This window comes from Aeromonas sp. 11P, from assembly GCF_051920165.1.
GTDB lineage: Bacteria > Pseudomonadota > Gammaproteobacteria > Enterobacterales > Aeromonadaceae > Aeromonas > Aeromonas veronii.
Genome location: NZ_JBQBDJ010000004.1, coordinates 3,369,081 through 3,425,466 on the forward strand (window position 1 = coordinate 3,369,081; position 56,386 = coordinate 3,425,466).

At 55.8% G+C, this 56,386-nt stretch carries 54 protein-coding genes and 2 pseudogenes (1 of these 56 running past the window's edge); 22 read left to right on the top strand and 34 right to left on the bottom strand.

The annotated features are described in order from the left end of the window. Window positions 1–629: the 3' end of an amino acid permease gene (locus ACTG1P_RS15570; protein WP_440001658.1), read on the top strand. The gene continues 646 nt to the left of window position 1, outside the view; 629 of the gene's 1,275 nt are visible here — the last part of the coding sequence; its start codon lies beyond the left edge, outside the window; its stop codon occupies window positions 627–629. Between the two features lie 66 nt (window positions 630–695). On the opposite strand, the gene ACTG1P_RS15575 is transcribed toward ACTG1P_RS15570, so the two are convergent. Continuing rightward, window positions 696–1,334, bottom strand: coding sequence for an exopolysaccharide biosynthesis protein (locus ACTG1P_RS15575; RefSeq protein WP_040067711.1), 639 nt, complete (start codon window positions 1,332–1,334; stop codon window positions 696–698). Window positions 1,335–1,586: 252 nt separating this feature from the next. Between ACTG1P_RS15575 and ACTG1P_RS15580 the strand changes: the two genes are divergently transcribed. Then, complete coding sequence (locus ACTG1P_RS15580) at window positions 1,587–2,210, top strand: outer membrane beta-barrel protein (protein ID WP_440002312.1); 624 nt, start codon at window positions 1,587–1,589, stop codon at window positions 2,208–2,210. A gap of 90 nt (window positions 2,211–2,300) precedes the next feature. On the opposite strand, the gene ACTG1P_RS15585 is transcribed toward ACTG1P_RS15580, so the two are convergent. Further along, window positions 2,301–3,224: a GGDEF domain-containing protein gene (locus tag ACTG1P_RS15585; protein ID WP_440001659.1), complete on the bottom strand. Its 924-nt coding sequence runs from the start codon at window positions 3,222–3,224 to the stop codon at window positions 2,301–2,303. 505 nt (window positions 3,225–3,729) lie between these two features. Between ACTG1P_RS15585 and amt the strand changes: the two genes are divergently transcribed. Beyond that, the gene (gene amt, locus ACTG1P_RS15590; RefSeq protein WP_005355035.1) at window positions 3,730–5,157 is read left to right on the top strand and encodes an ammonium transporter; all 1,428 of its coding nucleotides are present in this window, start codon (window positions 3,730–3,732) and stop codon (window positions 5,155–5,157) included. Between the two features lie 83 nt (window positions 5,158–5,240). Here amt and ACTG1P_RS15595 read toward each other — a convergent pair whose 3' ends face one another. The 9 genes from ACTG1P_RS15595 to ACTG1P_RS15635 form a co-directional block, all read right to left on the bottom strand. Beyond that, the gene (locus ACTG1P_RS15595; protein WP_069554244.1) at window positions 5,241–5,708 is read right to left on the bottom strand and encodes a glycine zipper 2TM domain-containing protein; all 468 of its coding nucleotides are present in this window, start codon (window positions 5,706–5,708) and stop codon (window positions 5,241–5,243) included. Window positions 5,709–5,805: 97 nt separating this feature from the next. Further along, window positions 5,806–6,303, bottom strand: coding sequence for a GNAT family N-acetyltransferase (locus ACTG1P_RS15600; RefSeq protein WP_064339292.1), 498 nt, complete (start codon window positions 6,301–6,303; stop codon window positions 5,806–5,808). 112 nt (window positions 6,304–6,415) lie between these two features. Beyond that, window positions 6,416–6,820 carry a nitrous oxide-stimulated promoter family protein gene (locus ACTG1P_RS15605; protein ID WP_440001660.1) on the bottom strand — a complete coding sequence of 135 codons (405 nt, stop codon included), beginning with the start codon at window positions 6,818–6,820 and terminating at the stop codon, window positions 6,416–6,418. A gap of 87 nt (window positions 6,821–6,907) precedes the next feature. Continuing rightward, entirely contained in the window at window positions 6,908–8,710 is a 1,803-nt protein-coding gene (locus tag ACTG1P_RS15610) for an aminopeptidase P family protein (protein ID WP_440001661.1), read from the bottom strand. 33 nt (window positions 8,711–8,743) lie between these two features. After that, entirely contained in the window at window positions 8,744–9,409 is a 666-nt protein-coding gene (locus ACTG1P_RS15615) for a GntR family transcriptional regulator (protein ID WP_005340138.1), read from the bottom strand. A 193-nt stretch (window positions 9,410–9,602) separates the two neighbouring features. After that, complete coding sequence (gene pckA / locus ACTG1P_RS15620) at window positions 9,603–11,228, bottom strand: phosphoenolpyruvate carboxykinase (ATP) (protein ID WP_005340139.1); 1,626 nt, start codon at window positions 11,226–11,228, stop codon at window positions 9,603–9,605. Window positions 11,229–11,377: 149 nt separating this feature from the next. After that, complete coding sequence (hslO, locus tag ACTG1P_RS15625; protein WP_162517420.1) at window positions 11,378–12,262, bottom strand: Hsp33 family molecular chaperone HslO; 885 nt, start codon at window positions 12,260–12,262, stop codon at window positions 11,378–11,380. A 77-nt stretch (window positions 12,263–12,339) separates the two neighbouring features. Further along, window positions 12,340–12,738, bottom strand: coding sequence for a ribosome-associated heat shock protein Hsp15 (gene hslR / locus ACTG1P_RS15630; protein ID WP_005340141.1), 399 nt, complete (start codon window positions 12,736–12,738; stop codon window positions 12,340–12,342). 256 nt (window positions 12,739–12,994) lie between these two features. Further along, window positions 12,995–13,375: a hypothetical protein gene (locus tag ACTG1P_RS15635; protein WP_005340143.1), complete on the bottom strand. Its 381-nt coding sequence runs from the start codon at window positions 13,373–13,375 to the stop codon at window positions 12,995–12,997. Between the two features lie 185 nt (window positions 13,376–13,560). Here ACTG1P_RS15635 and ACTG1P_RS15640 point away from each other — a divergent pair, with 185 nt between their 5' ends. Together ACTG1P_RS15640 and ydiK are read left to right on the top strand one after the other, a co-directional pair. After that, window positions 13,561–14,958: a bifunctional NUDIX hydrolase/phosphatase PAP2 family protein gene (locus ACTG1P_RS15640; RefSeq protein ID WP_440001662.1), complete on the top strand. Its 1,398-nt coding sequence runs from the start codon at window positions 13,561–13,563 to the stop codon at window positions 14,956–14,958. Further along, on the top strand, window positions 14,955–16,040 hold the full coding sequence (ydiK, locus tag ACTG1P_RS15645) for an AI-2E family transporter YdiK (RefSeq protein ID WP_201980005.1): 1,086 nt from the start codon (window positions 14,955–14,957) through the stop codon (window positions 16,038–16,040). Before ACTG1P_RS15640 ends, ydiK begins: the two co-directional genes overlap by 4 nt. A 641-nt stretch (window positions 16,041–16,681) precedes the next feature. Here the strand turns inward: ydiK and ACTG1P_RS15650 are convergent. Both ACTG1P_RS15650 and ACTG1P_RS15655 read right to left on the bottom strand, forming a co-directional pair. Continuing rightward, complete coding sequence (locus ACTG1P_RS15650) at window positions 16,682–17,353, bottom strand: hypothetical protein (RefSeq protein ID WP_440001663.1); 672 nt, start codon at window positions 17,351–17,353, stop codon at window positions 16,682–16,684. Between the two features lie 379 nt (window positions 17,354–17,732). Next, window positions 17,733–18,887: an agmatine deiminase family protein gene (locus ACTG1P_RS15655; protein WP_440001664.1), complete on the bottom strand. Its 1,155-nt coding sequence runs from the start codon at window positions 18,885–18,887 to the stop codon at window positions 17,733–17,735. Window positions 18,888–19,042: 155 nt separating this feature from the next. Here ACTG1P_RS15655 and ACTG1P_RS15660 point away from each other — a divergent pair, with 155 nt between their 5' ends. Together ACTG1P_RS15660 and dhaR are read left to right on the top strand one after the other, a co-directional pair. After that, entirely contained in the window at window positions 19,043–19,942 is a 900-nt protein-coding gene (locus tag ACTG1P_RS15660; RefSeq protein ID WP_440001665.1) for a LysR family transcriptional regulator, read from the top strand. 73 nt (window positions 19,943–20,015) lie between these two features. After that, entirely contained in the window at window positions 20,016–21,917 is a 1,902-nt protein-coding gene (dhaR, locus tag ACTG1P_RS15665; RefSeq protein WP_440001666.1) for a dihydroxyacetone kinase operon transcriptional regulator DhaR, read from the top strand. An 89-nt stretch (window positions 21,918–22,006) separates the two neighbouring features. Here dhaR and ACTG1P_RS15670 read toward each other — a convergent pair whose 3' ends face one another. The 8 genes from ACTG1P_RS15670 to ACTG1P_RS15705 form a co-directional block, all read right to left on the bottom strand. Then, window positions 22,007–23,089: a glycerol dehydrogenase gene (locus ACTG1P_RS15670; protein WP_440001667.1), complete on the bottom strand. Its 1,083-nt coding sequence runs from the start codon at window positions 23,087–23,089 to the stop codon at window positions 22,007–22,009. Window positions 23,090–23,214: 125 nt separating this feature from the next. Then, window positions 23,215–23,931: a dihydroxyacetone kinase phosphoryl donor subunit DhaM gene (dhaM, locus tag ACTG1P_RS15675; RefSeq protein ID WP_042052611.1), complete on the bottom strand. Its 717-nt coding sequence runs from the start codon at window positions 23,929–23,931 to the stop codon at window positions 23,215–23,217. A gap of 1 nt (window position 23,932) precedes the next feature. Then, a complete protein-coding gene (gene dhaL / locus ACTG1P_RS15680; RefSeq protein WP_047437877.1) occupies window positions 23,933–24,562 on the bottom strand; it encodes a dihydroxyacetone kinase subunit DhaL in 630 nt (209 codons plus the stop codon). Window positions 24,563–24,571: 9 nt separating this feature from the next. After that, window positions 24,572–25,642, bottom strand: a complete 1,071-nt coding sequence (gene dhaK / locus ACTG1P_RS15685) for a dihydroxyacetone kinase subunit DhaK (RefSeq protein ID WP_005340163.1) — start codon at window positions 25,640–25,642, stop codon at window positions 24,572–24,574. Between the two features lie 238 nt (window positions 25,643–25,880). Beyond that, on the bottom strand, window positions 25,881–27,239 hold the full coding sequence (locus tag ACTG1P_RS15690; protein WP_005340164.1) for an NCS2 family permease: 1,359 nt from the start codon (window positions 27,237–27,239) through the stop codon (window positions 25,881–25,883). A 305-nt stretch (window positions 27,240–27,544) separates the two neighbouring features. Continuing rightward, window positions 27,545–27,757 carry a transcription antiterminator/RNA stability regulator CspE gene (gene cspE, locus ACTG1P_RS15695; RefSeq protein WP_005316548.1) on the bottom strand — a complete coding sequence of 71 codons (213 nt, stop codon included), beginning with the start codon at window positions 27,755–27,757 and terminating at the stop codon, window positions 27,545–27,547. Between the two features lie 594 nt (window positions 27,758–28,351). Beyond that, complete coding sequence (gene yjbD, locus ACTG1P_RS15700) at window positions 28,352–28,636, bottom strand: DUF3811 domain-containing protein (RefSeq protein WP_005340165.1); 285 nt, start codon at window positions 28,634–28,636, stop codon at window positions 28,352–28,354. Window positions 28,637–28,782: 146 nt separating this feature from the next. Beyond that, window positions 28,783–29,685: a cation diffusion facilitator family transporter gene (locus ACTG1P_RS15705; protein WP_043822581.1), complete on the bottom strand. Its 903-nt coding sequence runs from the start codon at window positions 29,683–29,685 to the stop codon at window positions 28,783–28,785. A 464-nt stretch (window positions 29,686–30,149) separates the two neighbouring features. On the opposite strand from ACTG1P_RS15705, the gene ACTG1P_RS15710 reads away from it, so the two are divergent. After that, entirely contained in the window at window positions 30,150–30,272 is a 123-nt protein-coding gene (locus tag ACTG1P_RS15710) for a hypothetical protein (protein WP_005306071.1), read from the top strand. Window positions 30,273–30,344: 72 nt separating this feature from the next. On the opposite strand, the gene ACTG1P_RS15715 is transcribed toward ACTG1P_RS15710, so the two are convergent. After that, window positions 30,345–31,088: a substrate-binding periplasmic protein gene (locus ACTG1P_RS15715; RefSeq protein ID WP_440002313.1), complete on the bottom strand. Its 744-nt coding sequence runs from the start codon at window positions 31,086–31,088 to the stop codon at window positions 30,345–30,347. A 474-nt stretch (window positions 31,089–31,562) separates the two neighbouring features. On the opposite strand from ACTG1P_RS15715, the pseudogene ACTG1P_RS15720 reads away from it, so the two are divergent. Further along, a pseudogene (locus tag ACTG1P_RS15720) lies at window positions 31,563–31,685 on the top strand (Y-family DNA polymerase); the annotation flags it as partial. 84 nt (window positions 31,686–31,769) lie between these two features. Further along, window positions 31,770–32,516, top strand: a complete 747-nt coding sequence (locus ACTG1P_RS15725; RefSeq protein ID WP_440002314.1) for a DinB/UmuC family translesion DNA polymerase — start codon at window positions 31,770–31,772, stop codon at window positions 32,514–32,516. A 108-nt stretch (window positions 32,517–32,624) separates the two neighbouring features. On the opposite strand, the gene ACTG1P_RS15730 is transcribed toward ACTG1P_RS15725, so the two are convergent. Then, the gene (locus tag ACTG1P_RS15730; protein ID WP_047440196.1) at window positions 32,625–32,933 is read right to left on the bottom strand and encodes a helix-turn-helix domain-containing protein; all 309 of its coding nucleotides are present in this window, start codon (window positions 32,931–32,933) and stop codon (window positions 32,625–32,627) included. Window positions 32,934–33,031: 98 nt separating this feature from the next. Between ACTG1P_RS15730 and ACTG1P_RS15735 the strand changes: the two genes are divergently transcribed. Together ACTG1P_RS15735 and ACTG1P_RS15740 are read left to right on the top strand one after the other, a co-directional pair. Continuing rightward, window positions 33,032–33,502, top strand: coding sequence for a hypothetical protein (locus ACTG1P_RS15735; protein WP_017780886.1), 471 nt, complete (start codon window positions 33,032–33,034; stop codon window positions 33,500–33,502). 209 nt (window positions 33,503–33,711) lie between these two features. Beyond that, entirely contained in the window at window positions 33,712–33,903 is a 192-nt protein-coding gene (locus tag ACTG1P_RS15740; RefSeq protein WP_017780887.1) for a hypothetical protein, read from the top strand. 331 nt (window positions 33,904–34,234) lie between these two features. On the opposite strand, the gene tetR is transcribed toward ACTG1P_RS15740, so the two are convergent. Then, window positions 34,235–34,870: a tetracycline resistance transcriptional repressor TetR gene (tetR, locus tag ACTG1P_RS15745; RefSeq protein WP_017780888.1), complete on the bottom strand. Its 636-nt coding sequence runs from the start codon at window positions 34,868–34,870 to the stop codon at window positions 34,235–34,237. Between the two features lie 80 nt (window positions 34,871–34,950). Here tetR and tet(E) point away from each other — a divergent pair, with 80 nt between their 5' ends. After that, window positions 34,951–36,168: a tetracycline efflux MFS transporter Tet(E) gene (gene tet(E) / locus ACTG1P_RS15750; protein ID WP_017780889.1), complete on the top strand. Its 1,218-nt coding sequence runs from the start codon at window positions 34,951–34,953 to the stop codon at window positions 36,166–36,168. A gap of 87 nt (window positions 36,169–36,255) precedes the next feature. On the opposite strand, the gene ACTG1P_RS15755 is transcribed toward tet(E), so the two are convergent. The 9 genes and pseudogenes from ACTG1P_RS15755 to ACTG1P_RS15795 form a co-directional block, all read right to left on the bottom strand. Further along, window positions 36,256–36,924 (bottom strand): hypothetical protein, encoded by a 669-nt coding sequence (locus ACTG1P_RS15755; RefSeq protein WP_017780890.1) that lies wholly within the window; start codon window positions 36,922–36,924, stop codon window positions 36,256–36,258. A 158-nt stretch (window positions 36,925–37,082) separates the two neighbouring features. Continuing rightward, a pseudogene (locus ACTG1P_RS15760) lies at window positions 37,083–37,244 on the bottom strand (IS5/IS1182 family transposase); the annotation flags it as partial. Between the two features lie 217 nt (window positions 37,245–37,461). After that, a complete protein-coding gene (locus ACTG1P_RS15765; protein ID WP_440001668.1) occupies window positions 37,462–39,624 on the bottom strand; it encodes an AAA family ATPase in 2,163 nt (720 codons plus the stop codon). Next, window positions 39,621–40,058 carry a VPA1267 family protein gene (locus ACTG1P_RS15770; protein ID WP_025202555.1) on the bottom strand — a complete coding sequence of 146 codons (438 nt, stop codon included), beginning with the start codon at window positions 40,056–40,058 and terminating at the stop codon, window positions 39,621–39,623. Before ACTG1P_RS15770 ends, ACTG1P_RS15765 begins: the two co-directional genes overlap by 4 nt. Beyond that, a complete protein-coding gene (locus tag ACTG1P_RS15775; RefSeq protein WP_049866848.1) occupies window positions 40,058–40,537 on the bottom strand; it encodes a hypothetical protein in 480 nt (159 codons plus the stop codon). Before ACTG1P_RS15775 ends, ACTG1P_RS15770 begins: the two co-directional genes overlap by 1 nt. Beyond that, complete coding sequence (locus ACTG1P_RS15780; RefSeq protein WP_041207315.1) at window positions 40,525–42,402, bottom strand: integrase; 1,878 nt, start codon at window positions 42,400–42,402, stop codon at window positions 40,525–40,527. The genes ACTG1P_RS15775 and ACTG1P_RS15780 overlap by 13 nt, the downstream gene beginning before the upstream one ends. A gap of 9 nt (window positions 42,403–42,411) precedes the next feature. Then, window positions 42,412–43,980 carry a site-specific integrase gene (locus tag ACTG1P_RS15785; RefSeq protein WP_171269322.1) on the bottom strand — a complete coding sequence of 523 codons (1,569 nt, stop codon included), beginning with the start codon at window positions 43,978–43,980 and terminating at the stop codon, window positions 42,412–42,414. Beyond that, the gene (locus ACTG1P_RS15790; RefSeq protein ID WP_041207317.1) at window positions 43,977–45,299 is read right to left on the bottom strand and encodes a site-specific integrase; all 1,323 of its coding nucleotides are present in this window, start codon (window positions 45,297–45,299) and stop codon (window positions 43,977–43,979) included. Before ACTG1P_RS15790 ends, ACTG1P_RS15785 begins: the two co-directional genes overlap by 4 nt. Window positions 45,300–45,463: 164 nt before the next feature. Then, window positions 45,464–46,051: a single-stranded DNA-binding protein gene (locus tag ACTG1P_RS15795; protein WP_278171476.1), complete on the bottom strand. Its 588-nt coding sequence runs from the start codon at window positions 46,049–46,051 to the stop codon at window positions 45,464–45,466. A gap of 426 nt (window positions 46,052–46,477) precedes the next feature. On the opposite strand from ACTG1P_RS15795, the gene ACTG1P_RS15800 reads away from it, so the two are divergent. The 9 genes from ACTG1P_RS15800 (at window position 46,478) to ACTG1P_RS15840 (ending at window position 55,963) form a co-directional block, all read left to right on the top strand. Continuing rightward, window positions 46,478–47,125, top strand: a complete 648-nt coding sequence (locus tag ACTG1P_RS15800) for a LuxR C-terminal-related transcriptional regulator (RefSeq protein ID WP_440001669.1) — start codon at window positions 46,478–46,480, stop codon at window positions 47,123–47,125. Next, window positions 47,125–47,568, top strand: a complete 444-nt coding sequence (locus ACTG1P_RS15805) for a curli production assembly/transport protein CsgE (protein WP_278171480.1) — start codon at window positions 47,125–47,127, stop codon at window positions 47,566–47,568. The genes ACTG1P_RS15800 and ACTG1P_RS15805 overlap by 1 nt, the downstream gene beginning before the upstream one ends. 11 nt (window positions 47,569–47,579) lie before the next feature. Beyond that, a complete protein-coding gene (locus ACTG1P_RS15810) occupies window positions 47,580–47,981 on the top strand; it encodes a curli assembly protein CsgF (protein WP_042063493.1) in 402 nt (133 codons plus the stop codon). 7 nt (window positions 47,982–47,988) lie between these two features. Further along, window positions 47,989–48,828 (top strand): CsgG/HfaB family protein, encoded by an 840-nt coding sequence (locus ACTG1P_RS15815; RefSeq protein WP_005355003.1) that lies wholly within the window; start codon window positions 47,989–47,991, stop codon window positions 48,826–48,828. Between the two features lie 187 nt (window positions 48,829–49,015). Further along, window positions 49,016–49,537, top strand: a complete 522-nt coding sequence (locus ACTG1P_RS15820) for a curlin (RefSeq protein WP_440001670.1) — start codon at window positions 49,016–49,018, stop codon at window positions 49,535–49,537. Window positions 49,538–49,571: 34 nt separating this feature from the next. Then, window positions 49,572–50,849 (top strand): curlin, encoded by a 1,278-nt coding sequence (locus ACTG1P_RS15825; RefSeq protein ID WP_440001671.1) that lies wholly within the window; start codon window positions 49,572–49,574, stop codon window positions 50,847–50,849. A gap of 98 nt (window positions 50,850–50,947) precedes the next feature. After that, complete coding sequence (csgH, locus tag ACTG1P_RS15830; RefSeq protein WP_440001672.1) at window positions 50,948–51,250, top strand: curli-like amyloid fiber formation chaperone CsgH; 303 nt, start codon at window positions 50,948–50,950, stop codon at window positions 51,248–51,250. Between the two features lie 89 nt (window positions 51,251–51,339). Further along, complete coding sequence (gene uvrA / locus ACTG1P_RS15835; protein ID WP_440001673.1) at window positions 51,340–54,168, top strand: excinuclease ABC subunit UvrA; 2,829 nt, start codon at window positions 51,340–51,342, stop codon at window positions 54,166–54,168. 121 nt (window positions 54,169–54,289) lie between these two features. Continuing rightward, the gene (locus tag ACTG1P_RS15840) at window positions 54,290–55,963 is read left to right on the top strand and encodes a sensor domain-containing diguanylate cyclase (RefSeq protein WP_440001674.1); all 1,674 of its coding nucleotides are present in this window, start codon (window positions 54,290–54,292) and stop codon (window positions 55,961–55,963) included. Here the strand turns inward: ACTG1P_RS15840 and ACTG1P_RS15845 are convergent. Next, entirely contained in the window at window positions 55,960–56,091 is a 132-nt protein-coding gene (locus tag ACTG1P_RS15845) for a hypothetical protein (protein ID WP_019445201.1), read from the bottom strand. The two genes, ACTG1P_RS15840 and ACTG1P_RS15845, sit on opposite strands and share 4 nt — an antisense overlap. Window positions 56,092–56,386 lie beyond the last annotated feature (295 nt).

Genomic DNA, 56,386 nt, shown 5'->3' on the forward strand with positions numbered 1-56,386 from the left:
TGTTCTCCTTCAGCCATGCGCCCATTATCTCCTCCTTCAGCGCGGCGCAGAAGAAGCGTTGTCAGGAGAGCGCCGACCTGCGCGCCAAGCGGATCATCAAGTGCAGCAGCCTGCTGATTTGCGGCAGCGTGCTCTTTTTCGTGGTGAGCTGCGTGATGAGCCTGAGTCAGGCGGAGATGGCGCTGGCCCGCACCGACAATATCTCCGTGCTGTCGGCGCTGGCGAACAAGTTCTCCAATCCGCTGATCGCCTATGTGGGGCCGCTCATCGCCATTCTGGCCATGTCCAAATCTTTCCTCGGCACCTCCATGGGGGTGAGCGAGGGGACGGTGAGCATGGTGAGCGGTGCCTGTCAGGGGCTGGGGCTCTCCCTCAAGGAATCAACCATCGCTCGGGTGTCATCGGTGATCCTGTTTATGGTGACCGCCGTCATCACCTATCTGAACCCCAATGTGCTCGACATCATCGAGCGCGTCAGTGGCCCGCTGATCGCGGTGATCCTGTTTCTGCTGCCGGCCTGCTCCATCTATCGCTTGCCCGCACTCAAGCGTTATCGCGGGCCGAGTACCCTTTTTGTGTTGGTGATGGGGCTGCTTGCCATCTCGGCCCTTATCTACGATCTGCTTTGACCGGGCGGTATCCCGCACAAATCAAAAAGGGCGACCATCTGGTCGCCCTTTTTCTGTGCATCGGGTTTAACCGAGCAGGCCGCTGGCGCTCTGGCCCGCCATCAGCAAGCCGATGGCCAGCACGCTGAACCAGACCAGGGTTGCACTTACCAGCAGATAGCCGCTGGCGACGAACAGACCGTCCCGCTGCAACATGCCGGTGGCAAGCAGCAGGATGGCCCAGGCAGGCATGGCGTTGGTGAACGGGATGGCGCCCAGGGGCAGCATCAGCAGCAGGGCGGCCAGCATGATCAGCAGGCCGTTGCAGCGGTTGACCGTGTTGCTGCCGGTCAGCACCAGCAGGCGCGGGCGGATAACGCGATCGACCCGGGCCAGCAGATCCGCCCCCTTGTGCAGGGTCGGCTTGAGCTGGTCGGCAGCGAAGCGGCGCTCCATCAGCATGGCGGGCAGCCAGGGCACCCGATTGAGAGTGATGCCGATCCCGATAAAGAGGATCAACAGGCCAAACGGGGTGCTGACGCCGGGGATCGAGACCGGCAGCAGGAAGGGGACGGTGAGCAGGACGCAAAACAGCAGCATGCCCTGTTCGCCCACTAGCTCCAGCATCTGGCGCAGGCTGATGTGGCTCTCGTCGATGGCATGCGCGGTGGCCCGCAGGGTATCCGCTAGGGTGGTTTTGGGGTCGTTGAGTTGCGCGGCAACCATTCCCTGATGTCCTTCTAAGTGGTGATCTCGGGCCCCGATGACCCGATTTGGCGCCAGCATACGTGGCAGAGGTTAACCGTCGATGAATGGTGGCGGAGGCGCATAACGGTGCCAGTGGGGCGGAGTGGCAGGGGTTCAGGCGAGGGGGGAAATCCCGCGATGAAAGTGGTCCGGTACAGCCGCCGTTTAGGATGGGCGCAGGACGCCTCTGGTATGCTTTCTGCACAATCACACAGGGAGCAGGGGATGATGATGAAGAGAGCAGGGATAGCGATGATGGGGCTGTTGCTGCCACTGGGGCAGGCCTGGAGTAGCGAGGCCACGACCACATCCGGTTGGCAGGTGACGCCGTTTTTTGGCTACAGCTCAGCCATCGACTTCGAGAAGAGTGACGAGGCGGTGCAGCCGGTGCCGGTCTCGGCCTCGCTCGATTCACTGCAGGGGCAGGGCTCCGGCAGCTGGGGCTTCTTTATCAGCAAGGAGGTGGATGATCCCGGCATGATTGAGCTGCTTTACAGCCATCAGTCCACCACCCTCTCTCCCGACCAGCCGGATCGCCTGACGGTCGATACCCTGCACTTTGCTGGTGCGCTGACCCTCTCTGACAACCTGATGGCACCTTATATCGGCGCCGGTATCGGGGTGATCCGCTTTGCCGCCTATGACAGCGAGGTGACCCCTTCCATGTCGCTGGCGCTCGGGGTGCAACCGCGCCTCGCCGAGCATCTGGCGCTGCGGGCCGAGGTGCGCGGCTATGGCTCGCTGGTCAACGACAGCAGCCAGTTTCTCTGCAACCCGGAGCAGTGCGTGTTCAAGGTGCGGGGCGATCTGGTGACCCAGTGGCAGGCCAATATCGGTCTTACCTTCCGCTTTTAGGCGAGGGGATTTCCCCCATGAAACAGGGGCCATTGGGCCCCTTTTTCAGCAGCAATGTTCCGCCGTGATCGGCAATCAATCGGCAGCTTTTCACGCTTCCTTGTTAGTCGGCGTCGCCCATACCGCGCAGTTTCTGCCCGCCTCCTTGGCGCCATAAAGCGCCTGATCCACCCGCTTGAACAGCGAGACGGCCGGCTCTCTGGGCTCGCGGATCCCCACCCCCAGACTGACCGTCATGGTATGGGTCGGGTCGGGGGCTATGGTGCGGGTCGCAGTGAGCAGGGTGTTGGTCAGTTGCTGCAAGTCGGCTTCGTGGGCGACGGGCAGCAGCAGGGCAAACTCTTCACCACCGACACGGGCCGCCAGCGCACCCGGCGGGCAGTGCTGTTGCAACAGCTCGCCAAACTGCTGCAACACCCTATCCCCGATATCGTGGCCGTAGTTGTCATTGATCACCTTGAAGTGATCCAGATCCAGCAGGATGAGGGCGTGGCAAATCCCCTGTTCCAGAAACAGCTGCTGATGAAAGTAGCGCCGGTTTGGCAGCCGGGTCAGATCGTCGAACAGTGCCTGTTGTCTGAGCTGGGTATTGATCTGGAAGAGGTGGTGCATGGTGCTCAGGATGCCGATGCTGCTGAGCAGGATGCCGCTGGATCGCAGCAGATCCTCGGCATAGATGGCGAGCCAGAGTGGCTGCGCCACCAGTTCATCCATGATGTCGGCGGTGGCCCCCATGATCCACAACATCAGACCGCAGGAGAGTATGCGGTAGGTGTGGGTGGGCAGGTGGGCGCACTGCACCACCCAGAACAGGAACAGCATGGTGAGCCAGTTGATCACCTCGAAGCCAAAGCTGACGGCGTAAAAGCGCTCGTAAGGGAAGTGGGGCAGCAGCAACAGATGAAGGGCCATGATGGCCAGCATCACTATCCCCAGCAGCGCGATGTGGGCGCGATGCTCCCGGTCGAGATGACGGTAGTGGGAGAGGCTGATGTCGAGACGATCGAACTGCATGGTGTTCCTCGGATTGGGACTGCCATCAGGTTGCAAACAAGAGGCTGCGTAATGGCATGCCGTGGTCGGATAACAGGAAACGGCTGGTCTGTCAGTGTAAACGAGCGGGCCCGCAGCGCGCGATATCGATGACGTCAGCTTGTGGGCTGGCTCAGGGTTTGCGCACTTCTGGTGCGTGAAGTATCGGCTGCCCTGCGACAGGGCGACCCTGGGCAGGTTAGCGCAGTTCATGCGCCAAATTGGTGCGTTGATGATGCGTAATCTTACTAATGCAATGATTTAAAAGGATTTAAATTTGTGGCCCGCTTTATGCTTTTTACATGTCAGACGGTCTCTTGCGGTCATCGACGGCAGATGCAGTGATGAGGAAGTGGCAAGAGGCATCCCCGTGCCGGGCGCGGGTGTGATTCTGGCGGGTTGCAGCAACACCTTGCGGTTCGCCACAGATTCAATCAGGGAAACGGAGCCGGTCTTGTACCGGTACGACAGGGAAGGAGAGTGCTCTATGGTCAAAAAATGGATGATGGCGGGTCTGACGATGTTGCCTGCCTTGCTGGTTACCCCAAGTTGGGCCGAAGAGGTCGCTCAGGTACAGGCGGCGGTGGCGCCGGTTGCCGCCATGACAATCAACAAGGGTGACAATACCTGGATGCTGCTCTCGGCAGCGCTGGTGATCCTGATGTCGATCCCCGGTCTTGCCCTCTTCTACGGTGGTCTGGTGCGGGCCAAAAACATGCTGAGCGTGCTGATGCAGGTCTTTACCCTGTTCTGTCTCATCTGCGTGCTCTGGGTGATCTACGGCTATTCGCTGGCCTTTACCGAGGGGGGCAATTTCTACGGCTCCTTCAGCAAGGTGCTGCTCAAGGGGGTGACCCCTGACTCCATCGCCGCCACCTTCAGCAAGGGGGTCGGGATCAGCGAGCTGATCTATGTGGTGTTCCAGGGGGCCTTTGCCGCCATCACCTGCGGCCTTATCGTGGGGGCGTTTGCCGAGCGCATCAAGTTCGCTGCCGTGCTGCTCTTCTCGGTGATCTGGTTCACCTTCGCCTATATCCCGCTGGCTCATATGGTGTGGTACTGGGCGGGTCCGGATGCCTATACCAGCGCCGAAGCCGCAGCAACCGCGACCGCCACTGCCGGTTATCTGTTCCAGCATGGTGCGCTGGATTTTGCAGGCGGCACAGTGGTGCACATCAACGCCGCCGTGGCGGGTCTGGTGGGTGCCTATCTGGTGGGCAAGCGTCTGGGCTACGGTCGTGATCCCATGACCCCCCACAGCCTGACCATGACCATGATCGGTGCCTCCCTGCTCTGGTTCGGCTGGTTCGGTTTCAACGCGGGCTCCGCGCTGGAAGCCAACGGTATCGCCGCACTTGCCTTTATCAACACCTGGGTGGCGCCGGCTGCGGCAGCTCTCTCATGGACCTTGGCCGAGTGGGTGATGAAGGGACGTCCCTCCCTGCTGGGGGCGGCATCCGGTGCGGTGTCCGGTCTGGTTGTGATCACACCGGCGGCCGGTTTCGTCGGCGTGGGCGGTGGTCTGGTGATGGGCCTGATCAGTGGCGTGGCGGGTCTGTGGGGCGTCCACGGTCTCAAGCGTTTGCTGGGTGCCGATGACAGTCTGGACGTGTTTGGCGTGCACGGGGTGTGCGGCATTCTCGGCGCCCTGCTGACCGGTGTCTTTGCCAGCCCGGATCTGGGCGGCACCGGGGTGTGGGACTATGTCACCAATCAGGTTGCCGAGGGCTACTCCATCCTGACTCAGGTGAAGATCCAGGCCATCGGGGTCGGTGTCACCCTGCTCTGGTCCGGTGCCGTGGCGGCGATTGCCTTCAAGGCGGTCGACATGCTGGTGGGGCTGCGGGTGAACGGCGATGCCGAGCGGGAAGGGCTGGATGTCACTTCCCACGGCGAGAAGGCTTACAGCATGTAATCCCGAACGTCAGACAACAAAAAAACCGCCGGTTCCGGCGGTTTTTTTATGGCTCGAGCGTGGCGAAACCTGAGTTCACACGCTTAATTCACGACGGCCACGTTGATGCTGCCATTGCCCTGGGTCATGCGCACACGGGCGCCCGGGGTGAAGGTGGGGCTGGCTTTCTGCACCACCACGATGGCTTCGCCGTTCTCTTTCTTGATCTCCAGCTCGACGCCGTCGACCTGATTCATCTTGTTGCCGATGGCGTTACCTGCCGCTGCACCGGCGATGGCGCCGCCTGCGGCTGCGATGTCGCGTCCGGTGCCGCCACCGACTGTGCTGCCCAGCAGGCCACCGACTACGGCGCCGCCAATGGTGCCCATCAGGGAGTTCTCATCGGCCTGGATCTTCACCGGGCGGGTGGAGATGATGGTGCCGTAGCTGACGGTCTGCACCTGTTTGGCGCGGTCTTTGGTGTAGACATCGCCAGAGTAAACGTCACTGTTGGCGCATCCGGTGATGGTGGTCGCTGCCAGCAGGGCAATAAGGGTCATACGCTTCAACATGGTGGGCCTCCTGGGCTGCACGTAATTTGAACAATCCGGTTGATGAGTGAACTTTACTCCAACCCCGTCACACATGAAATCGGCAAAATGTAACCAATTATGCGTTCTGTAACCGGTTTTGTCCTTGAATCGCAGCTGTACCGGAGAGGGTTTTAACCAGCAGCAGACGGTCTTCTCCGGGGCCGAAATAGTCGGCTACTTCCGCCTGCAATGTGTAACCGAGCCGGTAGTAGAGGCGCTGGGCCGGATTGGCCGGATCGACCGTGAGCCGCAGTTCGCTGATCTGCAGCGCCTGCTGGTTGGCCTCCATCTGGCGCATCATTCGCTCGGCCAGACCGAAACCGCGCGCCTCGGGCAGCACCGCCAGCGAGAGCACCCAGCCTTGCGACCGCTCCTGACCGAATCCCCCCAGCACATACCCCACCAGCTGCCCCTCGTATTCGGCCACCAGCAACAACTCGGGCCACAAATCCATCGCCTGACGGAAGAAGAAGGCGGGATAGACATCTTCGCCAAACACCTTGGCATCGATCTGCCAGATGGCGTGCATGTCATGGTGGGTAGCGGTGCGTAGCAGGGGCGGGTTGTGGTGCATCAGGACTCCATTGGCAGCAAACGGATCGGCAACGCCGCTGACCTTGGGGTCAACGGCAAAAAAGGAGTCATAGGGTAGTGGTCATCCCCTGCCGGATGCAAGGGATTGGCGGTTATGGCGGCAGGGGGCGGCTCTGGGGCAGTTTGGGGGCCTTGCGCAAGCCGTCGAGCAGATGGCGAAGGGTGAGCCAGGGGTGTCGCAGCAACATGCGCGGGCCGCTCCATTTCATCACCTGCTGGATCTGTTTGCGCATCGCCGGTGCGTAGCAGTGGATATTGCAGTTGGCGCAGGTAGGTTTGTGGCCGTGGCCATAACGGCAGCGACGCAGGCGCTGATGGGCGAAATCCCGCAACTGGCGACAGTGGCGGCAATGGGGATCCTGATGATGGTGCTGGCAGTAGAGGCGGATCATGGCGCTGACCGTCTGCTGCTCGCGCATGAGTCTGGGGTGGTCACTCGCCTTTTTGCTGGCTGCGGCGTGTGAGCCCTGGGCTGGGCTGGCATGATGACTTTTCATGGCCGCCATTCTCCTGACCTGCTTGCATGGGGTGTTGATACAGGTCAAAAGGGGGGATAAAAAACAGGGCCCGCAGGCCCTGTGTCATCAGATGAGGCTGGTTGCCTGCTCCAGCCAGGCGAGATCCTCGCCTTCGAGCAGCGGGCTCAGGCGGCGGAACACCTCAACGTGGTATTCGTTGATCCAGCGGAATTCGGCCGGGCTCAGCAGGCTGCGGTCGATCAGGCGGGTATCGAAAGGCACGTAGGTCAGACGCTCGAAGCCCAGCATGGGCAGCTCGCCAACCTGTTCCAGCTCGGTCACCACTACCAGGTTTTCGCAACGGATGCCGAAGCCATCTTCACGGTAGTAGCCCGGCTCGTTGGAGAGCACCATGCCCGGTTGCAGGGCAACCATGCTCCCTTTCGGCGCGATGCGCTGGGGGCCTTCGTGGACACTCAGGAAGTGGCCGACGCCGTGACCGGTGCCATGGTCATAGTTGTAACCGGCCTGCCACAGCGGCATGCGGGCCAGCACGTCGAGCTGGATACCGGCGGTGCCACGGGGGAAGCGGGCCTGATCCAGCGCGATATGGCCCTGCAGTACCCGGGTAAACATCGCTTTCTGCTCGTCGCTCACCTCACCCACCTTGATGGTGCGGGTGATGTCGGTGGTGCCATCCATATACTGGGCGCCGGAGTCCAGCAGATAGAGGCTGTCCTGACCAAACGCACGGGGGGTGCCGTTGGTGTGGTGGTAGTGGCACATGGCGGCGTTGGGGCCGAGCGCGGAGATGGTGTCGAAGCTTGGCTCGACGTAGTGCTCTTGCTCGCGGCGGAACGCTTCCACCTGATCGGCCAGGGTGCCTTCATCCACCCCCTCGAACTCGCCGGAGGCGATCAGCCGATCCAGCCAGGCGAGGAAGCGGGTCATGGCGATGCCATCGCGCAGATGGGCGGCGCGCATGCCGGTCAGCTCGACCTCGTTCTTGCACGCTTTCGGCAGCATGGTGGGGTCTTGGCCAGCCACCAGAATGGCGCCCGCCTCTTCCATGACGAGCTGGGTCCAGGCGTTGGCGCTGTCCGGATCGGCCAGCACCTTCTGCTGATCTTCACCGATGCGCTGCAGCACGTCACCCAGCTTGTCGATGGGGTAGACGGAGACATCCTGCCCAACGTGCTGGGTAAAGGCGAAGCAGTCAATTTTGTCGGTATCGACGAAGAAATCCATGCTGGTGTTGGCGTAGAGCACCGCAAAGCCCAGCACCACCGGCAGCCGGTCGATGTCGCGGCCACGCAGGTTGAGCAGCCAGTTGATGGGCTCGGCCTGGGTCAGCAGCACGGCATCCAGCCCGCGCTTGCGCAGGTCGGCCGCCAGCTGTTCACGTTTGGACTGGCTGGACTGGCCTGCCAGCTCCTCGCTGTAGAGGATGACCGGGCTCTTGGTCGGCTCCGGGCGATCGCTCCAGTTCAGGTCGATGGGGTTCTGCTCGACGCGGATCAGCTCGATACCGCGATCGGCCAGCACCGCTTTGGCATTCTTGTACCAGGTCAGGCTGTGCAGGCGGGCATCGAAGCCAACCCGGGAGCCTGACGGCAGCTGTTCGGCCAGCCACTGGACATGGGGATTTTCAATGAGGTGGAGGAATTCGAACAGTTCGGCGGGAGTTTGCATCCGCGCCTGCACCGTATAGCGACCATCGACAAAGAGGGCTGCTCGCTGGGCCATGATGATGGCGACCCCGGCAGAGCCGTTGAAACCTGTGATCCAGTCAAGCCGCTCGGCATAGGCGGGGATGTACTCGCCGAGGTGCTCATCATCGTGGGGGACGATAAAGGCGTCCAACTCCTGCATGGCCAGCTCGGCCCTGACTTGGGCGACGCGGGTTTCAATTATCTCGAAATTATTCATGTCGTTAGTGCCAGATGGTTGCTATATGAGTGTTCAGTTTTTATGGCCGCTGGCCAGGATCCGCTTGATCGACTGACCCGCTGCTTCGATATGCTGCCTGAGCAGCACCACCGCCTCGTGCTTGCGCCGGGCGCGGCACAGCTCCAGCAATTGGGCGTGTTCACGCTCCGCCTTGTCCACCCCGTCGCTGGCAAACAGCAGCTCGAAGCGGACATAGCGGTCACAGCTCAGATTGATCTGGGCGATCAGTTCAAGTGCCTGGGGGCGACCGGCTGCCTGATAGAGGGTGGCGTGAAAGCTGTGGTTCAACTCGGCCCAATGTTCGATCTGGGTGCCTGACTCCAGGGCGTGATCAAACTGGGCGAGGATCGCCTCCGCTTGCGCGAAGGTGGCTTCCGTCATCTTGTCGACGGCGTGAAACAGGGTATCGGCTTCCAGCAGCGCTCGCAAATAAAAGAGCTCTTCAATGGCCGAGGCGTCCAGCATGGTGACCACGGCGCCGCGATGGGCTTCGAACTTGACCAGCCCTTGCGCCTCCAGCTGCATCAGGGCTTCGCGCACCGGAATGCGGCTCACGGCCAGCTCTTTGGCAATGGCATCCTGACGCAAGGGGGCGCCAGCGGGGAACTCCCCACGGAGGATCCGGCCACGGAGGTTTTCCATCACCATCTGGGTTCGGGTCTTGTAGGGTGGGGTCATGGTCGGGTCACGATTGGGCGTTACAGAATTGTATATTGTATAAAGTTTGGCTGAATCTAACCTGTCACAATGGGCAAAGGCAAGGTTTTGGCCCCTTTAACGGGGGCGATGGCGGCGTTCGGGGCTCCACAAAAACAAAAATGCCGGTCAGCGTGGCTGACCGGCATGATGTCACTGATACGAAGCGAGCCTGTTACAGCTGCGGGCCTGCCGCAACCAGACGTTTGCCTTCATCGTTATCGGTGAAGCGCTCGAAGTTCTTGATGAAACGGCCTGCCAGATCGACGGCCTTGGCATCCCACTCGGCCTTGTCGGCGTAAGTGTCGCGCGGGTCGAGGATCGCCGGGTTCACATCGTGCAGCGCGGTCGGGATCTCCAGATTGAAGATCGGCAGCACCTTGGTCTCGGCCTTCTCGATGGAGCCATCCAGGATGGCGTCGATGATGGCGCGGGTATCCTTGATGGAGATGCGCTTGCCGGTGCCGTTCCAGCCGGTGTTGACCAGATAGGCCTCTGCACCTGCCGCTTCCATCCGTTTCACCAGCTCCTGACCGTACTTGGTCGGGTGCAGGGAGAGGAAGGCTGCGCCGAAGCAGGAGGAGAAGGTCGGAGTCGGCTCTGTGATGCCGCGCTCGGTACCGGCCAGTTTGGCGGTGAAGCCAGAGAGGAAGTGGTACTTGGTCTGCTCCTTGGTCAGTTTGGAGACCGGGGGCAGCACGCCGAAGGCGTCGGCAGTCAGGAAGATCACCTTGGTGGCGTGACCTGCCTTGGAGACCGGCTTGACGATGTTGTCGATGTGATAGATGGGGTAGGAGACGCGGGTGTTCTCGGTTTTGGAGCCATCATCGAAGTCGATGGTGCCATCGGCGGCAACGGTCACGTTCTCCAGCAGCGCATCGCGGCGGATGGCGTGGTAGATGTCCGGCTCAGCCTCTTCGGAGAGCTTGATGGTCTTGGCGTAGCAGCCCCCTTCGAAGTTGAACACGCCGTGGTCATCCCAGCCGTGCTCGTCATCGCCGATCAGCTGGCGCTTGGGATCGGTGGAGAGGGTGGTCTTGCCGGTGCCGGAGAGGCCGAAGAAGATGGCGACGTCGCCGTCCTGACCCACGTTGGCGGAGCAGTGCATGGAGGCAATGCCGCGCAGGGGCAGGAAGTAGTTCATCATGGAGAACATGCCCTTCTTCATCTCGCCACCGTACCAGGTGCCACCGATGAGCTGCATCTTCTCGGTCATGTTGAAGGCAACAAAGTTCTCGGAGTTGAGACCCTGCTCCTTCCAGTTCGGGTTGGTGCACTTGGCACCGTTCATCACCACGAAGTCAGGCTTGAAGGTTTTCAGCTCTTCATCGCTCGGACGGATGAACATGTTTTTCACGAAGTGTGCCTGCCAGGCCACCTCGGTGATGATGCGCACGGCCAGGCGGGTATCCGGGTTGGCACCGCAGAAACCGTCGACCACAAACAGGCGCTTGCCGGAGAGCTGTTTGGTGACTAGCCCTTTCAGATGTGACCACACTTCCGGGGTAATGGCTTTGTTATCGTTTTTACCCTGGTCAGACCACCACACAGTATCCTGGGTAGTGGCATCTTTGACGATATATTTATCTTTCGGGGAGCGACCGGTGAAGATACCGGTGTTTACGTTGACGGCGCCCAGCTCGGTCACCACACCGCGCTCGAACCCTTCCAGGTCAGGGCGTGTCTCTTCCGCGAAAAGCTGCTCGTAAGAGGGGTTGCGAACGATTTCTTGGCTGTTTTTGATGCCGTACTGGTCCAGTCCTAATTGTTGGGCCAGGGTGGGTTCTGCCACGATTGTCATTGTATTCTCCTGGGTTCAGAGGTTGGTAGGGTTCTATCTGACGATCATCCTATCACTTAGGTGGTAGAGTTTAGCGATCGCCATCAAACTTTATAAAATAGGGTATTTTTTTGTTATTAAAGTTAAAGGCGGGTTTTGCCCGCCTTTAATTAGTGTAACTGGTTTGCATCATTGCCGGGAGCCCTGCTGAACAGGGTTTCGACATCGATCCCATTAAATTGGTACTGGGCGCCGCAATAATCACAGTGCATGTCGATCTTGCCGAGCTCCTGCACCATCTCCATGACCTCTTCCTTTTCTATCTGCAACAGGGCTCCTTCGCAGCGCTCGCGGGAGCAGGTGCAGCGGAACTCGACCGCCTGCGGATCGAACACCCGCACCTTGTCCTGATGGTAGAGACGGTAGAGGATCTCTTCTGCCTGCAGGCCGAACAGCTCTTCATCCTTGATGGTGCTGGTGAGCTGGGTCAGGTGATCGAAGTCGTTGCTGTGATCCTCGCTCTGGGCGGGCAGCTCCTGCAGCATGATGCCGGCAGCGCGCGGCGCACCTTCGTGGTAGCCGGTGCGGATCCACAGCTTGGTGGCCAGCTGTTCGGAGCGGGCGAAGTAGTGCTCCAGGCAGCCCGCCAGAGTATCGGCGTCCAGCGCGATGATGCCCTGATAGCGCTCGCCCTGCTCCGGGGTGATGGTGATGATCAGCTGGCCGTTGCCGATCAGGCTCTGCAGCTTGCCATCGTTCGGCAGCTCGCCTTCATAGCGGGCCACGCCGCGCAGCTGCTGGTTGTTGTCACCGTTGATCACGGCCAGACGCACCGGGCCATCGCCCTGCAGTTGCACTGTGATGGAGCCTTCAAACTTGAGGGTGGCGGTCAGCAGGCTGGTGGCGACCAGCAGCTCGCCCAGCAGTTTTTGCACCTGCACCGGGTAGTTCTGGGCTTCCACTACGTGGCGGTAGGTGTGATCCAGCTGGACCAGCTCGCCACGCACTTCGTACTCTTCAAACAGATAGCGATACAGCAGATCTTGGTTGCTCATCATGTATTCCTGGCTTTTCGGTGAGGTAAATCGGGCGGGCTGGGGTTGAGGCCAGCCCGGTATCAAATCGGGGTCGGTCAGTACTGTTTGACCTTGAGCAACTGGCGTCGCTCCTGCTTGTCGGGGCGGCGCTCGGGGCTGGGGGCAAACTGGCTGTTGAAGCGGCGCGCCTCGCTGTTTTCGGCCCGTTTTTTCAGGCTCTCGGCGGTCTCTTCATAGAGCTGCTGGGCCAGCGGGGCCGATTTGCGCTGCTCGCTCAAGGCCAGCACCCGCACTTCCCGTTCGTCCTGTCCCTGCCAGAAGCGGATCAGTGCCCCCACTTCCACCTGTTTGCCCGGTTTGCTGCGCTGACCATTGTAGTGCACCTTGCCCCCGTCTATCTGATCCCGCGCAATGGAGCGGGTCTTGTAGAAACGGGCCGCCCACAGCCACTTGTCGAGACGAACCTCGAGGGCACTTTCTGCATGATTGGGCATGAACAGGCTCCATAACGGGGAAAAGAGGTGGTCGATTATACCAGAGCACGGGGTCGGGATAGAAACCGGGCAGCCGCCGCGCGGGGCGCAAACCATGTCAAGGTGATGCAACATATGGGCAGTTTGCTGATTCACAAGGGAAAGCCGCTGCTTTATCGGGTATTCATGGTGGCAGGGAGGGGCCTTCATACCGCGCATATAAAGCTGCCGCCCCGGTTGGGGGCGGCAGCGTTCACATCCGTTTACCACGACTCAGTCAGAAGTGATCGTGCTGATCCGGCTTCTTCTGGTCGTGGGGGCCTTCGCTGTGGGCGATGGCGGTGCGGATCAGATCAACCCCGGCGCGGATAATCAGCACCCCCATGTTGACCAGCTTGACGCAGACCCACATGAAGGTGATGAGCAGGATCAGCTTGAGCACTGTCTGGAACGCTTCCAGGAAGTTCTGCTCCAGCTGGGCGGTCAGGCCGTTGGCGCTGGTCATCAGCCAGGTGTAGACCTCGCGCACGAACGGGATGCGGCTTGGCATCTCCAGCACATCCAGTGCGGCAGGGAGCGCCTGGAAGATGACGATGCTGCCGAACAGGATCAAAATGACACCGATGGCGATGCCGAGGAAAAAGCCGAACTGTCTCATGGAGGGCTCCAGCATTTGCTGCATGAAATTGAAGATAGCCGCCAATAGTAGGGAGTGCCCTGCTTCATCGCAATCTTCCGTACACCGCCAGCGCGGCGGGAACGGCGGCGATCCGGCCGCTACCGTTGCCCAACTATCTGATTTCTGGGAGGCTTGTCGCCATTGTGCATAGGGAAAGCAAATTGATGTCGAGAACCCTCTTTTTACTCTTGCTGGCGCTGTTTGCCTCTCTGCCAGCCCTGAGTGCCGAACCGGCGGCACCGGCGGCACCGACGGCAGCCGCCTGCGCCATCCGCCATCAGGATCAACTGCTGCTGGTGCAGGATCGCATCTCCTCCCGCTACAGCCTGAGCGGCGGCTACATAGATGGCGACGAGCGCCCCGAGCAGGCGGCGCTGCGCGAACTCTATGAGGAGACCGGCTTGCGGGGGGAGGTGGTGCAGGAGCTGGGCCGCTGGCAGCGGGCGGTTATCTTCGCCTGCCGCACGCTGGAGCCTATCGTCGCCCAGCAAGATTCCGATTTTGTCTCGCTGCTGAAGGCCCCCAATCTTGGGGGAGAGATCCTTAACGCCCGGCTGATCGCCATCGACCAGCTCCCCCGCGAGCAGCGCCGTTTCCCGGATCAGCTCGACTGGCTGCAATCCCGACTGGATAAGGTGCCCGAGAGCGAGGTGCTCTGGCAGGCCGATTTCGTGATGCAGGGCAATGCGCTGCATCAGGTCGAGATCCCGCTGATGATGCGGCTGCAACAGTGGTTGGGGCCCGATATCTGGTGGCTGTCGGTCAGCAATCTGTTTGGTTCAGGCGGCTTTCAGCTTGCCCTGATACCTTTGCTGCTCCCGCTGCTGGGGTGGCCGCGGCTGCGCCAGCTGCTCTTTGCCATGCTCTGGCTCGGCTTGCTGGTGCAGGCAAGCAAGGAGGGGATCGGCTGGCCGCGTCCCTTCCATCTGCAACCTCTGCTCGCGACTCACAGCGCTCAGGGCTTTGGCATGCCGAGCGGCCACACTGCCTCGGCCCTGCTGTTCTGGGGAGCGCTGCTTGGCTGGCTCTGGCCTGCCCGGCGGGGGCTGGCCTATTCGCTGGCCTTGCTGCTGGCGCTCACCACAGGTCTGGCGCGGGTCTGGCTCGGGGTGCACTTTATCTCCGACGTGGCGGTTGGCCTGCTGATTGGCGCCTTGCTGCTGGCGGTTCGCCCATACTGGCGGCTGGATCAGCGCGCTTCTGCTTGGGGCTTGCTGATCGCTGCGGCACTGGTTTGCGCTGGCCTGAGCCAGTCGGCCCATCTGGCCGGGATCGGCATGGCAGCCCTCGGGATCTGGGTTGGCGGTTTGCGCTCCCTGACTCGCGGCGGTTATCCCCCCATCCTGACCGGTGCGGTCACGCTGGCGGGGGGCGCGGTGATCGGGGCGGGACTCTGGGCTCTGCCGCTGCTGACCAGCAGTTCGCTGACCATATTGCTTGGTCAGTTTGTGCTCTTTTTCGGGCTGGGGCTCTGGTTGAGCGCTGGTCTCTGGTGGATACTCTCTTTCTTGAAATGCGACACACGACCCAAGGGCAACGGCTCTGACAAGGGAACTCTATGAATGTGAAAAAAGTGGATTTGGCCAAGATAACCCTCGGGGTGCTGTTTATCAGCCTCCTGATTATCTCCTGTTTCTTGGTGTTGCAGCCCTTCCTGCCTGCGCTGGTGTGGGCCACCATGATCACCATCGCCACCTGGCCGCTGATGCTGATGATGCAGCGGCTGTTGTGGGGCAAGCGTTCGCTGGCGGCCCTCTTTATGACGCTGGTGCTGCTGCTGATGTTTGTCATCCCGCTCTTTATGACGCTGGCCAATGTGGCGGAGAAGGCGCCCATGCTGATTGAGCTGGGCACCAGTATCAGCCACTCACCGCCGCCGGAGTTGCTCTGGCTGCAACAGATCCCGCTGGTGGGCGGCAAGCTCTATGAGTTCTGGCAGCAAATTCTGGCGAGCGGTGGTCAGGTGCTGTTTGCCAAGCTGGCGCCCTATTTCGGCCAGACTGCCCGCTGGCTGGCCTCTCAGGCCGGTAATCTGGGGCTGCTGTTCGTTCACTTCCTGCTGACGGTCGGTATCTGCGGCCTGCTCTATCACTCCGGTGAAGTGGTGGCGACCGGCATTCGCCGCTTCGCCCACCGGCTGGCAGGGCAACGGGGTGACAATGCCACCGTGCTCGCTTCACAGGCGATCCGCGCCGTGGCGATGGGGGTAGTGGTGACCGCGCTGGTGCAATCCTCGGTGGCCGGTGTCGGCCTGCTGATTGCCGGTATCCCCTACGCCATGATCCTGGTGGTGGTGATGTTCCTGCTGATCGTCGCCCAGATCGGCCCCTTCCCGGTGCTGCTGGCCTGTATCAGCTACCTCTACTGGAGCGGCGACACCACATGGGGCACCTTCCTGCTGGTCTGGTCACTGTTTGCGGGCACCATGGACAACTTCCTGCGTCCCTTCCTGATCAAACGCGGCGCCAATCTGCCGCTGATCCTGATTCTGGTGGGGGTTATTGGTGGCTTGCTGACCATGGGGATCATCGGTCTGTTTATCGGCCCCGTGGTGCTGGCGGTGGGTTACACCCTGCTGGATGCCTGGATCAAGGAAGATGACCAACCTGCGACCGCTGCGGTTGAACCACCCAAGGCCGAGTGACGATTCAGTAACAAGACTATTCAGCCATCTATCGCTGATACAAAGAGCCGCCCATAAGGGCGGCTCTTTTGTTTGTGGTGATCGTGGTTTATGGCGATCGAGTCAGATTGGTTGATCCTCGCCAGCCTCCATATCCCACATATGACCGTCTCATGTAGGTTCGATTAGCGAAGCGTAATCGGACGATCGAGATGCCGCTGTTCCGGTTCTATCCATAAGTCGGCGGTGGCCCGTCATAGGGGAAATGCGGGTGACTTATGGCGGTAAAGCAGACCGGGTAAGCGGTATAAGCTGAATTTATGGATTTGTGTTAAATGCCCCAATTTTTGCTTATACCGATGTCTATCCAGCCCCCACGCCACGATTTGGCTCGAAACAGGCCAGCCACAGGCAATGGCCGATTTGTACCAACCCGTATGCAACTAGTGTTACCGCCCATGTTGGTTCGAATAGCGAAACTGATAGGAGAATCGAGATGCCGCTGTTCCGGTATTTCCGTGAATCAGCGGCCTCTGGTAGAGGAGAAATATGGATGGCCGTTATTGTGGGGGAATGGATTTACGCGAACGTCCGATTACGCCTGGCGGCTAATCGAACCTACGGGCTGGCGATACGGTTGCTTACTCAGAAAGGTGGGCGTCCTAATTTCTCACCCCGCTTTTTGGGGCCCCACTTGCTTGACTTGTTAGCATTTTTGCCATGCGCTCTAAATCACTGGCCACATCATTAAATCCGAAATAGTTTGTAGGATGCTCATACATCATATCGTGATGATCTTTTTGTGGCTTATAGTCCGGCAGTCTTGAGCGAAGCTCATCACGAAGCATCATTACATCTACTCGAAACCTACGATCATATTCAGCATTTCTTTCACTGCTTAAGCGCATCATATTATTTGTCTGCGCTTCCCAATTTGCTTGTCGCTGATCCTCTGAACGTAACGAAGATGAACGACTTTCCATCATGTTACGATCATCTTCTCGTTTGTATCTCTCGATAAATTCTCTGAGATTTTTCACAACTTCTAAGGTTTTGTCTTTTAAAGCTACCTCATCGGAATCTACAATTTGTTGTACTTTATCATCGTACTTAAGCGCTCTATCTTTATACGATTCAGCTTGTTCAGACTTTAAGTGTAAACGTTCCTTCAGAGTTTCATTTGATGCTTTCAATTGTTCGATAACAGCAGTAAATCTCCATTGTGCTGCTAAATAGGCAAGACCGAAAATAATCGCAGAAATAATAAGAAAAACAAATGGGGCTTGAGATACTACTGACCATTCTTTTGATATGTACTCAATTAATTTTTCCACAATACTCCCTCATGAATGCTCACAGTTATTAGATGAATGGAGACACTAATCCGTGAATAGAACCTTTCATATAGCCCCAGTTTGTCCTAATCACCGCAACGAAAAATAAAAAGATTACCAACCAACCTCTGGTGCTGAACGTATTCGTCAGTCATCTTCTTTTGGAGCTATTTTTTGCCATCTGGCAAAAATACACTTCTAGGGCGGCAATGGAAAGTGCCACCGAGTCTCAGCCTCTTGAATAACTCGGGAGTGTGACCTAGGCGACACCCATATGGCTTTGCTGGCCAAGATGTGGAACGGCGGCTGGTTCAGGGGCTTGTGGTCAACAGAAATGGGCGGAGACAAATAACCCGGGGCGTGGCAACGCCCCGGGTTATCAGTGGGTAGATGAGGGGCAGGCTGGCTGGTGGAGGGTGATGCAGTGAATACCGCCGCCACCGGCGGCGACCGGATCAATATTGATCTGCACGATGTCGCGGCCGGGGTAGAGGCGGGTCAGCAGATCGTGGCAGTAGCTATCGGCGGCCTTGTCGCCAAACTCGGGGGCGATCACCGCACCATTGATCGGCAAATAGTTGATATAACCGGCGGCAAAGTCGCGGCTGCGGCTAAAGCGGTTGTCCCGCACATCGAGCGGGGGCGGCAGCACATGCAGCTCCAGCTTGTTGCCGTCGGCATCGGTGGCCTGTTTGAGGATGGCCATATGCTGGCGGGTCACCTCGTAGTCGTCGGATTCCGGATCGTTGTCCATATTGACCACCACCACCCCGGGGCGGACAAAGCGGGCATAGAAATCGACGTGGGCATCTGTGATGTCTTTGCCCTTGATGCCCGGTAGCCAGATGATTTTGCGCAGCCCCAGATTGGCTTTCAGCTCCGCCTCCAGTTGCGCCTTGCTCACCCCCGGATTGCGGTTGCTGTTGAGCCAGCAGCTCTCGGTCATGATGGCGGTGCCGTTGCCATCCACCTCGATGCCGCCCCCCTCGCCAGTCAGCTTGCTCTGCAGATAGTGGGCATCCGCCTGCTGGCTGACCAGCTCGGCCACCCCCGCATCCTGTTCGTGCTCCTGCTTGTCGCCCCAGCCGTTGAAGTTGAAATCCACCAGCCCCAGCTCCCCTTCGCCGTTCTGGACGAAGACGCCGCCGGTATCGCGCAGCCAGATATCGTCCAGCTCGGCGATGATAAAGCGGGTGTTCTGCTCGCCACAGAGTTGGCGGGCCAGCGCCTCCTCCTCTTCGCGGCAGAGCACACTCACCTTGGTGTAAGGGGTCATGGCTTTAACCAGCCGCCCTATGGTGGCCTGCTCCTCTTTGTAGTCGCGGCCCCAGATATCGGCGCTGGCGGCAAAGGCGATCCAGACCTGCGCCTGAGGGGCGGCTTCATCGGGCATATGGAATGGCTCGCCGCTGGCGCTGGCAGCACCCTCCTCTGCATTGCCGCTGGCCGCGTACACCTTGCCTGGCAGATTGCCGAGCCCGGCCAGCGCACCGATGGCCGCCAGCTGTTTCAATATGTTGCGTCGGGATGGCATGAAAAACTCCTTGGATGAGGGCGCTCTTTGCTGTCGCTGATTGACCGGAAGTGACAAGCGCTGTTAATCGAATTGCGTTGAGTAATAGGCTATCCGTGGCTATAGCGGTGAACAAACGATCAATTTTCGGTGAAAGTGATAAGTGGAGCTAATCAATGGCGTTCAAACAGTGGCCCCCGCTCAACGTGCTGCGGGGCTTTGAGGCGGCGGCCAGACTCGGCAGTTTTCATCAGGCGGCGCAGGAGCTGCATCTGACCCAGTCCGCCATTAGCCAGCAGATCCGCTCGCTGGAGGAGCTGCTCGGCCAGCCGCTGTTTCACCGGCAGGGGCGCTCGGTCGCGCTGACCGATGCGGGGCAGGATCTGCTGGAGACCACCCAGAGCGTGCTGTTGCAGCTGGCGATGGGGATCCAGCGGCTGGAGCAGTACCGCAAACCGAACCAGCTGGTGCTCAACACCAGCACCACCATCGGTCGCCACTGGCTGCTGCCGCGATTGGGGGAGTTTCACCGCCTGCATCCCGACATCGATCTCTGGCTGTTTACCAGCGATGAAGAGCCCGACATGGCCGAGCAGACCGTTGATCTCGCCCTGCGCTGGGATCTCGGGCCGCAGGCCGAGTGTCGCCATCAGCACCTGCTGGCGGATCGCTTGCTGCCGGTGGCCACCACAACCGTGCTGTCCCGGCCCGCGGAGGAGCGCACCACCCTGCACGGCGAGCGGGAACTGGATTGGCATCACTGGACGCTGAGAGGAGGGGAGGATCTGCACCTGCAGACCAGGGGGCTCAACTTCTCCGATCCCGGCCTGCTGCTGGAGGCCGCCAGTGCCGGACTCGGTGTGGCGCTGGTGAGTGAACTGCTCTCCCGTCCCGCTCGTCAGCAGGGGTTGCTGTTGCCGCTCTCCACCTGTCGGGTCAAGGGGCCGCAGTGGAATTTGCTGGTGCATCAGGATAGCGAGGGGATGCCGGAGTGCCGCGCCTTCTGCCACTGGCTTGGCCAGCAATTTGCCGACGGTGAACCCGACCGGGAGGAGGGCGGGGTTGCCACCCTCTGAGACAGGTCACTGAATCGGGGGCGCTGGCGTGGTTAAATGGTCGGCTCACATCTTGCCGGATATTGCTGTGACCATGCCATCTGACCTTCAGCCGCTGCTCGCTTGGCCTGACTATCTGCAGGCATCCTGGCTGCGCTGCACCCACCAGACCAGTGCCACCCTCTGGCATCCGCCCCACAGCGCCAAGGGGCAGACCTTGCAGAGCCTGCGCCAGCGCAAGCGCGACCTGCTCACCACCGGCGAGATGGCCCTCGAGGATCTCTACGAATTTATGGAGGGGCGCCCCTGCGCTCTGCTGCTCACCGACGAGAGCGGCTGCCTGCTGGCCCGGACCGGCCACCCCGACACCCTGCGCGAGCTGGCGGCGCTGGGGTTTGGCCCCGGCGCCTTTTTCAGCGAGGGGCGCATCGGCACCAACGCCATCAATCTGGCGGCGCTGGAGGGCGTGCCGCTCTGCGTCAGCGGTCCCCAGCACTTCAACCAGACCCTCCACCCGTGGCACAGCTGCGCCAGCCCGGTCTACAACAGCAATGGCCGTCAGGTCGCCATCATCGCATTGATCTGCAAGGTGGAGGAGGCGAGCGCCGGCGATCTGGCGCTCACCGTCAGCGCCGGGCGCGAGCTGGCCCATCTGCTGCAGATGGAGACCCTGATGCAGGAGTCCCAGCACCACCTGAGCGAACTTTACGCCCTGCTCGATGGCATGGATGACGGCGTGCTGGCCTGGGATCCGCAAGGCAGGCTGCGCTACCTCAACGCGCTGGCTGCCAACCGGCTGCGGCTCGATCCGGCGCTCTGTCTCGGCCAGCCGCTGGAGCAGCACCTGCTGCTGCCCCAGCGGTTGCAGCTGGCCATCAGGGGGCAGACGCCGCTCAGCCATGTGGAGGTAACGCTGGAGAGGCTCGGCGCCCGGGAGGGGGAGTTTATCAATGCGCTGGTGAGCCTCAAGCCGTTGCCGGGGCCGGAGGGGGTCAGCTTTATCGCCCTGCTGCACCCGGTCGATCGGCTGCGGGCCATTCATCAGCTGCGCCAGACTGTGCCCGAGCTGTCGGCACTGGTGGGGGAGTCGAGCGCCATGCGCAAGCTGCTGCGCTATGCCCGGCAGGCGGCCCAGAGTCAGGGGCCGATCCTGCTGCGCGGTGAGGAGGAGGTGGGCAAGGCCCAGCTGGCGGAGGCGATCCACTTCGGTAGCGAACGGGCCGCCGGGCCGCTTATTACCCTCAACTGCAAGGCGCTGCCGAGCGAGCGGATGGCGCTGGAGCTGATGGGTTCCGACGAAGCGGGGCAGGAGCGGGCGGGCAAGTTCGAGCTGGCCCACGGCGGCACGTTAGTGCTGGAGCAGGTGGAGTGCCTCTCTGCCCCCATGCAGGCAGCGCTGCTGCAACTGCTCAAGACCGGTCGCATCCAGCGCTTCGATTCGGCCCGTATCCTGCCGCTCAAGGTGCGGATCATCGCCACCAGCAGCGCTCCGCTGGAACAACTGGTGCAGGAGGGGCTGTTTGGCCGCCAGCTGCTCTATGCCTTGCAGGCGTGCGAGCTATGGCTGCCGGGATTGCGGGAGCGCGCGGCGGATCTGCCGGGCCTTATTAGCCAGCAGTTGGCGGCGCAGGGTCGTGAGCCGGTGCGCCAGTTCAGTCCGGCGGCCCTCGATTGTCTGCTCGCCTATCCCTGGCCCGGCAATCTGGGGGAGCTGCGCAGCGCGGTGGAGCATGCCCTGCTTCATGCCGGTCAGGGGCTGATCCCGCCGGAGGCGCTGCCAGCCGCCATTCGTCACGGTTATCAGCATGTGGCGGATGAGGTGGTGGGGCAACCGCTGCTCACGCTGGCGGAGCTGGAGCGGCAAGCCATCTTGCGCTGCGCTCACGCCTGCAAGGGGCAGGTGAGCCAGATGGCCCAACATCTGGGTATCAGCCGCACCACCCTCTGGCGGCGGCTCAAACTGCTCGAGATCGATCCCGCCGACTATCACGGCTGACGGCGAGCCGTCGCCAACAGGCCCGCAGAAAATGAAAAGGCCCCGCAGTTGCGGGGCCGTGTTATATGGCAGAGTCAGTCGTGGCGCGGTTACAGCCCCAGCTGGTGGGCGGTGACGATAGCCGCCAGCACATCCTCGGCGGTGACCTTGAACGGCATATTGTGGATGGTCTCGCCCTCGGCGGTAGAGGCTTTGGCCACCTCCATCAGGCGCGCCATATCCAGCTCCTTGACTCCCATCATATGCAGGTTGGTCGGCAGGCCAACCGAGCGGCAGAAGCCCAGCACGGTTTCGATCTCCGCCATCGGCGCGTTCTCCAGCACCAGCTGCACCAGGGTACCGAACGCCACTTTTTCACCGTGATAGAGGTGGTGGCTCTCGGCCAGCTGGGTCAGGCCGTTGTGGATGGCGTGGGCGGCAGCCAATCCGCTGCTCTCGAAGCCGATACCGCTCAGGTAGGTGTTGGCCTCGATGATGTTCTCCACCGCCTTGGTGCAGAGCCCCTGTTCCACCGCCAGCTTGGCCTTGTAACCATCGGCCAGCAGAGTCTTGTAACAGAGCTCGGCGATGGCCTGCGCCGCCAGCGTGGAGGCACCACCGGCCATGGTCTGGCAACCGGAGACCTTGTTGGCGCGCGCCTCGAAGTAGGTGGAGAGCGCATCCCCCATGCCGGAGACCAACAGCCGTACCGGAGCGCGGGAGACCACGCCGGTATCCATGATGACCATGTTGGGGTTGGTCGGGATCATCAGGTATTCGCTGAACTGCCCCTCCGGGGTGTAGATGACCGCCAGCGCGCTGGTGGGGGCATCGGTGGAGGCGATGGTGGGCACTATGACAACCGGCACCTTCTGGTAGAAGGCGACCGACTTGGCGGTATCCAGCGTCTTGCCGCCGCCGATGCCGATGATGACGTCAAACGGGGTCTGCTTGCAGCGGGCCAGCAGGCGGTCGATCTCTGGGCGGGAGCACTCGCCGTTGAAGCAGTCGAACTCCGGCTTGATACCGGCACCGTGGAAGCTGGTAGCCACGGTATCGCCCACCAGCTTGGTGACGAAGGCGTCGGCCAGGATCAGCGGCTTGCTACCGAGCGCTTTGACGTAGTTGCCGATATTGGCGAGGGCCCCGTTGCCTTGTACGTATTTGCTGGGACTGATGATAATGCGGTCCATATTTTATCCCTCTCTCTTTATGAATTAAGAATCGGGGCGAAGGGGCGGCTGTGCCGGGGACTCCTTCGTCTTGAATGAAGCTGCACAGGCTCAGCGAGCGAGTGCAGCCCCTTGAAACAGTGGCGTCAGTCGCCAAAGCGCTCGTCGGCCAGCTGCTGGAAGCAGGTCAGTGCGGCGGTGGCATCCTCCCCGCGCGCCAGCAGGGTGAGCTGGTCGCCCTGACGCACGTTGAGCATGGCGAGCCGGGTCAGGCTGCGGGGATTGGCCTCTTTGTCCCCCTTTTGCAGCTTGAGTTCAGCGGCAAAGGGCTTGAGGGCGGCCACCAGTCGGGCGGCGGGGCGCACATGCAGGCCGTGGGGGTTATCCACCACCACCTCGCAGCGCAGCCAGCCGTCGTCGGCAACGGGGGCTGTCTCGGTGGCGGCCTGCGCCGCGCTGGCAGGCAGCATCGCCTGTTTTGGGCCCAGCGCGCCGAGCGCCTCGGCGGCCACCTCATCCAGCGTCAGGCCTGAACCGGCCGCCACCACGGCGGCCAGAGTACCTTCGACCAGCGGGGCCGGGCAGAGCCGCACTCGGGCGCTCAGCTCCGGGGGCAGCAGTTCGAGGGCGGTCTCGGCGCTGAGCAGAGCGCTGCCCAAGTCCATCAGCACCAGCACGCCGCTGCCGTCATCCGCTTCTTCAATCGCACTCATCACCGCGATGGCATCGGTTCCGATGGGGTGGTCGGGGTCATCGACCCCGGCCGCCAGCAGCAGGCGGGCCGGGCTGCCGAGCTGGTCGGCCAGCGCTTTCAAGCCGGCCGCCAGCATGGCGCTGTGAGAGACAACTACGATTCCGATCATGTCACAACCTCGCTCTGTCACGCAGGGCGGTCAGCAGCAGCAGGGTCGAGGTGGCCCCGGCATCCTGATGGCCGATGCTGCGCTCGCCAAGATAGCTGGCGCGCCCCTTGCGGGCCTGCATCTGGATGGTCGCCTCGGTACCTGCTGCGGCGGCTGCCACCGCCTTGTCCAGCGCTTCGTTGAGGGGCAGATCTTGCTGCTGAGCCTGCTGCAGGGCGGCCAGTGCCGGCCACCAGGCGTCGCACATGGTCTTGTCGCCCGGCTCGGCACGGCCGCGGGAGACGATCCCCTCGACCCCGTCGCTCAGCATTTTGCACAGCTGACTGAGACTGAGGCTCTGGCAGGCATCGCTGCTGGCTGCGGCCCGGATAAAGAAGGTGCCGTAGAGCGGGCCGCTGGCACCGCCGACCGAGGAGAGCAATGTCATGCCGGTGGTTTTCAGTACCTGCCCGATATCCTTGTCCGCTACTGCCGGCAGCTTCTCGGCCACCTTGGCGAAGCCGCGCTGCATGTTGAGGCCGTGGTCGCCATCACCGATGTCGGTATCCAGCGCGGTGAGGTAGTCACGCTGCTCGGTAAAGATGTGTTCGCAGTCGAGCAGCCAGTTGACGATGTGATGCTTGCTTAACATGGGTTCTCCTTAGCAGCCGCGACGCAGGGCGGGGGTGTGAACGGGGGCATCCCACAGGGTCATCAACTCATCATCCACCTTGAGCAGGGTGATGGAGATGCCGGTCATGTCGAGGGAGGTGCAGTAGGGGCCGATCAGGTTGCGCACCAGATGGATGCCCGCCTCTTCGCACAGGGTGGCAAGGCGACCATAGACACCGTAGAGCTCTGAAATCGGGGTGCCGCCGAGGCTGTTGACCAGCGCGATAACCCGATCACCCTTGTTGAGCGGTTCGATAAAGGTGTGCTCTTCCTGCCAACTGCCGCTGGTGCGATCCCAGTGGCGCAGGGTGCGACCATAGGGGGTGTTGTCAGCAAGCTCGCTGAACATGTCATCCACCAGGGTATTGAGGTCGGTGAAGGGGCGGCGCTCGATGCCCGGCTCGCCGTGGATACCGACGCCGAACTCCAGCTCGTTGTCCGCCAGAGTGAAGGAGGGCTTGCCAGCAGCAGGCACGGTGCAGGCATGCATGGCCACGCCTATGGTGCGGCTCTGGTTGTTGATGCGACGGGCCAGCGCCTCGCAGCGCGCCAGATCGTAGCCCGCTTCGGCGGCGGCACCGACCAGCTTCTCGCACAGCACTGTCGTGGCGACGCCACGGCGACCGGCGGTATAGAGGCTGTCTTTGACTGCCACGTCGTCATCGATGAGGGCAAAGCCCACCTTGACCCCGTCGCCGTGCAGCAGCTCGACCGCGGTCTCGAAGTTGAGTACGTCGCCGGTGTAGTTCTTCACCAGAAACAGCACGCCCGCGCCACCATCAACCGCCTGACCGCACTCGTACATCTGATCCGGCGTCGGGGAGGTAAAAATCTCGCCGGGGCAGGCGCCATCCAGCATCCCTTTGCCCACCAGCCCGCCGTGCATCGGCTCGTGGCCGCTGCCACCGCCGGAGACCAGCGCCACCTTGCCCATCACGGGGGAGTCGGCGCGGGTGATGTAGTGGGGTTCGATACGTACCTTGAGCTCGGGGTGGGCGGCTGCCATCCCCATCAGTTGTTCACGGACCACGGCATCGACGGCATTGATCAGTTTCTTCATGGCTCACTCCTTGGCTTGCCACCGCTCGGGTGGGCAAATGGTTGATGGAGCCAGTCTAACGACAGAAAAAGGGATAAAAATGACGGGCGATTTGGTTCGGATTTGAAACAGCAGAAGGGGGATGGGCGTTTCAATCTGAAACAGCGCAGGGCTGGCGGGCGGGAAACTGTTAGCTGACTCACAGCCATGAAAAAGGGCCCTGCAGGGCCCTTGGCTATAACCGGAATATGCGGACGGGTTAGATGGCCCAGCCACCGGCGTAGAAGATCACCAGCGCCAGGGCGATGATGACGGTGCCGACGTTCAGCTTCTTCCACTCGGCAGCGAAGATGCGGCCAACGACCAGCGCCACGAAGCCCAGCATGATGCCGGTCACGATGTTGCAGGTGAGCACGATGAAGACGGCGCACAGCATGCCGGAGAGCGCATCGACCGAGTCGCTGAAGTCCAGCTTGGTGACGTTGCCCAGCATCAGCAGACCGACGTACATCAGGGCCGGTGCGGTGGCGTAAGCCGGTACCAGATAGCTCAGCGGGGAGAGGAAGATCATCAGCAGGAACAGCACGCCGACCAGCGCGGCGGTCAGACCGGTCTTGCCACCGGCCGCGGTGCCTGCGGCGGATTCGATGTAGACGGCAGCCGGAGCGCCACCAACGGCGCCTGCCACCATGCTGCTGACGGAGTCGGCAGTCAGTGCCTTGCCGCCGCTGATGATGTGGCCACGTTCGTTGATAAGGCCTGCTTGGCCAGCGACGGCACGGATGGTGCCGGTGGCGTCAAACACGGCGGTCATTACCAGCGCCAGTACGGTCGGAATGACTACCGGATTGAGGGCGCCCAGCAGATCCATGCTGCCTACCAGAGAGCCCTTCTCGCCAGTCAGGCTCGGCATGGCGAAGAAGCCCTGCCAGGTCACTTTCGGGTCGAAGATAAGGCCGAGGATGGAGATGGCGATAATCACCATCAGGATGCCGCCCGGCACCTTGCGACGCTCCAGACCGAAGATGGCAGCCAGACCCAGCACCGTCATGATCACCGGGAAGGCGGTCACTTCACCCAGCTGAACCGGCAGACCAGCCCCTTCGTTCTTGATCACCATGCCAACGCCGTTGGTGGCGATCAGCAGCAGGAACAGGCCGATACCGATGCCGGTACCGTGGGCGATGCCGGAGGGGAGGTTATCCAGGATCCACTGGCGCACGCCGGTGACGCTGATCAGGGTAAACAGCACACCCATCAGGAAGATGGCGCCCAGGGCGACCGGAATGCTCAGCCCCTGACCCAGCACCAGACTGAAGGCGGTAAAGGCGGTGAGGGAGATCGCGCAACCGATGGCCATCGGCAGCTTGGCCCACAGGCCCATCAGCAGGGAGCCGAAGGCGGCGATCAAACAGGTGGCCACAAACACCGGGCCCTGCTCAAAGCCGGCGGCACCCAGCATGTTCGGCACCACTATGATGCTGTAGACCATCGCCAAGAAGGTGGTCAGCCCCGCGACCAGCTCCTGACGCACGCTGCTGCCGCGCGCAGAAATGGAAAAATAAGAGTCCAGAAAGCCGCCTGTCCCTGTTTGGGCGGCCATATCTTGCTTTGCCATAACTAATCCTGAAAGTGTGAAGGAAATCGTTTGCGTTGGTGGCGCGCAAAATAGCAAGAATTCGCGGCAAATACAGCGGATAACCTGACTTTTTCGTCACTATTTTACATTTTGAGTCCATTCGGAGCTCATTCTAAGACTCAAGCGGTGAGAGGGTGTAAGGGAGGGATCAAGCGGTCGGGCGAGGGGAGATCTGTGAGGAAAAAGCGGGGAAAAACAAAAAACCCGCCTAAGCGGGTTTTTTTAAATTCTTGCAGAGCTGTCAGCAGTTGGCATGAGCCATCAGCAGCATGCTCCGGCTTGAATTACAGACCAACTACGTTGGCAGCAGCCGGGCCTTTCTGGCCTTGCTCGATGGTGAACTCAACGCGCTGACCTTCGTCCAGGGTTTTGAAGCTGGTGGACTGGATAGCGGAGAAGTGTACGAACACGTCTTTGCTGCCGTCAGCCGGGGAGATGAAACCAAAACCTTTCTCAGCGTTGAAGAACTTAACGGTACCAGTCATTTTGTTAGACATAATAATTTCCTTAAATAGTGTTGAATGCCACCTAAATGGCAATTTTTGATTTTTCGTCAGCAATACGTATGGGGAGCACTAAAGAAGGAGAATTATTTGATAAGAATTATCCGAGGATAACGCTTATGCTAATCACTGCTTTACTAAAATGACTGCCTAACATAATCAGGTCTGAACTGCCGAACCATCGAGAAAGATTAAAACACGCTCTCATTTTTAAAGCAAACTTTATCTCGATATTAATGTTTTGTAACAACCAAAAATATCATTTTTTATAGTAAACATGATGCATTTCAACGGCATAGGGAAATTCATAAGGACTCATATCACCCTGTGGCAAGCCGGATTCGGCTTTTTTGTCCTGACTATGTAGCCAGTTCTGGCAAAAAATATGAGAGAAAATGAAAAGCTGGCGATCGTTGGGGATTGTCAGTTGGTGTTCTCTCTAACCCACAATGTAAATCACTTCTTTGCTGCTGCGATTAGCTTCTGAGCTGCAAATCAATGGCGGCGCCAAATTTGGCTCATCGAGCATCGCCCAGACATGCAAACGCCCGCAGGCACAAGTGCCAGCGGGCGTTTTGCAAGAGAGGATCAGCGCTTGCTGCGAAACTTGTTGCTGACCGAATCAATCCAGCTGAAGGTTTCCGGCAGTACCTGGTTCTTGGCGCGCTCTTTGGCTTTCTCGCGAGCCAGCTTGGAGGCTGCCTTGGCCGCTTCGGCGCGGTCGGCCACAATTTTCAGGCGACCCTCTTCGCGGATCTTGTTCCGCTCTCCGTTGGTCAGCTGGTGGTCTGCATTGGCTTGTGCCTTTTGCAATAACAAGGCTATCTCGGCTTTTTCGGCCTCGGTCAGATCTTTCATTTCCAGCTTTTTCACGGCGCGCTCCTGCGGCAGGGTGGTTAGACACCCTAACACAGTTGTGCCGATCACTTCTTATGCAATCGGCTTTCCGGCAGTAAAAATGCGGGTTTGTGCCAACTTTCCGTTATTTCGCTGCCACTTTCCCGCCTGTTTGCCACATTTCAATTTATGGCGAGCGGCGAGGGCAGCTCTTGCTCCTCCGGCTCGACGTGGATAAGCACGATGGCGTGGGGCAGTTGCGCCATGATGGCGTGTTCGATGCGATCACAGATATCGTGGGCTTCGCCGATGCTCATCTCCGGGGGCAGGGTGAGGTGGAAGTCGATATGGCGACGACGACCGGCACGACGGCTGCGCAGATCGTGAAAACCGCTGGCGGCAGGGCAGCATTCGGTGATGATGCGGCTGGTCATCGCCAGCTCTTCCGGGCTCATGCTCTGGTCGATCAGCGGCTGGAAGGCCTCGTTGAGCATGCTGATCGCCTCTCTGACAATAAAGATGGCGACCGCAATGGCGACCAGCGGGTCGAGGATGGCGAGTGAATGGCCGAACAGACCGGCCAGCCAGATCCCGCCAAGACCAACTGCGACCCCGGCGGAGGTGAGCACGTCCGCCTTGAGATGAAGCGCATCGGCCGCCAGGGCGACCGACTCCTCCTCTCGGGCCACCTTGTAGAGGTAGGCAGAGACGCCGCTGTTGACCAGTGCCGAGATCACCATCACCAGCACGCCCCAGCCAATGCTTTCAATCGGGCTGGGGGTGATCAGCTTGTCGACGGCTTCGAAGATGATCCAGCCCGCGGCCAGCAAGATAAGCAGTGCTTCGATGACGCCGGAGACATTTTCAATCTTGTCGTGGCCATAGGGGTGGCGCTCATCAGGCGGGAGATCGGACTTTTTCACCGCGAACAGGGCGATCAGGGCCGCTACCAGATCCATGGCGGAGTGGATTGCCTCCGAGATGATACTGACCGAGCCGCTGGCGAAACCGGCCACCATTTTCATGATGATCAGACTGATATTGGAGCAGACCGACACCATGGCGGCTCTGGTTTTTCTGTTCATGTCACAGCTTCCTGAATAAAAACGGATATTTCGGTGCGGCGCGCATTATATCCAGCTGACCGGAAATAACCTATTCGGTGTTGTAACCTGATGTTTCCGATGATATTGCGAATGCTTATTAAAATGGTGACCTCTTGCACGGCAATAAATAATGAGAGGGATTTATATTTCTCCGTGAAAATATCTAGCCAACGATGACTTAATATAAGCGTGACAACATTTAATAATGCGAATTACTCTTTTTTGGTCTTTCCTGTCGAGGTCCTTTGGCCTCCCCGCTCAGGGGGCGGAGACCGGCATTTTTTGGACGAGAATGAGGCTGGATCCGGATGCCGCTGGAGGGTATGCTGGGTCTGGTGATGGTCTTGCACCATCCCACCAAGCGTACTGAAGTTGATGATTCGGATGGCATGCTGGCTCCCATGAGGAACCAACTGTCTGGGTAACATTTTTGGAGTTTGATGATGAGTAACAAAGAACATCACAACGGCAAAGATGCCAAGAAAAAACCGCAGATGTCACTGAAAGAGAAACGCGAAGCCAAACGTCAGAAAGCAGAACTGAAAAACGGCAGCGCAATGAAGTAACGCTCCCCTACTGCTGTTCCTTCGGAGCCAGTACAAAGCCAGCCCTTACCGGCTGGCTTTTATGTTTGTGGCTCACGGCGTGGCGCCGTAAGCCGCGAAAATCTGGTGATAACGACCATCCTGATGCATCGCCTCAAGGCGCTTATCAAACAGATTGCGGGCATCGGCCGTTCGGAAGGCAAAGTGATAGACGGTGGGCGGGAAGAGGTCTGCTTGCCTGACCTGATTGCGCTCGTAGTGCTCGCCTGCCTGGGCGGTGGCAATCAGCTGGTCGAGGTAGTAGTAGAACACCCGCTCCTCCAGTACGACTGCATCCACCCTGCCGCGCATTAGCTGATGTACCTGCACCTGCTGCTTGGCTACCTCCTCATAGTGGGGATTCTGGTTGGCCATGGTGGCGAACGCGCCCCCCAGAATGATCCTTGCCCGTTGAAAGGCGGTGACCCGTTTTGAATGCAGGTCGTCCAGAGTGCTGATGTGGGTACTGCTCAGGGTGAAGATCCGGTTATGGAAGGTGATAACGGGCTGGGTCAGAACGTGAGGATCAACCATACCGGGTCTGACGTTGATGATGGCATCCAGCTTTCCTGACTCGAACAGGCGGAAGGTACGCTCCAGCGGCAGAAATTCAAAGCTGGGCTCATAGCCGCTGCCAGCGAACGCCTCTTTCAGCAGATCCAGCTCGATGCCACTCTGATTACTTTCAATGACATAAGGGGGAATGGCAAAGCTGACCCCGACCTTGAGTGGCGTTGCCAGCAACTGGCCGGAGAGCATGCTGGTCAGCATTAGCAATAAAGGGGTGAGCAGTTTCATTGCACTTTTCACAAAGCGTTCCTGTGGAGAATATCCATCACTGTAGGGGAGGCAACCATAAAGCGTTATATCCCTTTCGGGCTGAGTGGTTCAGTCTGAGTGCATAAAAAAAGACCCTGAGTTATCAGGGCCTTTTCAATATTCTGTTCTTAAAAGGGTAATACATGTAAAAAATCGCTGCTGAGTGAGTGACTGAGTGAGTGGCAATGAATTTTTTACTATATATTTCAATGCATAACACCTTTTCTTACACTTCTGGTTGCTCACCTTAAAATGACACTTTTTAAAGATATGTAAGAAAAGGTATGAAAATGCGTGTTCATACCTGTTTATTCTTACACTTTTTGGTTGTCCTCACCAGAACCCTCACCACATGAGCCTTACCAGCTCAAAAGAGAGAACCACGCACCGAGTTGCTGAGTGACCTTCTCGCAAAGCTGTTCGCACCCGTCCCGGTAAACAGACGAAGCTTTTGCTGAGCTGAGTGAGAGTTGGGCGGGTGACCTAGTGGCATATGGACGCCAGATCCGGGAGCGGGTACAGCAGTGGACAGGGCTGACGGTCGGTGTTGGTATCGGCCCCACTAAAACCCTAGCCAAACTCGCCAACTATGCCGCAAAAAAATGGCCCGCCACCGGAGGGGTGGTCGATCTGCGCGATGAAACACGCCGCGCCAAACTGATGGCGATCACCCCGGTAGACGAGGTCTGGGGAATTGGTCGCAAACTCACCACCAAGCTGTCAGCTCAGGGCATCAACACCGTGGCTGATCTGGTAGCGGCTGATGCTAAGAGTCTTCGGCACCGTTACGGGGTCGTTGTCGAGCGCACGGTGCAGGAGCTGTGCGGGATCCCCTGCGCCGAGCTGGAGCAACTGGTACAGGCCAAGCAACAGATAATTTGCAGCCGATCCTTTGGGGAGCGCATCACCGCCTTCGGCCCCATGCGGGAGGCTCTCGCTGGCTACATGGAGCGGGCAGCTGAGAAACTCAGGACAGAGGGCATGTGCTGCCGCCATGTCACAGTATTCATTCGTTCGAGCCCGTTTGCGGAGCGGGAAACACATTATGCCAACCAGATCTCCATGCTGTTGCCGATACCCACAGCCGACACCCGTGAGTTGCTAGCCCAGATCGAGCCGCTGCTGAGCAGGATCTGGTTGGATGATGTTCGCTATATGAAGGGCGGCGTCATGCTGGCGGACTTCTCCCCGAAAGGCATGCAGCAAGGGGGTCTATTCGGCAGCGAACAGCAGGATCCCCGTAGCGATGCACTCATGCAGGTGATCGATAGGATTAACCAGGGGCGGTTGGGAAAGGTCTACTTTGCATCCCGAGGCCGAGATACCAGCGAATGGATGATGAAACGCGAACAACTCAGCCCCCGCTATACCACCAGTATCAAAGGGATCCCGGTGGTGAAGGCATGAGCACAACCATGAAAGTTAACCTCCTCTCCTAGCTACAAACCACTATCAATGCGTTGCAAACTTCTGGTGGTCAATCCGCAACATGAGCAGGTATCTTACTTAGCGGTATCACCGTTTATTTTCACGTAGCTTAAAGAGAAGATCTAACTTTTCATCCTCATCAAGTTGCTCAAATAGACAAACCAATTCCGCACTAAGATCATCTTCGCAAAAAAAATAACTCAGCGGCTTTCCCAGTACATTGGCAAGTTTTCGCATTGTATCAATGTCTGGAACGTGGCGACCTCTCTCATAGTGATTCATGCGACCACTAGCAGAACTATCATCCATACCGGCCCTTACCCCAAGCTCCTTTTGGGATATACCTGCTTTTTTACGCGCCTGCTTGAGTCTCTCTGGGAATGGGTTTTTGTACAATGTTTGTTCATCACAAAGTTCTCATATGTATAGATTGTCTAAGTTTCACCTGTCTCTGTATACTTAGCAATCCTAAGTGTTGTGGTTGTGGAAATTTTATGCAGAATAAAAATGTTTACAAAATCAGTAACAAGTTTTATCAAGTTTTACTCAAAATGACTGGTCTAAAAATAAGCAGGAAAGAGCTGATACGATTGGCTATGGAGGTCAATGACTTGGCTGTGTATCAGGCATCAGGCTTGGTTGACCGCCATGTATATAGCTTGAAAAAACAGGATGCAGTGAAAGCTAATGGGCCAAAAAATAATCGGCATTATATTTTTTCAGATGATCTTCTGGGCAGTTTACAAGCATCAATCAAAGGCGATAATTATGATCTAGCAAGTGAGTTGAGGTCTCTGGAAGAAGAGCTTCTGTTGACTCGTTATGAGTTACAAGCCTACCGCGAGATACTTGAAAAACTACCTCAAGAGAAGCAAAAAATTACTTGTTTGCATAAAAATGCATCAGAAAAAATCTACCGGTTGAATGGGAAAATTAGAGCGGTAAGTCAATTGGTGATGATGTAATTAAAAGGTATAAATGAAAGAGGCGTTTTATCGAAAAGAAGCATACCTGAGTCGGCCATAGCGCAAGAAGCGATGCCGCCAACGGAAGGCGGTGGCCAATAGATACTGTGTTCCTAGGCGGCTTATTGATTTGAACAAATTATGTGCATTTTGTGCTGAGCTACTAATGAAAATACCTGCTGTTACGGCTCAACGATAAGGATGACCCGATGCAGAATCTTGTATTGAGGAAAGCAACGCATGAAGATATGGACGACATACTGCGTTTGCAAATTCCCGTGTTCAAGGGAGAGCAGGGGATCCCTGACGAATTGATCCCTATTCCAGCTGAAAAATCGCCACAATGGTGGTGTGCAATTATGAACTCCACAATTGTTGGTGCCGTTGCAGCCTGGAAATAATGCGATGAAACTCATTGGGGGCGATTTGCAACAATGCAAAATTTCAGAGGGTATCAAATAGGTTCTAGCTTGGCTCGGTTTTCACTGCACGAACTTTTCGCACAATCTGTAGATGAAATCCATATGGATGCAAGAGATATCATCGTTAAGACCTTAAACCGAATGGGTGGCTTAGTTGTGGGAGACTCAATGCCATTTTATCGAGGGACGGTGACACCCATGATATTAACCAGAAGTGGTTTAATATTTAATAGATAAAATACTGACGATACATGTATATATTTGAAAACACTATCCATAACTATAAATTAGAGTTGACACATAGATAGCATCATTTATTACCATCCTCAATGGGTGTATGCTTTTTTTCATCTAACTGTGCAGAAAATCCAAATATTAATGATTTCAGCCCGAAATGGAAGGCCATTTCAGCAGAGGTTCTCGCCTGAATATTAAATGCCTCTTGTAATAATGGTGGTGCAGCGTCTATCACATGATTATTTTCTATCTGGTTTGTTGCTTGCTCCTCTAATACTGCACCCAACGTAAAATGGCTGATAGATTGCAGAATGAAAAGAGCCTCCTCGACCGAAAACCCTGCATCGCATAGACAGCGTAGTTGCGCCTCTGCTTGTTCAAACTGGGGGGGCGTAGGAGAGGTCCCTATATGCAATCGGGCTCCATCACGATGGACCAGTAATGCTTTACGGAAACTCAGAGCATTTTCCTGGAGAAACTGCTGCCAACTCTCAGTCGGTAACGGTGCTGAACGGGTGTGATGCTTCGCCAGTATTGCCTCTGAAAGCATGTTCATAAGAGTCTGCTTGTTGCGCACGTGCCAATACAGAGTCGGTTGCTCAATTTTTAGGGACTGCGCCAGCTTACGCGTAGTCAAGCCCTCTAGCCCTTCGCTGTCCAGCAGGGTGAGCGCCATTGAAATTACGTCGTCCAAGCTTAGTCGTGCCATCACTATCTCCTTTTGCTGTTGACAATCTATCACTGATAGAGTTATTTTTCAAACCCTATCATCGATAGAGAACGTTAACTATGAACCGCACTGTGATGATGGCACTGGTCATCATTTTTTTAGATGCTATGGGGATTGGCATAATTATGCCTGTCTTGCCGGCGTTATTACGGGAGTTTGTTGGAAAGGCTAATGTTGCAGAGAACTACGGTGTTTTATTGGCGCTGTATGCAATGATGCAAGTGATTTTTGCCCCTCTTCTCGGCCGCTGGTCAGATCGCATAGGTCGTCGCCCTGTATTGTTACTTTCACTTTTAGGTGCAACACTGGACTACGCATTAATGGCAACAGCCAGCGTAGTGTGGGTGTTGTATTTGGGACGCTTAATTGCTGGTATTACCGGTGCGACTGGAGCTGTTGCAGCCTCAACAATTGCCGATGTCACACCTGAGGAATCCAGGACACATTGGTTTGGTATGATGGGTGCCTGTTTTGGTGGCGGTATGATTGCTGGACCAGTCATTGGTGGTTTTGCCGGTCAACTTTCGGTACAGGCACCGTTTATGTTCGCTGCTGCTATTAACGGGCTGGCATTTCTGGTCTCCCTATTCATTTTACATGAGACCCATAATGCTAATCAGGTTAGTGACGAGTTAAAGAATGAAACAATCAATGAAACCACATCCTCCATACGCGAGATGATCTCCCCATTATCGGGATTGTTAGTTGTCTTTTTCATCATTCAATTGATTGGCCAAATCCCCGCAACATTATGGGTTTTATTCGGAGAAGAGCGCTTCGCATGGGATGGCGTAATGGTCGGTGTTTCATTGGCTGTGTTCGGGCTGACACACGCACTGTTTCAAGGACTTGCTGCTGGTTTTATCGCTAAACATTTGGGAGAACGGAAAGCTATAGCGGTTGGCATTTTGGCTGACGGTTGTGGCCTATTTTTATTGGCGGTCATTACACAAAGCTGGATGGTTTGGCCGGTTTTGCTGTTACTAGCTTGTGGTGGCATCACACTTCCCGCCTTGCAGGGAATTATATCTGTTCGTGTCGGTCAGGTAGCACAGGGACAATTACAAGGGGTGCTGACCAGTTTGACCCACCTGACAGGTGTAATCGGTCCACTTGTTTTTGCATTTTTGTATAGTGCAACCCGCGAAACGTGGAATGGATGGGTATGGATAATTGGCTGCGGATTATATGTAGTTGCATTGATTATACTGAGGTTTTTCCATCCAGGTAGGGTAATCCACCCGATAAATAAGAGCGATGTACAGCAGAGAATTTGAGCAACAATGCTGTACAGCACCGTAAATTCTGGCGCCCTACTCGGTGGATAGAGGTGAGCTGGTAGGTGGGTCTGGGATTGCGATCCATTAATCATCCTTTGGCAGCAACCGAGATAGGCCCACTTGAGCCGGTAGTTCCCCGATGACCTCAATCTTCCAACCCGTCATATTGGCCCGACACATGTGATAATGGTGCGCGATGTTGGCCTGCGCTTGCAAGGCGTGACGGGCTTTATCTAGTGCCTCAGTTGCATTGATGCCAATGCGGTTTAGCAGGAGTTCAACGCGGGTCTCCAGTTGCCTGCGTTCATGGGGGGAGAGTACCCCGGCCATTACCTTTGGCGCTACGTAAAGGCGGGCGTCGTCTTGCGAAATAGTCTTCAAGACACCGCGAGCGTACTCATTGGCGAGAGTGACCTCCTGGGCCATGTATTTGTGCATGAGGTGACCCTCTTCGAGGCGCATGATCACCTCGTTGACGTTGTAGTGACTGTGTTCCTCCAGATAGTCACGGACAAGGAGCTTATGGGCCAGCGCGATGACATCAGCCCGCTCGATATCGTTAGTGAGCCGAAGGCGTAATTCGGTTGCGCTGGCTAATTTGCCCATCGCGGCAGAAAGCAGACGACCACGTTGCGCCTGACCGGGGGACTCATCGCGACCGATAACTCCGGTTGGCAGGAATTTATCGGCTATCTCGCGGCTGACGGTGACGCGAATGCGGCTATTTTCCACGGTGAGGGTTTGATGCTTCATGTTACTGCTCCTGAGTCTGTCCGATGCCCGCGCCCACGGGGCCATGCCTATCATAATTGCGAGAGGCCTTTCGTGGGTAATTACACTGACTTGACCACTTACTTTGCACCCAGCCTTTTTAGAGAAGGTTCTTATGGCTGGATTTGCATCAGTGGTTAGGGGTGACGGCCATTGCCGACCTTGGGATAGATGGGCGTAATGATGACCAGCATCCAGGGCCAGGGAAGCAGTTACTCTATTCAAGAGAGGAAAACTTCTTTACGGGTCTGGCGGCGTTTGCTGTTGAACTCGTAATCAGCGAAGGTCAATTGATGACTCACGTTGGAGTTCGTTCTTGGTACAAAAGAGACTCTGGTGGTACTATGTCAAGGCCTTGTAAGGTATTGATTTTTAAGGTTCTAGCCCTTCCGATCGCTCAGCTACGGGCACATCTTGCTACGCAAGAGCACGGAATAAGCCGTGGACAACGCTGCGCGTTGACGCACCGCTTATCTCCGCTTGTACCCGTAGTCGCTCCCCAAGGGAATCAATCTCCTCTCATTTCTTCAACAGATCACGCAGATAGCTGTTCCGGTTATGGGCATTGCTGGGCGCTTTGGTGATGGCTGCAAACTCAGCTGTGCTGCCCACGATATGGACCTCATGCTCGGCCCTGGTTATTGCGGTATAGAGCCAGGCCCTGTCAACGATCCTCCCCTTTTGCAGCGCGATGATGATGCGTGGGAACTGCGAACCCTGAGCTTTATGGAGTGTGATGCAGTAGCCCAGCCTCATACAGTCCAGCAGGGATTGGGTGACATACACGCTCTCGCCTGTGTCCAGTTCAACCACTCCGTAGTCATCTCCAGCCCCGACAGCGCGAGTTAGCGTTCCGAGCGAGCCATTTTGAATGCCTTTCTCGTAATTGTTCTGAGTGAAGAGGATCACATCTCCTTGGCGCAAATCGTTGCGGCGGTAGGTTTCGCCATACATCTCAAATATCATCCGAGCACCATCAGGGTTGACGGCCTCCTGAATAAGATTATTGATCTCCGCCACCATAGCGGTGGTCGCACCTACCACTCGGCTGTTCTCGGGGGATTGCTGATATAACTCGGCACAGACTTGGGCGATCCTCTCTTTGGATGTTTCGTGGAAATAGACGTTACCCATGCTCAAGTGCTCCGGTATGAGACCTTGATTGACCTGCATAGAGTATTCAGGAATGCCTGTGGCTCCCTTCTGGCGTTTAACGATGTCCAGGGTCACGTTCGCAATGGCCTGTGATGCAACGATATCGGCTAGCACCTTGCCACATCCTATCGGAGGTAGCTGGTTTGGGTCACCCGTGAATATGATCCGCACGGTGGGGTGCAGATGGTTGGTGAGCCGATACATGGTGGGCAGGTCGATCATGGATGCTTCATCGATTACCAGCAGATGGCTGGGAAACCCATCAGATGGTTCTATGGGCTCTTGCCGCAACAAGGCGGAAATGGTCATCGTCCTAAAGCCTATCGACTCGTATAGGCGCATTGCTGCGCGTCCAGAAAGGGCGACAGCATGCACCTCAAAGCCCATTTTGCCATAGGCCCGCAGTGCCGTTCTGAGCACTGTGGTTTTGCCAGTTCCTGCGCCCCCCGTGATGCAACTCACCGCATTGTTTAGCGCGGTGAGCACCGCTTCATTTTGCATCGCGGTCAATTCATAGGGCAGCTCATTAACCGCTGCGAGAAACGCAGCATTGGTGGACTCATCGTAACGATTTTGCTGTTTAGCAAGTTTCAACAGCCGCTTGGCAACAACAGTCTCCATCAGCAATTGTGCGGTAGGGTGATAGGTGCCTGCTTCATGGTTCAGCACATACTGGGCTTGGTGGTAACCAGCCTTGAATGCTTGTGCTGCCAACTCGCCGTCACCAAGCAATTTGGTCAGCAGGGGGCGAAGCCTGGCCTGCGTGGTGTAGGTGTGGCCTTTTTCCACTTCCGCGTGGATGGTGAACTCCAGGGCGGCACTCAGCCTCGTCGGATCTTTTAGTTCTACCTCAAACTTCGTTTGAGAAAGCGCATCCACGTCTTCAAACCCCATCCCGAAGCCGACCAGTAGGTAGGGATTCGCTTTGATTGCATCAACGGAGCTTTCGCCATGAAATTTCAAGATCCGCTGCTGAATGGGTGAGGGAATCCGACACTCTGCCATCCAATTGCAGTGGTTCAGATTTTTGTATTTTGCGTAGCCGTTGAACAGGGCATCAATAGATACATCACTCAGAATACCCTTGAGGCGCTCTCTGGACTCTGGTGTGTCGGTGCGCAGGGTGGCGTGAAATTGCCCACCGAGTAGTTGCCATAACGCCCTGGCTTTACCGAGGCCAATTCCCTTGAAATCAGGCTCCTTGGCAATGAACTGGATCAGCTGCTCACCTGTCTCCGGCAGGGTGCATATCACGTGCTCAGGTGATTCATAGGTATGTTGCTGCATCACAACATCACCAATCTCGACCCTCTCAATGAGAGGTTTGCCATGGACTGTCCATTGCTGGCCCTGTGACGGTTGTGCCGGAAGAGTGTCAGGCCGCGCTTTAATGGTCACATAGTATTTGCCATCCTTGATCTGGCTGGTCTCGTCATTAAGTGGTATTCCAGAGAAAATCACGTAGCTGGATGAGCTATATGGGATACTGGTAACACGAAATAGTTCGGAATGGAGAGATTGGTTCATCGTGGCAAGATCCCCATTTCGGCCAATGTCTCAGATAGCTCACCGAAGCGCTCCAGTCTGGCTTTTAGTTCCCTTAGCTGCGCTTTCAGTTCAATATTCTCCTGCTCCAATATTGATACACGTTTGGTATCAAGTAGGCGTCGATGAGTCGTAGGGTCGTATACCTTTGGATGAGCTACACTCGCTATGGCCTGAGCGGTGAGTGGCGGAAGCACCCCGTGTTCCCTAAGCTGGTCTTCCAATTTCTGCAATTGCCTACGAAGCTCAGGGTTCTGCACTAAGGCAGAGCGGCCACAGCCAATAGCTTTCGTGATTTCACTGCGGCTGAGGCTGCCCCTGTAACTTAATTGTCGATACGTCTCATCAGTCTGGGTTGCCATCCATAGTTCAAACGCCTGGACGGTTGCTTTGGCTTTTTCTGTACCACTCGCCATTATTGACCTCCTGTGCGGCGTTTAACTTCTATAAGCGGCTTTCCAAGCATATCCTGTAATTTTTTTAGCTCGGCACTATCTGTTGGAAAATTATCAATTGATGTCATTCTGACACCATGCATGTAAGCATTATATTGCCATACTATGAAACGCTGTTTGTATGCATCATTCAAACTATTTAATCTGGCTAATTCATTCTCTAAAAGAGCAACCTTTTTTATAAGATACTCAAGCGTTACATCACGCTCTTTGGTAGGCTCAGGTTGAGAAAAACGTTCTTTTAAAAATGTCTTTCTTCGCGAGTATGCATCTTGAATATCTTTGTAAGAGGATAATGATTGACGTTGGACGCCACCTTTAACATCAATCATTATGGCAACTTTTTGACAGAGCAAGTCCCAAGTTAACTTTCCTTCCCAAGTATTAATTAGACCTAGTATATTAGGCAGGTTTTTTTCTGTGATAACTATTTTAGGCATAACAAATCACCCATAATATTAAACGCTTTAGAATCGATAGAGTCAGGCGATTGAACTTCAATATTAAGCCCCTTCTCTAAAAGAACAACCTTGGCTGGCGAGGGATCATATACATCAGGAATACGAATGGGGGTGCCATCAAGAACATTTTCATCCTCTAATAGCCGGATCTTTGTTCTAATATGAGCAAGTCGCCAACCGTGTGAGCTAACCCAGCGGTCAGCACCAAAGGCCCCCATTTTATGGCTTTGCTGTGCTTTTTCGAGTTGAGCTGCCACTTGAACTTCTCGTACTTTCAACAGCTCCAATGAGCTACTGAAGCCTTTGATACAGACCAATTCTTTGCAGGTTTCACAGTCACCGTTTCGCTGACATGGAATCATGGCAAAATCATGTTCACACACGCCTAGCTCTGTTACTATCGCTGCACCAGTAAGGTTCTTTCCGATTTCCTCGAAACTAATTGGAAGGTTACATTTTATTTTTTCCAACGTGTTTGCATTTTCAGGGATAGTAATAACTGCAATTGCATTGGACTTTTCTTCTTCTGTGCGATGATCATAGCTGGCATTATCAGCAACTCTTGCTCTCCCTGCCCAGTTTGCAAGCGTCAACTCATCCATCCCACCCCGTTCAGCTTTGGTACTGAGCCAATGCCTAGCTTGATGGGATGTTATATCGGGTTGTGAGCCATCCTCTCGTAATATGTTATGTTTCTTCCAAAGGTGGACTCCTTTTCTGGCCTCAGACCTAGAAATCCTTGCATTAATTATGTTCACCGTAGGTAAAACAAACGAGTGTTGAATAACATCATGTTCCGCATGTAACTCACGGTCTCTATATAGTAACAAAGCCTCTGAGGCCTTAACTTTTTTTGCGTTATCAACAAAAGGCCAGTTAACCAATTTACTGATATACACCATACTCCCATTGTTATCTGGATGCGTTTCTGCATACATCGCAGCCTCCCGTGCAGGCATGCTAATTTTTTTCAATCGTTCGATAGCTTCCAAAGCTACATCTTGCATGACAGTAGGAACCCATTTAATCCCTTCGTTGCCATTTTTGGCAGGCACCCAACGTATTCCAAGTTTAAGTTCTCCGCTGCGATTCTCCTCCCATACAGTACAATCTATAGGCAATGAGAATAACTCAGAGCATCGGGATGGTGCTTGCATGAGCAATGCTATTGCAGAAGTAAAATATTCTGCTTCAATACCTAATGAAGGTGCGTCATGAAATAACTTAGCAAATAACATCATATCCTCTTCTGAGGGCAATTTATTTTTACGATGTTCTTTTCCATTCTCGTCAAGTTGAATAGTTAAATCTTTTACTTTTTGATATGGATTTGACCACCCAGGAAGACTCGGTGTTATAAAGTTGTCACGGCAGAAATTAAGAAGAAGCTCCATTTGATAGCCCGCTTTATTTCGACCTGCCAGATTTGATATGCGTCTATTAAAAATATCGCCTAGCCTTTCTAAAACTAGGCCATCGAGCATCAGAATATCTGCTTTATGTTTTGATAGAATCAATGCTTCTTCAAGTATTCGAATAGCTTCGAAATGTCTGTGAAGAGTTGTTATGGGTTTTAATGCGTAAATGTAGCGAATGTATGCTTTTGCAAAATCAATAAATGGTGCACCTAGGGGAGAGAAACTATAGGAAGTTGATGGCTCTAAATTTGTGGAGAAACGGGCAACAACACGGCGAGTATTGTGAAAAGTGTGCCATAAATTATGATCCCAGCAATCTTCACCGAAAACAGTTAATTTGTTTTTGCTACTTTGAATGAATTTTTCTAGATTTGCTTCTGAATTCAGTTCTATCGCAGGCTTAAAATGGAAAATGTTACTGTCCACTGACTATCCTCATGCTCGTTGTTGTTTCAGTTCAAAGCATTTCTGCACAACCCATTCAACTGCTAAAATTAGCCTATCTTTTGTTGCCGCGTACTCTTCACTTTTTGTCGTTTTCAACCTTACCTCTTTCTCTGCATATAGATGGGATAAGAATTTCTCGTGAGGAGCATCTAATAATGGTCTAAATTTTTCACAAGTGTAACAACTTTCATACCCCTTAACGCAAAAGTCATTGGTGCCGCATGCTCCTACGATATCGTTATCCTTGTTTGGTATGCGAGCAGCAAGGTCATGTCCTCGCTCACCCTGCTCTAAGTCAACGATAATGCGACCTAGGAATGCATTAGCAAAGGGGGCCAGTTGTTTGCCAATGGCCTTGTCAATATAGGTCACGGTATCTGCGGTATTTTCCGTATAGACCTTAACGTTTTGTGTATCGTTGTGATCCAATGCCTCCGCTATGATCAACGGCCCCAAACCTTTTCGACCAAGGTTTGTTCCTCTTGTATGACGAAACCGCCTAGCCGTTATATGAATATAGTCCCCAGTTCTTTCAGAAATAGCTTTTTGTTTTCTTTGGAAATTTTTTAGCAGGTGTTCTCTTAGATCTGTTGATGACATATTTAAAATGTCAGTATCTAATAAATCATCAGTCAAAGATGTTTTTTTAACCGCTAACTCAAAAACCATTGCCCAATCAATAAATAATGGGATTTTTGTTGCTTGAGAAGCAGTCAGTTTTATTGAGAGTTTTGATTCAAACTTCTCTGTTTCATCTCTAATTAAATTACGCAACGTTAGATAGAGCTCTTCCGTAATGGGGAATTTTTTAAAAGAGAAACGAAACCCACCACCACGCTGCTTTGCTCTAGGTATATTGAGGTAAAAATTTGTCACATTCTTACTATGATCATGTTCTTTAAATAAATCAGCAGCCTTTATTTGTCGTAACTGTGTGGGGCGTCTAGCAGTAGCCTGCAATAAACTCACATATGCATAGCATTGAAATGAGATATAGTTATTCCTGAATAAGCGAATAAGTTCATGATTTAATGCAAGTACCTCATTGCTAGTAAAGGCACCTGTTTCAGGGCAACGATTAGCGACAGACACTCCTTTCTTGTTTCCTGATAGAGTTAGTATTTCGAGTGTTTTCACCATCTCTGTTGTTACACCATAATATCCATATTCATTCCAGCTAATAAGAAAACCACGGAGTGCACCTAAGTACCATTCATTGTTTTTATCAAGCATCGCTCGCCAATTGAGCAATACATCCTCATCTAGATTTTTGAATTTAGTGTCTCGCAATAGTCGTTGAAAGCGTAGATACATATTTGATGTATGGTGTGCTGATTGTTCTTCAGCATAGGTTGCTAGTGTTTTTTTAAATCCATCCAGCAGTTTTGGTTCCATAGATAAAACATCCGGCATGAATGCAATGCTGACATCTTTATTCAACATCCAGTATTCTGAGTGAAAGTCAAAGCTGTATCCATCTTTTGATACTAATTTTTTTGAGCTGAATGTTGATGGGAGATCGTCATTTTCTTCCTCAATGTAATCATATTTATTCATTCATATCCTCTATTTTTTTGAGATTCAATAATTAGTCTCTGTAATTCTTCTTGCTCTTCAAGCACTAGCTTGTTTGTCTTATTGCGAATATGGCGTTCAACATATGGTTTGGCAGAGCTCTCTGATGTGTGCCCCATTTGATACATTCGGCTTTTTGCTTCTTCACTAGATGAAATAAAATTACGGTTACTGTTTGGGTCTTTAGATAGATCATTGTTTTTGTCAATTATTTCGGAGAACCACTGGTTCCAGTTATGCCTAAAATAATGTGGGTGGATCGATTTGAACCGCTCATCCACAGATTTCATTGTTGGCACGATGATACTGTCAAATGTGCTGGTCGATATTGGCTGTCCTTGAGTTTTCCCCTTCCTATGTGTAACAAACAAGTATGGATGCTTGTTCGCGTTCGGAGTCTTTGCCCGTATGTTTATGATGTAGTCATCAATGAGTGCCGCAGTTTCATCTCTAATTCGCAACATTCTTTCTTTCGTCTTTGCTACAGGCTGATTTTTGCGAGGATCATATATGTCATCATGGTGGCGTTTTACCCATATGAATTTTTGGGGGCCGTGAAGCATTAGAAAGTTCGATTCAATAGATAGTGAGAGTAACTCACCTCTTCGTATGCCTAGTTCTTTTAAAAGTAAAAACATAAGATGATTTCGCTTTTTTGTCGAAGCGTGTTTGAACGGATTTTTTGGGTGGTCAAATTGTGCCACAGCCATAAATTCCTCAATTAATCCATCTGGCAAGTCTTTACCATCTAGTTTATCTAAAACATTCTTACCTTTGCCTTTAGGGCGAACAGCAAGTATGCGCTTATTCATACTGTTAATTTCTGTGAGCAGTTTAGTGCTATTACAGTTCTGTACAGCTACTCTAGCAATGAAATCTAAATAACTTGCAATAGCTGTCACACGATTGTAAATGTTATTACGTCCCACTGTGGGGGTGACACTGATTAGTCTTGGGGTGTTAAATAAATCAATGACCTTATCTCTGGTTTTTTTGCTTTTAGCTAAGCCTTTGAAATGAGAAATATCATGACTGAGATGTTCTCTGATGTTGTCAATGTCAGTGTCGCTAAGAAACTTACCTTTCTGAAACTCAGAGAACAGGTCTCTGTGTTTATTTTCTTCCCATTGAAGAAACCACTTTAATGCACCTAGGCGATTTGAAATGGTATTCACCGACAAGCTGCTACGAAGTTTTGTTGTCACCCAGAGGGTTGCAAGAAAATGAGGCATACCATCATTGCCCATTAAGACTGGATAACGTTCACCATTTGCAAAAATCAATCTATCTAGCTTGTACACTGTGCATCCTAATCTTACATTTTCCTCATACATAAAGTTATAGTGCTGAAAATCGCGATGGCAAGTGAAATGCAAAAATAAAAAAACCCAGCATTTCTGCTGGGTTGCTTTGCACTCAAGATGGTGAAAGTGATTTATTCTTACACTTTCATCTTTTACAAGATCTAGAACGGGATATCGTCGTCGAAATCCATCGGCGGCTCGTTATATACCGGCGGCGCAGATTGCGGCTGCTGGGCAGGACGGCCATAACCGCCTTGCGGCTGCATGTTCTGCTGCGGAGCAGGCGCCGGGCGCTGCTGATTCATCGGCTGCTGGGCAGGCATGCTCTGCTGCGGCTGACCCCAGTTACCCTGGGATTGGCCACTCATGTTTTGGCCCATACCCTGACCGCCTTGCGGACGACCACCCAGCATCTGCATCACACCAGTGAAGCTGTCGACCAGCACTTCGGTGGTGTAGCGCTCCTGGCCGCTCTGATCTTGCCATTTGCGGGTCTGCAGTTTGCCTTCCACATAGACCTGGGAGCCCTTCTTCAGGTACTCGCCAGCCACTTCGGCCAGCTTGCCCATGAAGACGACGCGATGCCATTCGGTACGCTCTTTCTGCTCACCGGTCTGCTTGTCGCGCCAGGTTTCAGAGGTAGCCAGAGTAATGTTGGTCACAGCACCGCCACTCGGCATGTAGCGTACTTCCGGGTCTTGCCCGAGGTTACCGATCAGAATGACTTTATTGATGCCTCGACTGGCCATAATCTCTCTTCCACCTTATTTACCGGCCAGGTCGAAACCTGGTCCAACACGACTAGATACCTGATTAGTTGCTGTGTGCGGGGCGCAATGTCCCGCAGACGCATGTGACGGTCATAGTAACAGTTGCGAAGCGGATTGGCAGCATCCTTAACCGGCTTGATGTGCCAAAGGTAACTGTTGGCTCCTGCTGTAGTGATGGTCGGGTTGTAAGTGTTTCTGGCGTGTCTGGCATCACATTTCTGCCATATATTCCTGTTATGCTGGCCGATGGGCGAATGTGTGACGATTTTTAAATCCAAAAAAAACATATGGTTATGATATTTTTGAGATCCATTCTCATACTTTTTTAATATTGTGCTCCCATACCTCCTTGGTAGACTCAGTCGGCCAGATTAGGTGGTTTACAGGTTCAAGGAAGAGCACACAATGAAAGCCGCATGCCCGATCGCACTGGTCACTGAAAATAATGTGCAGGCCAGCACATTTGCTGCATACCTCATCTCTCATTTGAGCCGTCCCGTCCAGCTAATCCACGAGATTAACCAGCTAGATAACCAGTGTGACGGCACGCTGTTTCTCATCGATCTCGACTATATCCGCTCTGGCCAATCACTGGGCTGGAACCGGGCGATCTCCGAACGCTTTGGCATGGCGACCACCGTGCTGCTCAATGCTCCCACTGCGACGGATCGCGGCCTGCTGCTGATGTGGCCGCAGATCTGCGGTCTGTTTTTCCGTCAGGATCCGCTCGACCGGCTGGTTGCCGGGTTGCAGAAAATCCTGCTGGGCGAATACTGGATGCCGCGCCACCTGCTGTGCGAGCTGGTCGAATACTATCGCCAGGGCAATAGCTACCTGCTGCGTAACGACACTTTGCTGACCGCCAGAGAGCAGGAGATCATCCGTTATCTGATGACGGGCGCCTCCAATGTCGAGATCGCCGACAGCCTGTTTGTCAGCGAGCACACCGTCAAATCCCACCTCTATAACGTCTTTAAAAAGCTGAATGTGAAGAACCGGATCCAGGCGGTGAGCTGGGCCAAAGAGTATCTCGATGTATCGGATTCCCACTGATGAAAGCGCTCTCTCTGGCGTGCTGCCTCACGCTGTTCTGGGGCTGCACGACCGTTGTGGCGGCCGATGCCGATGCACCGCTGGAGTCGGTTCAGCCGGAGCAGGAGAGTGATCGGCTGGATGTGGATGGTTTGGTGCTGGATCGCACTTTTACCCGCTTCGGTCAGGGCTTTTATAACGAATTTACCCGGTTGCGCAGTGATGAAGACCCGGATGCCAGAGAAAATCTGACGATTCATGAGCGCCCGACAGCTCGCTGGGGCAGCCTGATCTGGATCACTCATAACCGGAAGGTGATTTTTAAAACCGCACTCTCTCCCGGCCGCAATCAGCAGGAGCAGAGCGCCAAACTGGCTTGGTCACAGGTCAGGCAGACCCTCGAACAGCAGAAGATCGCGACCCTGTTCATGGATACCTTCGATTTGGAACATGATGAACTATAAGGATATTTCTCATGCGTGCCCGGTTATGGCTAGTTGCAGCACTGATAGCGCCAGCGCTCCATGCGTCGGAGCTTGTCTATCGCCCCGTCAACCCCAGCTTTGGGGGTAACCCTCTCAACAGCAGTCATCTGCTTGGCACCGCCAATGCGCAGAATGATTACAAGGATCCCGCCAGTGGCAGCGGTAGCAGCGGCACCTCGGCGCTGGATCGCCTGACCTCCAACCTGCAATCCCGCCTGATCAGCCAGCTGCTGGCCGATATCGGCAAGGATGGCAGCCAGAGCGGCAGTCTGGTGACCGATGATTTTGCCATCAATGTGGTGGATGAAGATGGCACCCTGGTGGTTTCGATCACCGACCGGGTGACCAACCAGACCACCATGATCGAAGTGAATGGCCTGATTGCCGACTGAGGGCGCGATGAAACGACAACTGTTATTGATAGTGCCCCTGCTTGCGCTGGCTGGCTGTGCGACCCATATCGGCTCGCCCGTTGCTGATGAGAAGGCAACCCTGATGCCGCGATCCGTCTCTTACAAGGAGCTGATCAGTCTGCCCAAGCCAAAAGGGAAAATTGTCGCGGCCGTCTACGATTTTCGCGATCAGACCGGTCAGTACCTGCCTGCACCGGCGTCCAACTTCTCCACGGCGGTCACCCAGGGTGGGGTCGCCATGCTGAGTACGGCTTTGTGGGATTCCCAATGGTTTGTACCGCTGGAGCGGGAAGGGCTGCAGAACCTGCTGACCGAACGCAAGATTGTGCGGGCGGCCCAGAACAAACCCAATGTTCCCGGCAACAATGCCAATCAACTGCCCTCTCTGGTCGCCGCCAACATCCTGATCGAGGGGGGGATAGTCGCCTATGACAGCAATGTACGAACCGGCGGGGCGGGGGCCAAGTATTTTGGCATCGGCGCCAGCGGGGAGTACCGGGTCGATCAGGTAACGGTCAATCTGCGTGCTGTCGATATCCGTTCAGGCCGGATCCTGAACAGTGTCACCACTTCCAAGACAGTACTGTCGCAACAGGTGCAGGCCGGGGTATTCCGCTTCGTCGAGTACAAGCGCCTGCTGGAGGCCGAGGCCGGTTTCAGTACCAATGAACCGGTTCAGATGTGTGTTATGTCGGCTATCGAGTCCGGGGTGATCCGGTTGATTGCCAATGGTGTGCGGGACAATCTGTGGCAACTGGCCGACCAGCGGGATATCGACAATCCGATCCTGCAGGAGTACCTGCAAGACAACGCCCCGCTGCTTTGAGTTTTCCCGCTCTTGCAATGCCCTCCCTGGTGGAGGGCATTTTTTTTGGCCTCCATCGAATACGACTTAAGACTTTCTGCTCAGCGACAGGGCGGCGCATTTCATCCTCGAATCAGCGGAGTGCCTGATAGGCCACCTCTGGTCTGACAGGGATACTGTGGGCGTTTTCCAACAAGGCGATGGCGCGATGAAACACCTGTTGAGTGCTCTCTTTTTTCTGCTGATATCGGGCGTCCCGCAACTCGCCGCAGAGCCTGCCGTCTTCGACGAGCTGACGATGGCAAGCGAGCTGGATTCCGGTCTGCAGAACGATGGGAATCAGGCGTTGTTGTGGCAATTCGGTAGCGAGCAGCAACTGCACCTCACCCAGCAAGGGGAGCTGAATCAGGCGCGTCTGCTGCAACAGGGCTGGGCCAATGAGTTGGCGCTCTCCCAGGTGGGAGATGAGAACTGGGTCAATGGCGCGCAACTGGGCGAGGGTAATAGCGCCGAGCTCTATCAGGCGGGCATCAATAACCGGATTTGGCTGCTGCAACAAGGCAGCGGCAATGAAGCCTGGATCAGTCAGCAAGGGGCAGACAATCAGGCCCGGGCTATCCAGCTGGGTGATGGCAATCAGGCCAGCATCGAGCAAAACGGTAACGGATTGGCGGCAACCGTTATTCAGACGGGAGCCAATCAGCAAGTAAATGTCGTTCAAACCAACTGAGCCTAGGCTCAACCATTAGCACGAGAGGGAAATCATGTTTAAACGTACCATCATTGCCTCGGCAGTTCTTCTGGCGACCAGCACCGCTTGGGCGGCATCTACTGGCAACGACGCTTTTGTCACGCAGTTAGGCGATACCAACAAGGCAACCGTTAACCAAGTGGTGTCTAGTGTGGATAACCGGGCTGATATCTATCAAGAAGGTGAAAACAACGAAGCGTTGACCACCCAGGAAAATACCGGCAGCTCGGTAGCCAATACCAGCCAGGTCGGCACTAGCAATAGCGGCGTAGTGCTGCAATCGGGAAATACCAATCTCTCCACCGCAACCATTGACACCAACGGAAGCCGGAACAGGGCAAGTGTTACCCAGCAGATCGACAATGGCAGCGCTACCGCCACAATTAACCAAGGGGCTGCCGGCAGCGATGCCAACGACAACAGGGCCACTATCGGACAGAACAATGCCGATCAAGCCAGCTCGGTGATTAACCAGCTTTCAAATGGTAACGCGGCCACCATTGACAACTATTGGTCAGACTTTGCCGAGGCAACCGTTACCCAGCAGGGGGATGGTGGGCATACAGCCACAGTCTTCCAAGTCGCTTCGGATGGCGCCAATGCCGAGGTAACTCAGGAGGGAGCAGGTCAAACCGCCACCGTTAATCAGAATACCGGAAATTATGGACTTGCCGCCGCCGAGGGTACCAGTGCCAGCGTAGTGCAGCGCGGCGAACTCAATACGGCTTTAGTCCTTCAGTTCGACCAAAATAACGTAGCGGAGGTCACGCAGGTGGCTGAGCGCGGACAGTATACCCTGACCCAGCGAGGCTCGGCCGATAATCAGGGTAACCGGGCTGTTGGTTATCAGGCAGGAACCGGCGAGACAGCAACGGTGGCCCAAACCGGTAACAGCAACTACGCAAACACTTATCAAGTCGGGAGCGGCAACACCACCGAGGTGGCCCAGACCGGCGATGATAACGTTGCCGATGCTGGTCAGTATGGTAGCAACTCCCTGGTGACCCTGACCCAGGAGGGCGATGGCAACTTTGCAATTGGCAATACCTATGGTGGAGACGATAACACCGCCACAGTTAGCCAGACCGGCGATCGCCACATTGCGGATGTGGGCGCTTATGGTCAAGGTAACGAGGTGACCGTGACCCAGACCGGGCTCAACAATGCAGCGTATGCATTTGGCAATGGCATCAATAACACTGTCACTGTGACCCAGAGCGACAGCGGTAACTTTGCCTCCGCCTACTCCTATGGCACAAACAACCTGATCCTGGTGAATCAGGGTCAGTAACCATGATGTTAACCAAGGGCCTGCGGGCCCTTTTTTCATTATTGTGGGTCGCTGGGCTGATGTGTGGAGCTTCAGATGCCGTTTGCGAGGATCATCAAATGGACATGGCCCTTAACCTCAATGTGACTCAACACGCTCAGGGGGTCTCACTGGCTCCGACGCTGCTCAGCGATCACGATGTGACGGTGAGCTTCAGGTTGCTGGTGCGCAGCAAGGGGGCGGGGGGCAGCAGCACCCAGAGCCAACGTCGAACCCTGTCACTGGCAGCCGGGCAAATGCGCGATGCCGGCAATGCCACCTTGTCGTTGCGTTGCCCCTATCAGGTCGAGATAACGGCTGAGGTTTGGCAAAACGGGCAACGGTTGTTGCAAAAAAACGAGTCGCTGACGTGCCCTGTGTGATGCTATGTTCGCTTAAAAGCTGTCTATTCATCCAGTAGTCTCTATGCCATACTGACTCGCTCAGGTTTCTGTATCGAGCGTGCAACAAGATGGAAAAGATCGTGGTCCGGGGTGCTCGCACCCACAACCTCAAGAACATCAATCTGACCCTGCCCCGCGACAAGCTGATCGTGGTCACCGGCCTCTCCGGTTCGGGCAAATCCTCTCTGGCGTTCGATACCCTCTATGCCGAGGGGCAGCGCCGCTATGTGGAGTCCCTCTCCGCCTATGCCCGCCAATTCCTCTCCCTGATGGAGAAGCCGGACGTCGACCATATCGAGGGGCTCTCGCCCGCCATCTCCATCGAGCAGAAATCCACTTCCCACAACCCGCGCTCGACCGTCGGTACCATCACCGAGATATACGACTACCTGCGTCTGCTGTTTGCCCGGGTCGGTGAGCCCCGCTGCCCGACCCACGCCATTCCGCTCGCTGCCCAGACCATCAGCCAGATGGTGGATCAGGTGCTGGCCCAACCGGAGGGGAGCAAGCTGATGCTGCTGGCCCCGGTGGTGCGTGATCGCAAGGGGGAACACACCAAGTTGCTGGAGAATCTGGCGGCGCAGGGTTATATCCGTGCCCGTATCGACGGCGAGGTGTGCGATCTCTCCGATCCTCCTACGCTGGAGCTGCACAAGAAGCACACCATCGAGGTGGTGGTGGACCGCTTCAAGGTGCGCGAGGATCTGGCGCTGCGTTTGGCCGAGTCGTTCGAGACGGCGCTGACCCTCTCCGGCGGCATCGTACTGGTAGTGCCGATGGACGGGGAGGAGGGCGTCGCTCCCATGACCTTCTCCGCCAACTTCGCCTGCCCGGAGTGTGGCTACTCCATGTCGGAGCTGGAGCCGCGCATCTTCTCCTTCAACAACCCGGCCGGTGCCTGCCCGACCTGCGACGGCCTCGGGGTGCAGCAATATTTCGATCCGGCCAAGGTGATCGGCGATCCGGCCATCAGTCTGGCCAACGGCGCCATCCGTGGCTGGGACAAGCGCAGCTTCTACTACTTCCAGATGCTGAAATCCCTCTCCGAACACTACAAGTTCGATCTGGAGACGCCGTGGGAAGATCTGCCGGTCAAGACCCAGGAGGTGATCCTGCGCGGCTCCGGTCGCACCGAGATCGAGTTCCGTTATATGAACGATCGCGGCGATGTGGTAGTGCGCAAGCACCCGTTCGAGGGGATCCTGCACAACATGGAGCGACGCTACCGGGAAACCGAGTCCAACTCGGTGCGCGAAGAGCTCTCCAAGTACATCGCCAACAAATCCTGTACCAGCTGCGGTGGCAGCCGACTGCGAGAAGAGGCGCGCCACGTCTTCGTCGATAACCGCAACCTGCCGGCCATCGCCGAGCAGTCTATCGGTGATGCGCTGGCCTTCTTCGAGGGGTTGAACCTCACCGGCCAGCGCGCCCAGATTGCCGAGAAGATCCTCAAAGAGATCGTCGAGCGGCTTGGCTTCCTGGTGAACGTCGGCCTCAATTACCTGAGCCTGTCGCGCAGCGCCGAGACCCTCTCCGGTGGCGAAGCACAGCGCATTCGACTGGCCAGCCAGATTGGTGCCGGTCTGGTAGGCGTCATGTATGTACTCGACGAGCCTTCCATCGGCCTGCACCAGCGTGACAACGAGCGGTTGCTCAAGACTCTCACCCATCTGCGCGATCTCGGCAACACGGTGATCGTGGTGGAGCACGACGAGGATGCCATTCGCCTCGCCGACCATGTGCTCGATATCGGCCCGGGAGCCGGGGTGCACGGCGGGGCCATCGTCGCGCAGGGCACGCCGGAGGAGATCATCAATAATCCGGAGTCACTGACCGGTGACTACCTCTCCGGGCGCAAGCAGATCGCTATTCCCGCCGAGCGTACACCGCTTACCGGCAAGTGGCTGAAACTCAAGGGAGCGAGCGGCAACAACCTGCGCAACGTCAACCTGGATCTGCCCATCGGGGTGATGACTTGCGTCACCGGCGTCTCCGGCTCCGGTAAGTCGACCCTGATCAACGATACCCTGTTCCGCATCGCTCACCGCGAGCTCAACAAGGCCACCGAATCCACCCCGGCGCCCTATCGCAGCGTGGAAGGGCTGGAGCATCTGGACAAGGTGGTAGATATCGATCAGAGCCCTATCGGCCGTACCCCGCGCTCCAACCCGGCCACCTACACCGGCCTGTTTACCCCGATCCGCGAACTGCTTTCCGGCACCCAGGAGGCGCGCTCGCGCGGCTACCAGCCGGGCCGCTTCTCCTTCAACGTGAAGGGGGGGCGCTGCGAGGCGTGCCAGGGGGATGGCGTCATCAAGGTGGAAATGCACTTCCTGCCGGACGTCTACGTGCCGTGCGACGTCTGCAAGGGCAAGCGCTACAACCGCGAGACGCTGGAGGTGAAGTACAAGGGCAAGAACATCCACGAAATCCTCGAGATGACGGTGGAAGATGCCCGCGAGTTCTTCGATCCGGTGCCGGCGGTGGCGCGCAAGCTGCAGACCCTGATGGACGTGGGCCTCTCCTATATCCGTCTCGGCCAGTCTGCTACTACCTTGTCGGGCGGCGAGGCGCAGAGGGTCAAGCTGGCGCGGGAGCTCTCCAAGCGGGATACCGGCCAGACCCTCTACATTCTGGATGAGCCGACCACCGGGCTGCACTTCCACGATATCCAGCAACTGCTCAAGGTGCTGCACCAGCTGCGGGATCGCGGCAACACCATCGTCATCATCGAGCACAATCTGGATGTGGTAAAAACTGCCGACTGGATCGTCGATTTGGGACCGGAGGGAGGCGCCGGTGGTGGCCGCATTCTGGTGACGGGGACGCCGGAAGCGATTTGCACCAATAAAGAGTCTCATACAGCTCGTTTTTTGCGGCCACTATTGGCGCGATAAGCCGTTATAATCGAGGGGCCTTTGGCCCCTTTTTGTTATAAAAATCGGGAGCATAGGGGGAAGCTCGTCAAGTGTGGGCAGGCTTGGCATCTCAGCATCATGGTAATGGATATATCGGGTTATGGCTCAGGCTCCGCGCACGATTGATCATCAGTTGGCTTACTCCATGTTCCCCATCTGGCTGGGGGCGATCCTGCTATTGCTGGTGCTGCTGGCGTGGGCCCAGATCCCGGCCGCCAGCCGGATTGAGGAGCAACGAATGAAGGAGCATCTGCTGCGCGTGAGCAAGGCGGTGCAGGCGGATGTGACGGCTATGGATGCATTCAGTCGGGATTGGGGCATCTGGGATGACAGTCACCGCTTTATGGGCACCAAAAGCAGGTCGTACATCGAATCCAACCTGTTTAGTGATATGCCGATGCGGGATTTTAGTCTCAACCTGATGAGCTTCATGGATCTCACCGGCTACGAAATCTGGACGCGCACACTGCTACCCGATGCGCCGGGGATCAATCCGGATCAGTTTCCTTACTTCCTTGATGAACTGAAAAAGCAGTTGAGAGAACGCTCGGTGGCGGAAGGGGGCATCAATCTGCACGGGATCCGTGCTTCCCAGTGGGGGCCGCTGATGTACTCGTGGCAGCCGATCAGAAATAGTGACGAGTCGGCCCCGTTCAACGGTTTCTTGCTGGTTGTACGTTGGCTCGACAAGGCCTACCTCGAGCAAGTATCGGAGCGTACCGCGCTGCCACTGGCGATTTCCCACGCCAATCTGGATGTCACCGCTACCTTCAAACCACTGAAACCGCAAATAACGTATCGCCTGATCGACCTTGGGCTTACCCGGCTCAGGGGAGAGGTGCGACTGCTCAACAGCGATAACCAGCCGGTACTGACTCTGGTGATTGAGGAGGAGAGAAAGATCTTGAGTGGCGTCATGGAGGGGGCGCTCTGGACCTTTATCGGCATGCTGTTTATCAGTTTTATCTGCGTCATGATCGCCATGTACCGGCTCAACAGCATTGTGCTTACCCCGTTACAGCAGCTGGTGTCGGCGCTGCAGCGCTTTGGCGATCGACCCGATGCCACCTTGATCCCCTATATCGACAGCAGCGCCGAGATGGCGACCCTGAGCAGCAGGTTCAGGGAGATGGCCAGCAAGGTCAGTCAGCAACACGATGATTTGTTGGAAAAATCCAGCCAGATGGAGATGGCTGCATTCACCGACCCCTTGACCCGTTGCTTCAATCGTCGCTATCTCGATGGCTGGTTGCAGGCCAACCGGGCCAAACCTTGTCTGTTATTGCTGCTGGATCTGGATCATTTCAAGCGGATCAATGATCGCTTGGGCCATGACATCGGGGATCTGGTGCTGAAACAGTTGGCGGATCTGCTGCGTAAGGTGGTGACAGGAGAGCGCGAGCCTATCATCCGGCTGGGCGGGGAGGAGTTCTTGTTGCTGTTGCAGGTGGATGACGAGCAAGAGTTGGCGCTGCGGGTCGAATATCTGCGCCAGCGTGTCGCTCAGCACCGCTTTGGCAAAGAGAATGCGCCACTCTGGTTGACTGTATCGCTGGGGTTCTGCCGCTATCCGTTGCACCCGGAATACCCGGATTCATTCTGGAGTCACAGCTTCAAACTGGCGGACATGGCGCTGTATCAGGCCAAAGTCGGCGGACGAAATTGGTGGTGTGGCTACGCTGGTAGCCTCTCTGCTGAGGGAATGGGCCAGACTCCGGAACAGCTTGCCGAAAGGGGGCATATCACCCTGCTGCACTCTGTCAATCCGGATTAACCCTGCCGTACCAATACCAGATAGGCCAGGGCGACAATAAAACCGAGCAGGATAAAGAGAAAGGATCCGATTCCCCACACGGCCGCGAGAAAGGCCCCCACCTTTTGCCATTTCGACTCATTTTTCATAAATAAACCATTACTTCCCAGTAACTTGTATGGCGCAAAAAATACGCTGATTTGCCCATGTTAACAACAATTAATAGCCACTCTGCCGCGCAATAAGATGTAGTTTGTTTGCTCCTTTTGTCTCTGGAAGCGGGTAGTTACAACCTGTCCAAACAGGTATTTCGGCTTGTTGTCTGGGGACTCAACGAGATTGGAATGGCGCGCAAAGATGTCACACCAATCGATTTATTTCTGTGCAACCTTTGCTCCAAGTCAATAACTTTGCATTTACAAGGGCATATAGTCAGCGGGCTTA

Bases quoted from the DNA above. Each gene is read 5' to 3' on its own strand.
- ACTG1P_RS15575 (WP_040067711.1), bottom strand. From the start codon at position 1,334: ATGGTTGCCGCGCAACTCAACGACCCCAAAACCACCCTAGCGGATACC.
- ACTG1P_RS15580 (WP_440002312.1), top strand. From the start codon at position 1,587: ATGAAGAGAGCAGGGATAGCGATGATGGGGCTGTTGCTGCCACTGGGG.
- ACTG1P_RS15585 (WP_440001659.1), bottom strand. From the start codon at position 3,224: ATGCAGTTCGATCGTCTCGACATCAGCCTCTCCCACTACCGTCATCTC.
- amt (WP_005355035.1), top strand. From the start codon at position 3,730: ATGGTCAAAAAATGGATGATGGCGGGTCTGACGATGTTGCCTGCCTTG.
- ACTG1P_RS15595 (WP_069554244.1), bottom strand. From the start codon at position 5,708: ATGTTGAAGCGTATGACCCTTATTGCCCTGCTGGCAGCGACCACCATC.
- ACTG1P_RS15600 (WP_064339292.1), bottom strand. From the start codon at position 6,303: ATGCACCACAACCCGCCCCTGCTACGCACCGCTACCCACCATGACATG.
- ACTG1P_RS15605 (WP_440001660.1), bottom strand. From the start codon at position 6,820: ATGAAAAGTCATCATGCCAGCCCAGCCCAGGGCTCACACGCCGCAGCC.
- ACTG1P_RS15610 (WP_440001661.1), bottom strand. From the start codon at position 8,710: ATGAATAATTTCGAGATAATTGAAACCCGCGTCGCCCAAGTCAGGGCC.
- ACTG1P_RS15615 (WP_005340138.1), bottom strand. From the start codon at position 9,409: ATGACCCCACCCTACAAGACCCGAACCCAGATGGTGATGGAAAACCTC.
- pckA (WP_005340139.1), bottom strand. From the start codon at position 11,228: ATGACAATCGTGGCAGAACCCACCCTGGCCCAACAATTAGGACTGGAC.
- hslO (WP_162517420.1), bottom strand. From the start codon at position 12,262: ATGAGCAACCAAGATCTGCTGTATCGCTATCTGTTTGAAGAGTACGAA.
- hslR (WP_005340141.1), bottom strand. From the start codon at position 12,738: ATGCCCAATCATGCAGAAAGTGCCCTCGAGGTTCGTCTCGACAAGTGG.
- ACTG1P_RS15635 (WP_005340143.1), bottom strand. From the start codon at position 13,375: ATGAGACAGTTCGGCTTTTTCCTCGGCATCGCCATCGGTGTCATTTTG.
- ACTG1P_RS15640 (WP_440001662.1), top strand. From the start codon at position 13,561: ATGTCGAGAACCCTCTTTTTACTCTTGCTGGCGCTGTTTGCCTCTCTG.
- ydiK (WP_201980005.1), top strand. From the start codon at position 14,955: ATGAATGTGAAAAAAGTGGATTTGGCCAAGATAACCCTCGGGGTGCTG.
- ACTG1P_RS15655 (WP_440001664.1), bottom strand. From the start codon at position 18,887: ATGCCATCCCGACGCAACATATTGAAACAGCTGGCGGCCATCGGTGCG.
- ACTG1P_RS15660 (WP_440001665.1), top strand. From the start codon at position 19,043: ATGGCGTTCAAACAGTGGCCCCCGCTCAACGTGCTGCGGGGCTTTGAG.
- dhaR (WP_440001666.1), top strand. From the start codon at position 20,016: ATGCCATCTGACCTTCAGCCGCTGCTCGCTTGGCCTGACTATCTGCAG.
- ACTG1P_RS15670 (WP_440001667.1), bottom strand. From the start codon at position 23,089: ATGGACCGCATTATCATCAGTCCCAGCAAATACGTACAAGGCAACGGG.
- dhaM (WP_042052611.1), bottom strand. From the start codon at position 23,931: ATGATCGGAATCGTAGTTGTCTCTCACAGCGCCATGCTGGCGGCCGGC.
- dhaL (WP_047437877.1), bottom strand. From the start codon at position 24,562: ATGTTAAGCAAGCATCACATCGTCAACTGGCTGCTCGACTGCGAACAC.
- dhaK (WP_005340163.1), bottom strand. From the start codon at position 25,642: ATGAAGAAACTGATCAATGCCGTCGATGCCGTGGTCCGTGAACAACTG.
- ACTG1P_RS15690 (WP_005340164.1), bottom strand. From the start codon at position 27,239: ATGGCAAAGCAAGATATGGCCGCCCAAACAGGGACAGGCGGCTTTCTG.
- cspE (WP_005316548.1), bottom strand. From the start codon at position 27,757: ATGTCTAACAAAATGACTGGTACCGTTAAGTTCTTCAACGCTGAGAAA.
- ACTG1P_RS15705 (WP_043822581.1), bottom strand. From the start codon at position 29,685: ATGAACAGAAAAACCAGAGCCGCCATGGTGTCGGTCTGCTCCAATATC.
- ACTG1P_RS15710 (WP_005306071.1), top strand. From the start codon at position 30,150: ATGAGTAACAAAGAACATCACAACGGCAAAGATGCCAAGAAAAAACCG.
- ACTG1P_RS15715 (WP_440002313.1), bottom strand. From the start codon at position 31,088: ATGAAACTGCTCACCCCTTTATTGCTAATGCTGACCAGCATGCTCTCC.
- ACTG1P_RS15725 (WP_440002314.1), top strand. From the start codon at position 31,770: ATGGCGATCACCCCGGTAGACGAGGTCTGGGGAATTGGTCGCAAACTC.
- ACTG1P_RS15735 (WP_017780886.1), top strand. From the start codon at position 33,032: ATGCAGAATAAAAATGTTTACAAAATCAGTAACAAGTTTTATCAAGTT.
- ACTG1P_RS15740 (WP_017780887.1), top strand. From the start codon at position 33,712: ATGCAGAATCTTGTATTGAGGAAAGCAACGCATGAAGATATGGACGAC.
- tetR (WP_017780888.1), bottom strand. From the start codon at position 34,870: ATGGCACGACTAAGCTTGGACGACGTAATTTCAATGGCGCTCACCCTG.
- ACTG1P_RS15755 (WP_017780890.1), bottom strand. From the start codon at position 36,924: ATGAAGCATCAAACCCTCACCGTGGAAAATAGCCGCATTCGCGTCACC.
- ACTG1P_RS15765 (WP_440001668.1), bottom strand. From the start codon at position 39,624: ATGAACCAATCTCTCCATTCCGAACTATTTCGTGTTACCAGTATCCCA.
- ACTG1P_RS15770 (WP_025202555.1), bottom strand. From the start codon at position 40,058: ATGGCGAGTGGTACAGAAAAAGCCAAAGCAACCGTCCAGGCGTTTGAA.
- ACTG1P_RS15775 (WP_049866848.1), bottom strand. From the start codon at position 40,537: ATGCCTAAAATAGTTATCACAGAAAAAAACCTGCCTAATATACTAGGT.
- ACTG1P_RS15785 (WP_171269322.1), bottom strand. From the start codon at position 43,980: ATGAATAAATATGATTACATTGAGGAAGAAAATGACGATCTCCCATCA.
- ACTG1P_RS15795 (WP_278171476.1), bottom strand. From the start codon at position 46,051: ATGGCCAGTCGAGGCATCAATAAAGTCATTCTGATCGGTAACCTCGGG.
- ACTG1P_RS15800 (WP_440001669.1), top strand. From the start codon at position 46,478: ATGAAAGCCGCATGCCCGATCGCACTGGTCACTGAAAATAATGTGCAG.
- ACTG1P_RS15805 (WP_278171480.1), top strand. From the start codon at position 47,125: ATGAAAGCGCTCTCTCTGGCGTGCTGCCTCACGCTGTTCTGGGGCTGC.
- ACTG1P_RS15810 (WP_042063493.1), top strand. From the start codon at position 47,580: ATGCGTGCCCGGTTATGGCTAGTTGCAGCACTGATAGCGCCAGCGCTC.
- ACTG1P_RS15815 (WP_005355003.1), top strand. From the start codon at position 47,989: ATGAAACGACAACTGTTATTGATAGTGCCCCTGCTTGCGCTGGCTGGC.
- ACTG1P_RS15820 (WP_440001670.1), top strand. From the start codon at position 49,016: ATGAAACACCTGTTGAGTGCTCTCTTTTTTCTGCTGATATCGGGCGTC.
- ACTG1P_RS15825 (WP_440001671.1), top strand. From the start codon at position 49,572: ATGTTTAAACGTACCATCATTGCCTCGGCAGTTCTTCTGGCGACCAGC.
- csgH (WP_440001672.1), top strand. From the start codon at position 50,948: ATGGACATGGCCCTTAACCTCAATGTGACTCAACACGCTCAGGGGGTC.
- uvrA (WP_440001673.1), top strand. From the start codon at position 51,340: ATGGAAAAGATCGTGGTCCGGGGTGCTCGCACCCACAACCTCAAGAAC.
- ACTG1P_RS15840 (WP_440001674.1), top strand. From the start codon at position 54,290: ATGGCTCAGGCTCCGCGCACGATTGATCATCAGTTGGCTTACTCCATG.
- ACTG1P_RS15845 (WP_019445201.1), bottom strand. From the start codon at position 56,091: ATGAAAAATGAGTCGAAATGGCAAAAGGTGGGGGCCTTTCTCGCGGCC.